This is a genomic window from Caballeronia sp. BR00000012568055 (genome assembly GCF_029439455.1).
Taxonomy (GTDB): domain Bacteria; phylum Pseudomonadota; class Gammaproteobacteria; order Burkholderiales; family Burkholderiaceae; genus Caballeronia.
Map to the genome: position 1 here is coordinate 1 of NZ_JAQFVG010000303.1, position 42,564 is coordinate 42,564.

General features: G+C 61.0%; 40 protein-coding genes and 3 tRNA genes. 26 read left to right on the forward strand and 17 right to left on the reverse strand.

Translation table 11 applies throughout. The features are described 5' to 3' along the window. The first annotated feature begins 337 nt into the window (after positions 1–337). Genes ribBA through P7F28_RS20150 form a run of 4 tightly spaced genes read left to right on the forward strand, consistent with a single transcriptional unit; the run spans position 338 to position 3,665 of the window. Positions 338–1,501, forward strand: a complete 1,164-nt coding sequence (ribBA, locus tag P7F28_RS20135; RefSeq protein ID WP_277186353.1) for a bifunctional 3,4-dihydroxy-2-butanone-4-phosphate synthase/GTP cyclohydrolase II — start codon at positions 338–340, stop codon at positions 1,499–1,501. 36 nt (positions 1,502–1,537) lie between these two features. After that, complete coding sequence (gene ribH, locus P7F28_RS20140; protein ID WP_277186354.1) at positions 1,538–2,047, forward strand: 6,7-dimethyl-8-ribityllumazine synthase; 510 nt, start codon at positions 1,538–1,540, stop codon at positions 2,045–2,047. After that, positions 2,044–2,478, forward strand: a complete 435-nt coding sequence (gene nusB / locus P7F28_RS20145) for a transcription antitermination factor NusB (protein ID WP_277186355.1) — start codon at positions 2,044–2,046, stop codon at positions 2,476–2,478. Before ribH ends, nusB begins: the two co-directional genes overlap by 4 nt. Continuing rightward, positions 2,478–3,665 carry a pyridoxal phosphate-dependent aminotransferase gene (locus P7F28_RS20150; protein ID WP_277186356.1) on the forward strand — a complete coding sequence of 396 codons (1,188 nt, stop codon included), beginning with the start codon at positions 2,478–2,480 and terminating at the stop codon, positions 3,663–3,665. The genes nusB and P7F28_RS20150 overlap by 1 nt, the downstream gene beginning before the upstream one ends. 49 nt (positions 3,666–3,714) lie before the next feature. On the opposite strand, the gene P7F28_RS20155 is transcribed toward P7F28_RS20150, so the two are convergent. Next, on the reverse strand, positions 3,715–4,881 hold the full coding sequence (locus P7F28_RS20155; RefSeq protein ID WP_277186357.1) for a transglycosylase SLT domain-containing protein: 1,167 nt from the start codon (positions 4,879–4,881) through the stop codon (positions 3,715–3,717). 576 nt (positions 4,882–5,457) lie between these two features. Between P7F28_RS20155 and P7F28_RS20160 the strand changes: the two genes are divergently transcribed. The 3 genes from P7F28_RS20160 to P7F28_RS20170 are packed head-to-tail and all read left to right on the forward strand — an operon-like array spanning position 5,458 to position 8,723. After that, the gene (locus P7F28_RS20160) at positions 5,458–7,056 is read left to right on the forward strand and encodes a UbiD family decarboxylase (RefSeq protein WP_277186358.1); all 1,599 of its coding nucleotides are present in this window, start codon (positions 5,458–5,460) and stop codon (positions 7,054–7,056) included. Further along, positions 7,053–8,048, forward strand: coding sequence for an asparaginase (locus tag P7F28_RS20165; protein ID WP_277186359.1), 996 nt, complete (start codon positions 7,053–7,055; stop codon positions 8,046–8,048). Before P7F28_RS20160 ends, P7F28_RS20165 begins: the two co-directional genes overlap by 4 nt. 6 nt (positions 8,049–8,054) lie before the next feature. After that, positions 8,055–8,723, forward strand: coding sequence for a LysE family transporter (locus P7F28_RS20170; protein ID WP_277186360.1), 669 nt, complete (start codon positions 8,055–8,057; stop codon positions 8,721–8,723). 61 nt (positions 8,724–8,784) lie between these two features. Here the strand turns inward: P7F28_RS20170 and P7F28_RS20175 are convergent, their stop codons facing one another. Continuing rightward, the gene (locus P7F28_RS20175; protein WP_277186361.1) at positions 8,785–9,093 is read right to left on the reverse strand and encodes a hypothetical protein; all 309 of its coding nucleotides are present in this window, start codon (positions 9,091–9,093) and stop codon (positions 8,785–8,787) included. 1,198 nt (positions 9,094–10,291) lie between these two features. On the opposite strand from P7F28_RS20175, the gene P7F28_RS20180 reads away from it, so the two are divergent. From P7F28_RS20180 to trmB, 3 genes are all read left to right on the forward strand, one after another. Then, positions 10,292–10,852: a YggT family protein gene (locus P7F28_RS20180; protein ID WP_277186362.1), complete on the forward strand. Its 561-nt coding sequence runs from the start codon at positions 10,292–10,294 to the stop codon at positions 10,850–10,852. A 44-nt stretch (positions 10,853–10,896) separates the two neighbouring features. Beyond that, positions 10,897–10,971 (forward strand) — tRNA-Gly (locus tag P7F28_RS20185). Between the two features lie 65 nt (positions 10,972–11,036). After that, positions 11,037–11,777, forward strand: a complete 741-nt coding sequence (gene trmB, locus P7F28_RS20190; protein ID WP_277186363.1) for a tRNA (guanosine(46)-N7)-methyltransferase TrmB — start codon at positions 11,037–11,039, stop codon at positions 11,775–11,777. Between the two features lie 64 nt (positions 11,778–11,841). Here the strand turns inward: trmB and P7F28_RS20195 are convergent, their stop codons facing one another. The 3 genes from P7F28_RS20195 to P7F28_RS20205 all read right to left on the reverse strand — a co-directional run bounded on the left by P7F28_RS20195 (position 11,842) and on the right by P7F28_RS20205 (position 13,688). Continuing rightward, positions 11,842–12,675: an undecaprenyl-diphosphate phosphatase gene (locus P7F28_RS20195; protein WP_277186364.1), complete on the reverse strand. Its 834-nt coding sequence runs from the start codon at positions 12,673–12,675 to the stop codon at positions 11,842–11,844. Between the two features lie 53 nt (positions 12,676–12,728). Beyond that, positions 12,729–13,319, reverse strand: coding sequence for a DUF1439 domain-containing protein (locus P7F28_RS20200; protein ID WP_277186365.1), 591 nt, complete (start codon positions 13,317–13,319; stop codon positions 12,729–12,731). Between the two features lie 87 nt (positions 13,320–13,406). Further along, entirely contained in the window at positions 13,407–13,688 is a 282-nt protein-coding gene (locus tag P7F28_RS20205) for a YkgJ family cysteine cluster protein (protein WP_277186366.1), read from the reverse strand. 113 nt (positions 13,689–13,801) lie between these two features. Between P7F28_RS20205 and hemN the strand changes: the two genes are divergently transcribed. The 8 genes from hemN (at position 13,802) to P7F28_RS20245 (ending at position 23,254) form a co-directional block, all read left to right on the forward strand. Further along, positions 13,802–15,184, forward strand: coding sequence for an oxygen-independent coproporphyrinogen III oxidase (gene hemN / locus P7F28_RS20210; RefSeq protein WP_277186367.1), 1,383 nt, complete (start codon positions 13,802–13,804; stop codon positions 15,182–15,184). 200 nt (positions 15,185–15,384) lie between these two features. Further along, entirely contained in the window at positions 15,385–16,764 is a 1,380-nt protein-coding gene (locus P7F28_RS20215) for an amidase (protein ID WP_277186368.1), read from the forward strand. Positions 16,765–16,892: 128 nt separating this feature from the next. Further along, the gene (locus P7F28_RS20220) at positions 16,893–17,411 is read left to right on the forward strand and encodes a disulfide bond formation protein B (protein WP_277186387.1); all 519 of its coding nucleotides are present in this window, start codon (positions 16,893–16,895) and stop codon (positions 17,409–17,411) included. Between the two features lie 417 nt (positions 17,412–17,828). After that, the gene (gene xdhC, locus P7F28_RS20225) at positions 17,829–18,845 is read left to right on the forward strand and encodes a xanthine dehydrogenase accessory protein XdhC (protein WP_277186369.1); all 1,017 of its coding nucleotides are present in this window, start codon (positions 17,829–17,831) and stop codon (positions 18,843–18,845) included. Positions 18,846–18,899: 54 nt separating this feature from the next. Next, positions 18,900–19,922 carry an adenosine deaminase gene (locus P7F28_RS20230; protein WP_277186370.1) on the forward strand — a complete coding sequence of 341 codons (1,023 nt, stop codon included), beginning with the start codon at positions 18,900–18,902 and terminating at the stop codon, positions 19,920–19,922. 3 nt (positions 19,923–19,925) lie between these two features. Beyond that, a complete protein-coding gene (locus P7F28_RS20235) occupies positions 19,926–21,296 on the forward strand; it encodes an NCS2 family permease (protein ID WP_277186371.1) in 1,371 nt (456 codons plus the stop codon). A 29-nt stretch (positions 21,297–21,325) separates the two neighbouring features. Next, positions 21,326–22,654: a guanine deaminase gene (gene guaD / locus P7F28_RS20240; RefSeq protein WP_277186372.1), complete on the forward strand. Its 1,329-nt coding sequence runs from the start codon at positions 21,326–21,328 to the stop codon at positions 22,652–22,654. Positions 22,655–22,810: 156 nt separating this feature from the next. Next, positions 22,811–23,254 (forward strand): hypothetical protein, encoded by a 444-nt coding sequence (locus tag P7F28_RS20245; protein ID WP_277186373.1) that lies wholly within the window; start codon positions 22,811–22,813, stop codon positions 23,252–23,254. A gap of 1 nt (position 23,255) precedes the next feature. Here the strand turns inward: P7F28_RS20245 and P7F28_RS20250 are convergent, their stop codons facing one another. The 8 genes from P7F28_RS20250 to P7F28_RS20285 form a co-directional block, all read right to left on the reverse strand. Continuing rightward, entirely contained in the window at positions 23,256–24,320 is a 1,065-nt protein-coding gene (locus P7F28_RS20250; protein WP_277186374.1) for a 2-aminoethylphosphonate aminotransferase, read from the reverse strand. Continuing rightward, a complete protein-coding gene (gene aepY, locus P7F28_RS20255) occupies positions 24,320–25,489 on the reverse strand; it encodes a phosphonopyruvate decarboxylase (RefSeq protein ID WP_277186375.1) in 1,170 nt (389 codons plus the stop codon). Before aepY ends, P7F28_RS20250 begins: the two co-directional genes overlap by 1 nt. Continuing rightward, the gene (gene aepX, locus P7F28_RS20260) at positions 25,482–27,179 is read right to left on the reverse strand and encodes a phosphoenolpyruvate mutase (protein WP_277186376.1); all 1,698 of its coding nucleotides are present in this window, start codon (positions 27,177–27,179) and stop codon (positions 25,482–25,484) included. Before aepX ends, aepY begins: the two co-directional genes overlap by 8 nt. A 27-nt stretch (positions 27,180–27,206) precedes the next feature. Further along, positions 27,207–27,971 (reverse strand): phosphocholine cytidylyltransferase family protein, encoded by a 765-nt coding sequence (locus tag P7F28_RS20265; RefSeq protein ID WP_277186377.1) that lies wholly within the window; start codon positions 27,969–27,971, stop codon positions 27,207–27,209. A 22-nt stretch (positions 27,972–27,993) separates the two neighbouring features. Further along, the gene (locus P7F28_RS20270) at positions 27,994–29,010 is read right to left on the reverse strand and encodes a flippase-like domain-containing protein (RefSeq protein WP_277186378.1); all 1,017 of its coding nucleotides are present in this window, start codon (positions 29,008–29,010) and stop codon (positions 27,994–27,996) included. Next, on the reverse strand, positions 29,007–29,810 hold the full coding sequence (locus tag P7F28_RS20275; protein ID WP_277186379.1) for a 2OG-Fe(II) oxygenase: 804 nt from the start codon (positions 29,808–29,810) through the stop codon (positions 29,007–29,009). The genes P7F28_RS20270 and P7F28_RS20275 overlap by 4 nt, the downstream gene beginning before the upstream one ends. Further along, on the reverse strand, positions 29,807–30,505 hold the full coding sequence (locus P7F28_RS20280; protein WP_277186380.1) for a CDP-alcohol phosphatidyltransferase family protein: 699 nt from the start codon (positions 30,503–30,505) through the stop codon (positions 29,807–29,809). Before P7F28_RS20280 ends, P7F28_RS20275 begins: the two co-directional genes overlap by 4 nt. A gap of 185 nt (positions 30,506–30,690) precedes the next feature. Next, the gene (locus P7F28_RS20285; RefSeq protein WP_370467365.1) at positions 30,691–31,392 is read right to left on the reverse strand and encodes a DUF4136 domain-containing protein; all 702 of its coding nucleotides are present in this window, start codon (positions 31,390–31,392) and stop codon (positions 30,691–30,693) included. Between the two features lie 218 nt (positions 31,393–31,610). Between P7F28_RS20285 and pepN the strand changes: the two genes are divergently transcribed. The 5 genes from pepN to P7F28_RS20310 all read left to right on the forward strand — a co-directional run bounded on the left by pepN (position 31,611) and on the right by P7F28_RS20310 (position 37,138). Further along, the gene (gene pepN, locus P7F28_RS20290; RefSeq protein ID WP_277186381.1) at positions 31,611–34,322 is read left to right on the forward strand and encodes an aminopeptidase N; all 2,712 of its coding nucleotides are present in this window, start codon (positions 31,611–31,613) and stop codon (positions 34,320–34,322) included. A 141-nt stretch (positions 34,323–34,463) separates the two neighbouring features. Then, positions 34,464–35,483 carry a class 1 fructose-bisphosphatase gene (locus P7F28_RS20295; protein WP_277186382.1) on the forward strand — a complete coding sequence of 340 codons (1,020 nt, stop codon included), beginning with the start codon at positions 34,464–34,466 and terminating at the stop codon, positions 35,481–35,483. A 53-nt stretch (positions 35,484–35,536) separates the two neighbouring features. Further along, a tRNA-Thr gene (locus P7F28_RS20300) sits at positions 35,537–35,612 on the forward strand. 608 nt (positions 35,613–36,220) lie between these two features. Then, positions 36,221–36,373: a hypothetical protein gene (locus P7F28_RS20305; protein WP_277186390.1), complete on the forward strand. Its 153-nt coding sequence runs from the start codon at positions 36,221–36,223 to the stop codon at positions 36,371–36,373. A 177-nt stretch (positions 36,374–36,550) separates the two neighbouring features. After that, the gene (locus P7F28_RS20310; RefSeq protein WP_277186383.1) at positions 36,551–37,138 is read left to right on the forward strand and encodes a chorismate mutase; all 588 of its coding nucleotides are present in this window, start codon (positions 36,551–36,553) and stop codon (positions 37,136–37,138) included. Here P7F28_RS20310 and P7F28_RS20315 read toward each other — a convergent pair. After that, positions 37,135–38,289, reverse strand: coding sequence for an exonuclease domain-containing protein (locus tag P7F28_RS20315; RefSeq protein ID WP_277186384.1), 1,155 nt, complete (start codon positions 38,287–38,289; stop codon positions 37,135–37,137). The two genes, P7F28_RS20310 and P7F28_RS20315, sit on opposite strands and share 4 nt — an antisense overlap. Before the next feature lie 640 nt (positions 38,290–38,929). Between P7F28_RS20315 and P7F28_RS20320 the strand changes: the two genes are divergently transcribed. Continuing rightward, the gene (locus P7F28_RS20320) at positions 38,930–39,133 is read left to right on the forward strand and encodes a hypothetical protein (RefSeq protein ID WP_277186389.1); all 204 of its coding nucleotides are present in this window, start codon (positions 38,930–38,932) and stop codon (positions 39,131–39,133) included. 520 nt (positions 39,134–39,653) lie between these two features. Next, a complete protein-coding gene (locus P7F28_RS20325; RefSeq protein ID WP_277186385.1) occupies positions 39,654–40,790 on the forward strand; it encodes a porin in 1,137 nt (378 codons plus the stop codon). Positions 40,791–40,888: 98 nt separating this feature from the next. On the opposite strand, the gene greB is transcribed toward P7F28_RS20325, so the two are convergent. After that, entirely contained in the window at positions 40,889–41,440 is a 552-nt protein-coding gene (gene greB, locus P7F28_RS20330) for a transcription elongation factor GreB (protein ID WP_277186386.1), read from the reverse strand. Positions 41,441–41,591: 151 nt separating this feature from the next. Between greB and P7F28_RS20335 the strand changes: the two genes are divergently transcribed. Then, positions 41,592–41,668: transfer RNA gene (locus P7F28_RS20335), tRNA-Arg, on the forward strand. A gap of 50 nt (positions 41,669–41,718) precedes the next feature. Here P7F28_RS20335 and P7F28_RS20340 read toward each other — a convergent pair. After that, on the reverse strand, positions 41,719–42,216 hold the full coding sequence (locus P7F28_RS20340) for a phage protein NinX family protein (protein WP_277184219.1): 498 nt from the start codon (positions 42,214–42,216) through the stop codon (positions 41,719–41,721). A gap of 89 nt (positions 42,217–42,305) precedes the next feature. Beyond that, positions 42,306–42,564: ACT domain-containing protein (locus P7F28_RS20345; RefSeq protein WP_306805845.1), on the reverse strand; the 259-nt coding region annotated here is incomplete at its 5' end.

Below are 42,564 nucleotides of genomic sequence, written 5' to 3' on the forward strand. Positions count from 1 at the left end.
CCGTCCTTGGTAATGATCTTTTCACTGCCATCGCGCACCTCATCGACGAGATCAGAAAGATTGGCGCTTGCGATCGAAACCGGAATAACGTCTTTAGCGGAGATGGCCACGGTCGGCTCCTGAAAGTTGAGAGTACTGATCATTGCACGATTCCCTATTCCTATGAAGTTACCGAGCAGCCAGTTTCCCGACTATTTCTCATCCGCACCATTCGTCCGGATGGCATAGGCAAACTGCACGACCGAAACAAAAATCCCGCCCGCCGATTTCACTGCCCGTCCATCTGCCGTGGCGTAAAATACGCGCTTTCCCAAACCGGACTGAACGGGACGCCATCATGTCGCTCGCCACCACGCAAGAAATCATCGCCGAGCTGAAGGCCGGCCGTATGGTGATCCTCGTCGATGAAGAAGATCGCGAAAACGAAGGCGATATCGTCATCGCCGCCGATTTCATCACGCCGGAAGCCATCAACTTCATGGCGATGCACGCGCGCGGCCTGATCTGCCTGACGCTGACGCAGGACCGCTGCCGCCAGCTCAATATCCCGCCGATGACGCATCGCAACGGCACGCAGTACGGCACCGCGTTCACAGTGAGCATCGAAGCAGCGGAAGGCGTGACGACGGGCATTTCCGCCGCCGATCGCGCCCGCACCGTGCAGGCGGCCGTCGCGGCGGATGCGCGCCCCGAGCACATCGTTCAGCCGGGCCACGTATTCCCGATTACCGCGCAACCGGGCGGCGTGCTGGTGCGCGCCGGCCACACCGAAGCCGGATGCGACCTGACCGCGATGGCTGGCCTCACGCCCGCCGCCGTGATCTGCGAAGTGATCCGCGACGACGGCGAAATGGCGCGCCTGCCCGATCTGATCGAGTTCGGCGCGAAGCACGGTCTCAAGATCGGCACCATCGCCGATCTGATTCACTACCGCAGCCGCACGGAATCGATCATCGAGAAGGTGTGCGAGCGGACCATGCAGACCGCGCACGGCCCGTTCCGCGCGGTCTTGTATCGCGATGAACCGAGCGGTTCGCCGCATATCGCGCTGGTACGCGGCACGCCGTCGCCGGATCGCGAGACGCCGGTGCGTGTGCACGAGCCGCTGTCGGTGCTGGATCTGCTGGAAATCGACTCGTCCACGCACTCGTGGACCATCGACGCCGCCATGAAGGAAATCGCCGCGCGCGATCTCGGCGCCATCGTCATGCTCAATTGCGGCGACACGAAAGAACATCTGATCGACGTGTTCCGCGCCTTCGATCAGAAGGTTAAGGCGGCGGAAATGCAGCGCCGTCCGATCGACTTCAAGACTTACGGCATCGGCGCGCAGATTCTGCGTGATCTGGGCGTCGGCAAGATGCAGGTGCTGGCCAATCCGCGCAAGCTCGGCAGCATGTCGGGCTACGGGCTCGAAGTGACCGGTTTCATCGCCATGCCCGGCTGTCCCGCCACTGCCGCTCCCGCCGATACCACCATCGCGCAATTGCGCTCGGCGTAAAACTAATAACCTATCTGAAACCAACGGACCTATTTCATGGAAATCGGACAATACCAGCCGAACCTCGACGGTGACGGCCTGCGCATCGGCATCGTGCAGTCGCGCTTCAACGAACCCGTGTGCAATGGCCTGGCCGATGCGTGCATCGAAGAGCTGGAGCGCCTCGGCGTGATCGGCGAGGACGTGCTGCTGGTGACCGTGCCCGGCGCGCTGGAAATCCCGCTGGCGCTGCAAAAGCTCGCCGAATCCGGCCAGTTCGACGCGCTGATCGCGCTCGGCGCAGTGGTACGCGGCGAGACGTATCACTTCGAACTCGTATCGAACGAAAACGGCGCGGGCATTTCGCGCATCGCGCTGGACTTCGGCATTCCGGTCGCCAACGCCGTGTTGACGACGGAAAACGACGAACAAGCCGTTGCACGCATGACGGAAAAAGGCCGCGACGCTGCGCGCGTGGCGGTGGAAATGGCAAATCTGTCGGTCGCGCTCGAACAACTGGGCGGCAACGATGAAGATGAAGACGAAGAAGACGAGGATCGTGCATGAAAAGCGCTCGCCGCCGTTCGCGTGAACTCGCGACGCAAGGGCTTTACCAGTGGTTGCTGTCGGGCGCGCCCGGCGGCGAGATCGACGCGCAGCTGCGCAATTCGCAAGGTTTCGACAAGGCCGACAAGGAGCATCTCGATGCCATCCTGCACGGCGTGATCAAGGAATCGGCCGATCTGTCGGCGGCGCTGCAACCGTGTCTCGATCGTCCGATCGAGCAGTTGTCGCCGGTCGAGCGCGCGGTGTTGCTGGTCGCAGCGTTCGAGTTCAAGCATCACATCGATGTGCCGTATCGCGTGGTCATCAACGAAGCGGTCGAACTGACGAAAACGTTCGGCGGCTCGGACGGCTATAAGTACGTCAACGGCGTGCTGGACAAGCTCGCCGTCGCCATGCGCCCGACCGAAGCGCAGGCGCGCGGGCGCGGCTGATGACGATCGGCCCGGAGATCCGTCTGGCGTCGCGCGTCGATGCCATCGAGCCGTTCTATGTGATGGAGCTGATGAAGCAGGCGCAGGCGCTCGAACGCGCGGGCCGCGACATCATCCATATGAGCATCGGCGAGCCGGATTTCACGGCGCCGCCGCCGGTCACGCGCGCCGCCGCCGATGCGCTTACACGCGGCGTCACGCAGTACACGAACGCGCTCGGCATCGCGGCGCTGCGCGAGGCGATCGCGCAGCATTATCGCGATGCGTTCGGACTGAATATCGATCCGGAGCGCATCGTGGTGACGGCGGGTGCGTCGGCGGCGCTGCTGCTGGCGTGCATGGCGCTGGTCGATCATGGCGACGAAGTGCTGATGCCCGACCCGTGCTATCCGTGCAACCGGCATTTCGTGTCGGCAGCGGATGGCAAGCCGGTGCTGATTCCGAGCGGTCCGGCCGAGCGGTTTCAACTCACCGCTGAACACGTCGAGGAACATTGGGGCGAGAAGACGCGCGGCGTGCTGCTGGCGTCGCCATCGAATCCTACGGGCACGTCGATCGAGCCGGACGAACTCAGGCGCATCGTGGAAACGGTGCGGGCGCGCGGCGGCTTTTCCATCGTCGATGAAATCTATCAAGGTCTGAGCTACGACGCGAAGCCAGTTTCCGCGCTGTCCTTCGGCGACGATGTGGTGACCGTCAACAGCTTCTCGAAGTACTTCAACATGACGGGCTGGCGACTCGGCTGGCTGGTCGTGCCGCCGTCGATGGTCAGCGCAGTCGAAAAGCTGTCGCAGAACCTGTTTATCTGCGCATCGGCGCTGGCGCAGCATGCGGCGCTGGCGTGTTTCGAGCCGGAAACCATCGCCATTTATGAGGCGCGGCGGCTGGAGTTCAAGCGGCGGCGCGACTACATCGTACCGGCGTTGCGTTCGCTCGGGTTCGGCGTGCCGGTCGTGCCGGACGGCGCGTTCTATGTCTATGCGGACGTTTCAGGCGTTCATCATCCGGCTGCGGGCGATAGCGAAGCCCTCACGCACGCCATGCTGAACGACGCGGGCGTCGTGCTCGTGCCGGGCGAGGATTTCGGCTTTCATGCGCCGCAGCGCTATATCCGCGTGTCGTACGCGACCGCGTATGAAAAGCTGGAAGAAGCGGTCAGGCGACTAGGCTCCTTATTCAGCAGATAAAAAAAGGGCACCCTCGGGTGCCCTTCTCTTTTGCATCACGTTCGACCAATCAAGCGCCGTATTCCGTCGATGCCACGTGCTTCGTTTCCGTCTGAGCGTTATCCGCCGAGCCATCCTGCGAGCCCGCGGCCTTCTTGTCACCGTCGATGGTGACATGCACGCGCTTGCTCGAATCCGCCGACGTCGATGCCAGCACTTGCTTGGGCGCAGCCTGAACCGGCGCTTGCGGCGCGTTGATCGGCACATTGCGGCCACGCGCGACATCGCGCAGGCGCGAACGCTCGGCCAGCACTTTCGCGCCGTAACCGCCGTCGTCCGCCGTGGTCGAGCCGACGTAGTAACGCAGACCGCCCGCCACCGAACCGCCCCGCGCGATGCAATCCTTCAGCACCAGCGCGCCGACCTTGATGTTCGCGAGCGGATCGAGCGCTGCATTAGAGCCGCCGAAATACTGGAACTTGTCGGAGTGAACCTTCGACATCACCTGCATGAGACCTTGCGCGCCGACGCCGCTTTCCGCGTACGGATTGAAGCCCGATTCGATCGCCATCACGGAGAGCAGCAGGAGCGGATCAAGACCGACTTCGCGGCCCGTATCGAAGGCAGCGCGTACGAGCGCGCTGACCGGCTCCTGAGCCACGCGATAACGCCGTGCGATGAACGTGGCGACAAGTTGCTGCTCACGCGTCGAAACCAGCACGCGATCGTCTCGCGCATCGGCGACGACGCGAAGCGACGGGATCGCGCTGGCGAGCATGCCGATCGATGGCATGGTGCGCGGATCGAGCCCGTTCGGCGATACGGCCAGGCTGAGGCCGCCGGTGAGTTGATGCGTGCTGCTGTCGTCGGTTGCGGCCGCGCCGAGCGAAGGCGTGGCGGGCGCGCGCTTAGAGGACATCTTGGCGGCGAGGCCCGTGGGTAACGCGGCATCGTCCGAAGCATTCGACTGACGATGCATGGCCGAGAACGGCGGCAACGGCTGGCCCGAAAGCAGGCGCGCCGGTCCGGCCTGAACGGCGGACGACACGAACGGCATGATTCGTGCGGCAAGCGTGGTGCGCCACGATGGCAGCAACCACAGGGCAAGTGCGGAAATGACTGCCGCACAGCCGATAAGACTGAGTAAATGGTGACTCAAACGGCGTCCACGACGAAGCGCGATGCGCACGATCTGCGCTGCGCGGGTGTCGGAACCCCACCAAACTGAAGCGTTCATCGAAGCTCCCAATGTTGCTTGATTAGCGCAGATGAATACGAATAAAGCCTATATTCGATGCGCAAATCAGACACCGCTCGCTTGAAGCAAGCGTAAGCGGCATCGGGGATACGGCATGAGCCGTCGGAAAGCCGAACCGGAGACCTGCACCCGGGTGCGCGGCACGAACTGCATGCCATACGTGCGCAAAAGGCTTCCCACGCGAAAAACCGGCGTCTGAAACGCCGGCCGTGACAACCAACAGCCATGTGTCGCCGGACAGGTTCGGCGCAGGCGACGCATGTGCGTCTTGAAAAGACCTGAGGCAGAGGTTAAAAGTTGCAAAACCTGCAATTGATTCGGAGCGATTCTAGGGAGGGTTTAATGATCCGTCAATGCTATAGATCGCCGTTTCAATTACTTACAGTTATAAAGAACGGGGTTTAGGCCCCTCAGGGCACGCCGGACGGGGCTTTTCCACCAGAATTCGCTGAATGTCATCAAACGTACAGATTCAATCGTATGTAAAATCGACAATCGTTTTGCGCGCAGCCACCCGGTCAATCCGGAAACCTCGAAATCCTCAACCGATCATCGATGAAATACAAAGACCTGCGCGATTTCACCTCCCGCCTCGAAGCGCTCGGTGAACTGCGCCGCATCCGGCAGCCTGTTTCCCCCGTTCTCGAAATCACCGAACTGTCGGATCGCGTGTTGCGCGCGGGCGGACCGGCCTTGCTGTTCGAAAAGCCGACCGGCAGTGAGATGCCCGTGCTCGCCAATTTGTTCGGCACGACGCGGCGCGTGGCGCTCGGCATGGGGATCGAAACGGACGCGCAGAGCGGTTCGGATCTCAGTCTCGGCAGCAATACCGCCGCGCTCAGTTCACTGCGCGATGTCGGCCGACTGCTGTCCGCGTTGAAGGAACCCGAGCCGCCCAAAGGCTTGAAAGACGCAGGCAAGCTGCTGTCGCTCGCCAAGGCCGTGTGGGATATGGCGCCGAAGTCGGTCAGTTCGCCGCCGTGCCAGGAAATCGTGTGGGAAGGCAAGGATGTCGATCTGGGCCGTCTTCCGATTCAAACCTGCTGGCCCGGCGATGCAGGTCCGCTGCTCACCTGGGGTCTCACGGTCACGCGCGGGCCGAACAAGCCGCGCCAGAATCTCGGCATTTACCGCCAGCAGTTGATCGGGCGTAACAAGCTCATCATGCGATGGCTCGCGCATCGCGGTGGCGCGCTCGATTTTCGCGAGTTCGCGCTCGCCAATCCGGGCAAACCGTATCCGGTCGCGGTCGTGCTCGGCGCAGACCCGGCGACGATTCTCGGCGCGGTGACGCCGGTGCCCGATTCTTTGTCGGAGTATCAGTTTGCGGGACTATTGCGCGGCTCGCGCACCGAACTCGCCAAGTGCATCACGCCGGGTGTCGATGGCTTACAGGTGCCCGCGCGCGCGGAAATCGTGCTCGAAGGGTTTATCTATCCGCAGGACGGCGCGCCGCCGCCCGCGCCCGAAGGCGCACCGCCGCGGCCATCGGCGGGTGCATCGGCGAAATATGAGCATGCGCTCGAAGGGCCGTATGGCGATCACACCGGCTATTACAACGAGCAGGAGTGGTTTCCGGTCTTCACCGTCGAGCGCATCACCATGCGGCGCGACGCCCTCTTCCATTCGACGTACACCGGCAAGCCGCCCGATGAACCTGCCGTGCTCGGCGTCGCGCTGAACGAAGTCTTCGTGCCGCTGCTGCAGAAGCAGTTCACCGAAATCACCGATTTCTATCTGCCGCCCGAAGGATGCAGCTATCGCATGGCGATCGTGCAGATGAAGAAGAGCTATCCCGGCCACGCCAAGCGCGTGATGTTCGGCGTGTGGAGCTTCCTGCGGCAGTTCATGTACACCAAGTTCATCATCGTGGTGGATGAAGACGTCAACGTGCGCGACTGGAAGGAGGTGATCTGGGCGATCACCACGCGCGTCGATCCCACGCGCGACACGGTGATGGTCGATAGCACGCCGATCGACTATCTCGACTTTGCATCGCCCGTGGCGGGTCTCGGCTCGAAGATGGGACTCGATGCCACCAACAAGTGGCCCGGCGAAACCACGCGCGAATGGGGCCGTCCGATCGTGATGGACGAAGCCGTCAAGCGCCGCGTCGATGCGCTGTGGACCGAAATCGGACTGGACAAGCCATGATTGCGGCGACGGTTTATCGCGGTGAGATGATTGAGAACACGCACGCGGCGCATGTCGCCGTGGTCGATGCGCACGGGCGCTTGCTGTATTCGTTTGGCGACCCGCATCGGCTGACATTGCCGCGTTCGGCGGCGAAGCCCGCGCAGGCGCTTGCGGTGATGGAAACCGGCGCGCTCGAACGCTTCGGTTTCGAAGATGCCGACTTAGCGATGATGTGCGCCTCGCACAGCAGCGAGCCGCGTCATATCGAACGCGTGCGCGCGATGCTCGCAAAGGCGCACGCGAACGAAAGCGATCTGCGCTGCGGCGGCCATCCGCCGATTTCGGATGCGGTTTATCGCGACTGGATCAAACGCGACTTCAAGCCGACCGCCGTATGCAGCAATTGCTCGGGCAAGCACGCCGGCATGCTCGCAGGCGCGCTGGCGATGCGCGAGCCGCTCGCCGGTTACCACTTGCCCGAACACGCGCTGCAGGCGCACGTGAAGCGCACGATGGCGCGCGTGCTCGACCTCGCGCCCGACGAAGTGCACTGGGCCATCGACGGCTGCAATCTTCCGACGCCCGCCTTCGCGCTCGATCGCCTCGCGCGCCTTTACGCCAACATCGCCGATGCGCCCGACGGCTCGCCGCTCGCGCGCATCTATCGCGCGATGACGTCGCATCCCGAACTCGTCGCGGGCGAAGGACGCTTCTGTACGCGGCTGATGCAGACCTTCGATGGCGCGCTCGTCGGCAAGACCGGCGCGGACGCGAGCTATGCGATCGGCGTGCGTCGTCCGGAAGGCGTGATCGGCATCGCGGTGAAGGTGGAGGACGGCAACACGATGATCGTCAACGCCGTCGTCATGCACGTGCTCGAACTGCTCGGCATCGGCACGCAAGAGCAACGCGGCGCGCTCGACGCCTTCCGTCATCCGCCGATGCGCAACACCATGAACGTGCCGACCGGCCGTATCGATATCGGCTTCGCGCTGAACCACTGCCAATAACACCGCATGCATTCGCTGTCTCTGCTGTCCGATGGGTTTTTCCTGTCGTTGTCGTTGTGTCTGGATATCGGCCTGGTCAATGTCGCCATCATTTCGATGGTGTTATCGCACGGCTTCAAACCGGGGCTGATTCTCGGTCTCGGAAGTTGCTTCGGCGATCTTTTCTATGCGGCGCTCGCGCTCGCGGGCATGACGGCGCTGCTGCAATTTCCGGCGGTGCAATGGATCGTGTGGATCGGCGGCGCGATCGTGCTGCTGTTTCTGACGTGGAAGATGGCGCGTGAAGCGCTGTATCCCGCGTCCGCGCCGCCCGTCGAAGGCGAAGCGGATACAAGCTTGCCGCGTCAAAGCCATCTCAAGAGCTTCGTGCGCGGGTGCTTGCTGGCGGTGTCATCGCCGAGTGCGATTTTGTGGTTTGCAGCCGTGGGCGGCGCGCTGATCGCGAAGGCCGGCGCGACGAGTCCGGTGAGCGCGTCGGTGTTTCTGATTGGCTTCTTTTGCGGCGGCTTGGGCTGGACGATCTTTATCTGCACGCTCGCCAGCCACGGACGCAAGCGCGCGGGCACGCAGTTGCTGCGCGCGTGTCACGTGATGTCGGCGGTGCTGTTCGCTTACTTTGCGTATAGCGTGATCGTGAATGGGTATCGCGAGTTGATTCTCCACGCGGCTTCCTGATCGCTCAAAAAAAAATGCGATGCAGTTCGTGCATCGCATTTTTTGTTCGATCTTGCTTCGATCAACGGTGCCAATATCCCGGCCCATGGCGGTAATACCCGTGATGCCGATAGTACGGATGCCCGTAGTATCCATACCCACCGTATCCACCGACAACCACAGCAGGCGGCGGCGCGTACACGACAGGCGGAGGCGGCGGCGCGTAATAGACGGGCGGCGGCGGCGCGACATAAACCGGCGCGGGCGGTGCCGCATAAACCGGATAAGACGGCACCCCGATGCCGATACCCACCGAAACGTGCGCCTGCGCCGCGCCGACCATACCGGCACCCAACGCAGCCGCAACGAACACATAGCTGATCTTTTTCACTTTCATTCTCCTCACCGGTTCCGTCCCGGATCATCCCGGCACACACGGTGGCATGAGAACAATCTAACGAAAAAGCACGTTCGCTGCAGCGACCATTTGTTGCAAATTGCAAGTTCCTTAACACGCGCGTGGGCGTGAAAGCATTGGAAAGGCTATGGCGCGCGTCATCGGCGCGATGAGGTATTTGAGCTCAATCTAAAACGTAACGCACATTTACAAATCGACGAAAAAGCCCCGCTAAAGATTCAATCCAGCGGGGCTTTGAAAACTTCGATTTAAACCTGTCGAGCTAAAAATCACCCGACTTTGATATAAGCGAATTCGCGCGTCACATTCGGCGGCACATATGCCGCGCCGATCACAATGCGTGGCGTAAGCCGCTTTTTCTGATCCCACCACCGTCGGCGCTGGGCCTGGCTCAAGAATCGCAGATGCTTTCGATAAGAAAAAATACTCATAGCGACCTCCGAACGTAGCGAGTGAAACCTGTGGAATCTGCAACCTTCCGTTAGAAACGTTTGCCTTAGTATTTCGCGCCCTGTTCGATCATCGATGTACGCAAAGAGACAAATCCGCCCGAGCGATGCGCGCGCATGTGGGCTTGGCCACATTCATTAGAGCGCCTCGCTAAAAACAATCCGCAATCGACGGACCGCCCCTGCGAATTTCGATTCCTTGCCGATTATTATTTGAGCTCGCCGTTACGCTATTCGTGTTCCTATCCTGCCAGTTTTGCGTGAATTGCGCCCTCCGCAACCGTCTCAAAATAGCAACGAGCGCCATTTTCCAACGCGCGCGTTTTGGTGTAGTACGCTTGCGCACGCCTTACACAACACTTTCACTGCGACGTCCGCCAAAGGCTCGCGCCCCGTGCGACAAGGGACCCAAGCGGGCGGCAAGCCGTGTTAAGGTGACGTCCGGCGCCCCATCCGCATGACGGATGGCGGGGAATCCAAGGCGCTTCAGACTAGAAAATCGCGCCGTACGCGCAGCGACGGCTTCGGCACGACACTTCAGATAAGAGAATCGACAATGATCCAGGTCCGCTTTCACGATTCGCGCCGCGTCGGCGCGGACATCCGCGAAAAACCCGCTCCGCGACGCCTGCGCTAACGCCGTCGCTTCTCCTACTATTCGTTTCGTTCCACCGATCCCGACGCGGCCCGCGCCGCGCACGCATTAGAAAAAAGGACCCGAGATGTTCGGCGAAGTCGCCCGTTTTCTGCTCAATACCCTCTTCACCCTGTTCGGCGCGGCGCTTCTGCTGCGCGCATGGATGCAAGTCGTGCGCATGCCGCCGTACAACCCGGTCTCGAATGCCGTGATGCAGGCCACCAATTGGATCGTGCTGCCGCTGCGCAAGATCCTGCCGGGCGGCAAGATCGACTGGGCGAGCATTCTGGCCGCGTATATCGCGGCGCTGATCTATGTCACGCTGATGGTCGTGCTGGCGGGCGTCGATCCGACCATCATGCTGCCCATGCTGTTTCTGGTCGCGCTGCTGACCGTCATCAAATGGGCGCTGAATCTGATTATCTGGATGACGATTCTGATGGCGCTGCTGTCGTGGCTCAATCCGCAATCGCCGGCCATGCCGCTGCTCTATCAGATCACTGCGCCGTTCCTCGAACCGCTGCGCCGGATTCTGCCGCGTTTGGGCGGCATCGATCTTTCGCCCATTTTGCTGTTCGTGATCGTGCAGGTGCTGCTGATGGTGGTCACGCGCGTGGCGGTGTCCATGACGCTGTTCGGTATCTGAAATTTGCGCCGGGGTACGCCTGGCGCTTACAATATCGGGCTAACGCGGGCGTCGTATAATGGCCATTACCGTAGCTTCCCAAGCTACAGACGTGGGTTCGATTCCCATCGCCCGCTCCAGAATCTCTTCGAATTTTCCAAAAAGGCCGCCTGTTTGGGCGGCTTTTTAGTTTCGACGCTCCGCCATGAATCACGATCCCTTATCTGATCCACAAGCTGACCCACACGCCGATCCGCAAGACGACGACGTCAATCCGCTGCGCCATCGCCGTATCCGCAGTTTCGTGACGCGGGCGGGACGCGTGTCGATCGGACAGCAACGCGCGCTCGATGAACTCGGTCCGCGCTTCGTCGTGCCGTATCGGCCGGAACTGGCGGATTGGTCCGCTTTGTTTGGCCGCGACGCGCCGCGCGTGCTGGAAATCGGCTTCGGCATGGGCGCGACGACGGCGGAAATCGCGGCCGCGCGTCCGGGCGATGACTTTATCGGCGTGGAAGTGCACGAGCCGGGCGTCGGCGCGCTGCTGAAGCTGATCGGCGAGCAGTCGCTGGGGAATATCCGCATCCTTCAGCATGACGCGGTGGAAGTGCTCGAACATATGATCGCGCCCGAGAGTCTGGACGGCGTGCACATCTACTTTCCCGATCCGTGGCACAAGGCGCGGCATCACAAGCGGCGTCTGATTCAGCCGAAGTTCGTCGCGCAACTGGTTTCGCGGATCAAGCCGGGCGGTTATATCCATCTGGCGACGGATTGGCAGAACTATGCCGAGCAGATGCTCGAAGTGCTATCGGCGGAACCGGCTTTGGAGAACACGGCGGATGGATACGCGCCGCGGCCGGATTATCGGCCGGTGACGAAGTTCGAGAAGCGCGGATTGCGCCTCGGACACGGTGTGTGGGATTTGATCTTTCGCCGCAAATAGCGTCGATCAAAGCAAAACGCCACGGATTTCCGTGGCGTTTTTGCATTTGAAGCACCAGAAGCGGTTAATCCGCCCAGCTCAGCCCGCCGCTGTATCCAACAATCAAAATCAGCAAACCAAAGCCGATCCGATACCACGCGAACGCCGAGAAATCGTGCGATGCGACGTATCGCAATAACCAGCGTATGCAGACGAACGCGCTGATAAACGCCGCCACGAGTCCGATGGCAAACAGCCCAAAATCGTTGACCGACAGCGTTTTCCAGTACTTCGCCATTTCGTAGAGCGTCGCGCCGAAGATGATCGGAATGGCGAGAAAGAACGAGAACTCGGTCGCCACGCGCCGTTCCAGCCCGAACAGCATCCCGCCGATGATCGTCGCGCCCGAGCGCGAGGTGCCGGGAATCAGCGCGAGACACTGCGCGAGGCCGACCTTCAACGCATCCGATGGCGTGAGATCATCCACCGACAACACACGCGGCGCGGCATTGCGATCACGCTGGCGCGCCTCCGCCCACAAAATGATGATGCCGCCGACGATCAGCGCCACCGACACCGGCACCGGCGAGAACAACACCGCCTTGATGTGCTTCTCCAGCAGCAGCCCGAGCACGACAGCCGGAATCGTCGCGATGATCACGTTGATGGTGAAGCGCCGCGCATCGGGCCGCGTCGGCAGCCCGGTCACCACCGACGCAATCTTCGCGCGATATTCCCAGCAGATCGCGAGAATCGCGCCGAACTGGATGACGACATCGAAGGTTTTGGATTGCGCGTCGGTGAAGTTGAGCAGACTCCCCGCCACAATCAGATGCCCCGTGCTGGAAACCGGCAAGAACTCGGTCAAGCCTTCCACGACGCCCAAAATGAGCGCCTTCACCATCAAGATCCAGTCCATCCGTCCGCCCTTTTTTGCGTTTTAACGTGGTCAGGGCATATCGCGTCGAGGTTTCAAGTACCTTTTTCGACGATCTGAACGCGTATGCCGTTTGTAAGGACTGTGATTGTACCGGGTTCGTAAGAAACTCCGGCGAACTGCAGCTCTTCGGGCTTGAATGTGTGGATCGGATAGCGGTCGAGCAATTGCGCGGCGAGCTGCGCGCCGACATTGGCGATCTGCTGGTTATAGGGCGCGGCGTCACCCGAGAACTGGGCGTTGTCGACGGTCGGCGAGACGAGGATCACCGAGCGGCTCTGCGCGTCGTAACCGAGTTGCGTGGAGAGCGTGAAAGCGCCGCTCACCGGATTCGGCATGAAGGGCGTGGCGAGACGCGCATCGACATGGACGGTGACGCGATTGCGATCGGGCGACATGCCGACGACTGGATTGCTCAAGACCACATCGAAGATTTGCGAGGCCGTGCGCTGGATCGGGAACTTGCGCGCGACCGCGTCCTGAACCTGCGATTGTGAAAACGTGTAGTGGTCCGGAATGAAGGGGAAGATTGAGGCGGCGTAACTCGTTGAAGCAATGCCGAACACGGACAGCGACAGCGCGTTGAGCAAAAACCGGCGCCGTGCGGGCGCGGTGCGATGGGTCATGCGAAATTCTCCGGAAAGACGATGATGCGCGTCATCAGCCGCGCAGTGTGCCGATTGGACCTGTTGGACCTGTTGGACCTGTAAAGGTCAATCCGGTTGCGTCTCCACCTCAAGCCTTCCGATCCACGCCAACGCGAACTCCCGCGTCGTCCCGCACATCTCCTCCGAAAACTGCAGACCGCTGCAACACTTCGGTCTGCGCGGATCGTTAAAAATCTTGCAGCGAAGATCATCGTCAAGCTGAATGCAGCGTTCGCCCGCGCGCTTGCCGTTCGGCATGCCGGGAATCGGACTAGAAATTGAAGGCGCGATGCAACACGCCGCGCATCCTTCGCGACAGGCATGAGGCAACGATGTTTCAGCGGACATGATCGACGTAACCGGAAGATAGACGCATATTGTCCCACGTCAGCGCTGCGGCGATATCACGCAAGTTCGGCGCATCTACGGCGCTTACACTCGATGAAACGCCCAGGCTCGCCATGAATCACGAACAAACCCTCTTCCGCCCGGATCTGCTCGAACGCTACAACGCCAACGGCCCGCGCTACACGTCATATCCGACCGCCGTCCAGTTCACCGATTCATTCGATCCCGCGCATTACCACCGCGCCGCCAACGAAGGCGATCCGCGCGCCGATCTCTCGCTTTACTTCCACATTCCGTTCTGCGATACGGTTTGCTTCTACTGCGGCTGCAACAAGATCGCGACAAAAAATCGCGCGCACGCGCGCCCGTATCTCGATCGCATGAAGCGCGAACTGGCGATGCAAGCCGCCCTCTTCGATACCTCGCGCCCCGTCACGCAATTGCACTGGGGCGGCGGCACGCCGACGTTTCTATCGCACGCCGAAATGCGCGAACTGATGGCCGCGACCGCCGAACATTTCACGCTCGTGCCCGACGATCGCGCCGAATATTCGATCGAAGTCGATCCGCGCGAGGCATCGGCGGAAACGATTGGCTTGCTGCGCGAACTCGGCTTCAATCGCCTGAGTCTGGGCGTGCAGGATTTCGATGAACGCGTGCAGCGCGCCATCAATCGCATTCAGCCGCGCGCCATGACCGAAACCGTGATGCAGGCGGCGCGCGCGCACGGCTTCAAGTCGATCAGTGTCGATCTGATTTACGGTTTGCCGCATCAGAGCGTCGAGAGCTTCACGCAGACGCTCGATGCGATTATCGAGATGAAGCCGGATCGCGTATCGGTGTTCGGCTATGCGCACATGCCTGCGCTATTCAAGATGCAGCGCCAGATCGATGAAACCACGCTGCCCTCGCCGGCAGTGCGCCTCGCAATTCTCGAACGCGTGATCGCGCGCATGAGCGAGGCGGGCTATGTGTATATCGGCATGGACCACTTCGCGTTGCCTGACGATGAACTCGCGCTCGCGTTGAAAGCGGGCACGCTTCAGCGCAATTTCCAGGGCTACAGTACGCATGCGGATTGCGATCTGATCGGCATAGGCGCATCGTCGATCGGCAAAGTGGGCGATGTCTACGCGCAGAATGCGCGCGGCCTCGACGATTACACCGACGCCATCGATCGCGGCCAACTTGCCATCACGCGCGGCGTGCGGCTCTCGGCGGACGATCTTCTGCGCCGCGACGTCATCATGCGCGTCATGTGCGGCGGTTCGCTGATCTTTGCCGATATCGAACGCGCCCACGGCATCGACTTTCCTTCGACTTTCGCCGATGAACTCGCGCGTCTCGCGCCAATGGCCGATGACGGTCTCATCACGCTATCGGAAGAAGGCATCAGCGTGCTGCCCGCCGGCCGCATGCTGGTGCGCAATGTCGCGTCCATCTTCGATCGCTATCTCGGTCAATCCACGCTTCAACGTTTCTCGAAGACCATCTGAACGCGCATTGGCATAAGCCTCGAGCGCAGTAGAGTATTTATGACTGCGCTGGCTTAGAATGGCAGGCACTTGAACGCCGCACGGCGCTCGTCCGCTCACATCGGTGCGCTAGTGGTTCTGCGCATCGAGCCGCAGTTTCGTATTGCGTGCAACTGCATCGTCGTATCGCGCAATCCGCAACGCTTCGCGCAACTCAGACCATGCCAACCACATCGCCGCAGTTCGCTCCAATAGCCCAACTCGCCGCCGATCTCAAAAGCGGCCGCACGACCAGCCGTCAACTCGTCGAAACCGCGCTCGAACGTATTGCGGATCCCGCGGGTCAGGGCAAAACCGTTTTCCTTCATGTCGATGCCGACCACGCCCGCGCCGCCGCCGACGCGCACGACGCGCTGCGCCGCGCCGGCACGGTGCTGTCGCCGCTGGCGGGCATTCCCGTTTCCATCAAAGACCTGTTCGATATCGAAGGCCAGGTCACGCGCGCCGGTTCCAAGGTGCTGAACCACGCGCCGCCCGCCAAATCCGATGCCGTTTCCGTCGCGCGTTTGCGTCGCGCGGGCGCGGTGTTCGTCGGGCGCACCAATATGAGCGAGTTCGCGTATTCGGGGCTTGGGCTGAATCCGCACTACGGCACGCCGCATTCGCCGTGGCACGCCGACATTCCCGGCGATGCGCGTATCGCGGGCGGATCGTCGTCGGGCGCGGCGGCGTCGGTGGCGGATGGCATGGCGGCCATCGCGCTCGGCACGGATACGGGCGGTTCCATCCGCATTCCGGCTGCGCTGTGCGGATTGACCGGCTTCAAGCCGACCGCGAGCCGCATTCCGACACAAGGCGGCCTGCCGTTGTCCAAATCTTTGGATTCGTTCGGGCCGATCGGCGTATCGGTCGCGTGTTGCGCGCTGGTGGATCGCATTCTCGCGGGCCGCGAGCCGGATGTGCCCGCCACGCGTCCGCTCGAAGGCGTGCGGCTCGGCGTGCTGACGCATTACGTGACGGATGGCGTCGAGCAGCCGGTCGCGCAGGCGGTCGAAGCCGCGATCAATCACCTCGCCGCAGCGGGCGCGCTGGTCGAAGATGTGCGATTCGCGCCGCTGGATCGGCTGCCGGAAATCAGCCGCTTTCCGCTGGTCGCGATCGAAGCGTATGCGTGGCATCGCAAATTGCTGGCGGAGCATGCGGATGGCTACGATCCGCGCGTACTGGCGCGTCTGACACGCGCCGAAGCCGCGAGCGCCGCCGATTACATCGAACTGTGCGAAGCCCGCGCCGCGATGATCGAGGAAGCGCGCAGCACGCTCTGGCAGCGTTTCGACGCCATTCTGTGCCCGACGGTGCCGGTGGTGCCGCCGCGCATCGCCGATCTGGAGCGTGACGACGAGCTTTTCGTGCGCACCAACGCGTTGATTTTGCGCAATCCGACCGCGTTCAATTTTCTCGATGCCTGCGCGCTGTCGCTCCCTTGTCACCCGCGCGGCGACGCGCCGGTCGGGCTGATGCTCGCAGGCGCGCCGAATTCCGACGACACGCTGCTGTCCATCGGCCGCGCGGTCGAAGCGGTTTTGGCCACCACGCGCTAGGCTTACGCCGTTTGGCTGATTTTTGGTAAAGCCTGATCGCGCTAGAATTCGCTACGTCGTCACGCAACTCAGGTGCTTCCTTCTCGAATCGTTGCGAAATAATGAACAACTCTTTAAATCACTTCACGATGCATCAGGGCGACCGCGTCCTGCGGCGCGAGCGGCGGCTCCTGACGCTGCTCGGCCTCGTCTCCCTCGGTCTGGTGGGCGGCGCGCTCTATCTTCAGTTCGCGCACGGCGAAGATCCTTGCCCGCTGTGCATCATCCAGCGCTACTTTTTCATTTTGATCGCGGTTTTCGCGTTTCTCGGCGCGGGTTTCAATAACTGGCGCGGTATCGCGCTGCTGGAAAGCATGGTGGCGCTGTCGGCGCTCGGCGGGCTGGCAACGGCCATTCGTCATGTCTATGTGCAATCGAATCCCGGCTTCAGTTGTGGTTTCGACGCCCTTCAGCCCATCGTCGATGGTCTGCCGCCCGCGCGCTGGCTGCCGCAAGTCTTCAAGGTCGCCGGCCTGTGCGAAACGCCGTATCCGCCGATCCTCGGGCTATCGCTGCCGCAATGGTCGCTGATCGCGTTCGCGGTGATCTTCGTCTTCGTCATGCTGAGTCTGCGTCTCAAACGCAAACTGCGCTCGGCCGTCCGGTAAGTTTTTCCCTTCAGTACACGCTCTTCCCGCGCGAACGCCTCATGCGTTCGCGCATCAGCGCATCCGCATAATCTTGATACGAGCCCGAGAATATTTTCGGGTTTTTGAGATGCTATGGTCGAGGCTGGATGGCGATCCACGTGCGCGCAGTCCGTTTCTCGCTTTTGGTCTATAAAGCAGACGGAACCCGCGTAACGCGCGCCTGAATCCGCAATGTCTCGGACCATCATGACAACGCAAACCATCCGCTTCTCTCGGCACTTTGTCGCGCCTGCCATGCGCGCGGCGTCATCGCCATCGTTCCCGTCTGCGCTTGTCACCCCGCTTGTTACCCGATCCGGCGATGCCGTCCCGGTAAACTAGCGTCTGCGACGACATATCCACGCAACCCACGATCAACTTTTCGGGACCAGTTCGATGCAAGTTTGGCTGAACGACCTGCAACACCTGCTCGCGCACGGCGATGCCGTCGTGCTCGTCACGGTCGCGCGTGTCGAAGGCTCCGCGCCGCGCGAGCCGGGCACGAAGATGATCGTCACGCGGGAAGACGCGCGCTACACCATCGGTGGTGGCCATCTGGAATGGAAGGCCATCGAAACCGCGCGACGCGTGCTGAAGGACGGCATGCGCGCCCCGCGCACGCGCCGGCTGGAGCGTTTCGCGCTGGGCCCGAGCCTCGGCCAATGCTGCGGCGGCGCGGTGGTGCTGGCCTTCGAACGGCTCGATGTCGGTGACCTGAACTGGGTCACGTCATTGAGCAAACGCGTGGCGCAAGGTTTATCGACGGTGCGCAGCGTGTCTTTCGCGCCGAACCCGGACGCGGTGATGCTTTCCGAGCCCGAACCCGGCGCCACCGATGCCGACTGCCTTCTGTGGGACGGCGCCGGTTTCGCCGAAAGCGGCGCGTTGCTGACCGAAACCATCGCGCCGCGCGACTTCCAGGTCGTGCTGTTCGGTGCGGGTCACGTGGGCGCGGCGCTGGTACGCGTGCTGGCCACGCTGCCCTGTCACGTCATCTGGGTCGATGAGCGCGATGCCGCGTTCCCGGATCCGCAATACGTGCCGGACAACGTGACCATCGAGCCGACCGACGCGCCCGACGAAGCCGTCGATCACGCGCCGCCGAATGCCTACTTCATCGTCATGACGCACAACCATACCGTCGATCTCGAACTGGCTGCGCGCATTCTCGCGCGTGGCGATTTCGCGTTCTTCGGCATGATTGGCTCGTTCACGAAGAAGAAGCAATTCGAGCATCGGCTGGCGGCGCGTGGCATCGATCCGGCGCGTATCGAGCGGATGGTGTGTCCGATCGGTATCGACGGAATCGTGGATAAAGCGCCCGAAGTGATCGCCGTTGCAGCAGCCGCCCAACTGCTGCAAGCGGTCGAAGCCAACGCTTCGTTGCGTACGTCGTCGCAACAGACTGCCTGACCCACAGGCAGAAACGAAAGCAACAACATCAAGCCCCAACAGAAAGACAAGCCCATGAATCCCACACTCGCCGACAAGATCGCGCACGCGCCCAAGGCGGAGTTGCACATCCATATCGAAGGGTCGCTCGAGCCGGAACTGATCTTCGAACTTGCGAAGCGCAACAACGTCAAGCTCGCGTACGACTCGATCGAAGCCCTGCGCGCCGCCTACGCGTTCACCGACCTGCAATCGTTCCTCGACATCTACTACGCGGGCGCGAGCGTGCTGCTGCACGAGCAGGACTTCTACGATATGACGATGGCCTACGTCGAGCGCGCGCTCGCGGACCACGTCACGCACACGGAAATTTTCTTCGATCCGCAAACGCATACGGAACGCGGTGTATCGATCGAAACGGTGGTCGCGGGCATCGAGCGCGCACTCGCGGATGCGGAAAAGCGCGGCCTCACCAGCAAGCTGATTCTGTGTTTCCTGCGCCATCTGTCCGAAGAAGATGCGCTCGCCACGTATGAAAGCGCGTTGCCTTTGTTCGACCAGTACAAGCATCGGCTGATCGGTGTGGGCCTGGATTCGTCGGAGCGCGGGCATCCGCCGTCGAAGTTCGAGCGCGTGTTCGCGAAGGCGCGTGAGCGTGGCCTGAAACTCGTCGCGCATGCGGGCGAGGAAGGACCGCCGTCGTATGTGTACGAAGCGCTCGATCTGCTGAAGGTGGATCGTGTCGATCACGGGGTGCGCAGTATCGAAGACGCGGCGCTGGTTGCGCGTCTGGCCGATTCGCGTATCGCGCTGACTGTGTGCCCGCTGTCGAACCTCAAGCTCTGCGTGTTCGACGATATGACCAAGCACACGCTGAAAGACCTGCTCGATCAGGGCGTCGCGGTGATGATCAATTCCGACGATCCCGCGTACTTCGGCGGCTACGTCAACGCGAATTACTTCGCCATCGTCGATGCTCTGAAGCTCGACGATCACGAGGTCTACACGTTGTTGCGCAACAGCCTCGAAGCATCGTTCGTCACCGAAGCAGAACGCGATTCGATGATCGCGCGCCTGGATCAGCACTGGAAGCAGTAAGCAATGGACACGACAGCAACCATCGAACGCGACGTCACCGCTCTCGAACGCTTCTTCGGCATTCGGGCGGCGGGCTCGCGCACCAAGACCGAAATCGTCGCGGGCATCACGACGTTCCTCACGGCGATGTACATCATCGTCGTCAATCCGGGCATTCTTTCGCAGGCGGGCGTGCCGTTTCCGGCGGCGCTCACGGCCACGGTCATCGTCAGTTTTCTGGGAAGCTGCGCGATGGGTTTATATGCGCGCAATCCGGTGCTGGTCGCGCCGGGCATGGGCATGAACGCGCTGTTCACCTTCGTGATGGTCCACGGCGGCAAGATGCCGTGGCAAACCGCGCTCGGCTGCGTGTTCTGGGCAGGCGTGATCTTTACCGTGCTCGCACTGTTCAACGCCCGCAAGCTCGTCGTCGACGCGATTCCCGCGAATCTGCGGCATGCGGTGTCGTGCGGCATCGGCTTGTTCATCAGCTTGATCGGCCTGGTGAACGCGAAGTTCGTGGTGGGCGATCCGGTGACCATCGTGCATTCGGCATCGCTGAATCCGGTGGTGATTACGTTCCTCCTCGGCCTGGCTGTCACGACCGTGCTGGTCGCGCGCAAGATCACCGGCGCGCTGATGATCGGCATCGTGTTCACGACCATCATCGCGATTCCCATCGGCCGCTTTTACGGCGATGGCACCGCGTACTGGCCCGCCGCCATCGCCACGAAAACGCTCGTCAACTGGAACGGTTTGTTCGCCGCGCCGGATTTCTCGGCGGTGATGCAGCTCGACTTTCTCGGCGCGCTGAAGGTCATCTACTGGCCGTTCATCTTCGTGATGCTGTTCACGTCGTTCTTCGACGCCCTCTCCACCTTCATGGCGATTTCCGAAGCCGGCAAGCTCTACGACAAGGACGGCAATCCGCGCAATATCCGCCAGTCGATGATGGTCGATTCCTTCTCCGCGCTGATTTCCGCGCCGCTCGGCACCAGTCCGGCGAACGCGCATATCGAATCGGCGGCGGGTATTTCGGCGGGTGGGCGCACCGGTCTCGTCGCCGTGGTCGCGGGTCTGTGCTTTCTGCCGTTCCTGTTCCTCTCGCCGCTTTTGTCGCTGGTTCCGGCGATTGCCACCGCGCCTGCGCTGGTGCTGGTCGGCGTGTTCATGATGGAAACGATCACGCAGATCGAATGGCATCGCTTCGACGAAGCCATTCCCGCCTTCCTCGCGATGATCCTGATTCCGCTGACCTACTCCATCACCGATGGCGTCGCCTACGGTTTTCTCGCCTTCGTCGTGCTGAAGGCGTTCACCGGCCGCGCGAAGGAAATCAAACCCGCGATGTGGGTCATCGCGGCATTCGCCTTGTTGCTGCTTTCGCAGTTGTAGTCCTTTAATAGAAACGGAGACGTTGCACCATGACTCAGACCGCTTACCGCGCCCAGTTGCTGACCTTTCGGGAAGATCCCGCGCATGCCGCTGACGGCGCGGTCTATGAGGCCGATGGCCTTCTGATCGTCGAGGACGGCAAAGTGGCCGCGGTAGGCGCGTATGCGTCGATCCGCGACAAACTCACGCCCGACGCGACCGTTCACACCATGCGCGACAAGCTGATCGTGCCAGGTTTTATCGACTCGCACATTCACTATCCGCAAACGGACATGATCGCGTCGCCCGCACCGGGTTTGTTGCCGTGGCTGAACACGTACACGTTTCCCACGGAACGCGGCTTCGAGAATCCGGCGGTGGCGCGCGAAACGGCGAGCTTTTTTATCGATGAACTGCTGGCGTGCGGCACGACCACGGCGCTCGTGTACTGCACCGTCCACAAGCAATCCGCCGATGCGTTCTTCACCGAAAGCGAAACGCGCAATCTGCGCATGGTGGCGGGCAAGGTGCTGATGGATCGCAACTGCCCGGAGTTTTTGCGTGACACCGCGCAATCGGGTTACGACGACAGCGCGGAGTTGATCGCCAAGTGGCACGGACGCGGCCGTCAGCAATATGCGCTGACACCGCGATTCGCGCCGACATCGACGGAAGCGCAATTGGAAGCGTGCGGCGTGCTCGCGCAGAAGCATCAGGACGTGTTTATTCAAACGCACGTCGCTGAAAACACCGACGAGATCAAATGGGTCGAAAGCCTGTTTCCGGGTCATCGCAGCTATCTCGACATTTACGATCACTACGGCTTGCTGCGTCGCCGCGCGGTGTATGGGCATTGCATCTATCTCGATGAGCAAGATCGCGCGCGCATGGCAGAAACGGGCGCGGTGGCATCGCATTGTCCGACGTCGAATCTGTTTCTCGGCAGCGGTTTGTTCGATTTCGAGAAAGCTGGCGAATCAAATATGCCGGTCGCGCTGGCGACGGACGTCGGTGGCGGCACGTCGTTCTCCATGCTTCAGACGATGAACGAAGCGCACAAGGTCGCGCGTCTGACCGGGCATCATCTGACCGCGACGCGGATGTTCTGGCTCGCGACAACCGGCGCGGCGCAGGTGCTCGAAATGGACGACAAGATCGGCACGCTGGCGGTCGGCAGCGAAGCGGATTTCGTCGTGCTCGATCCGAACGCGACGCCGCTGCTTTCGCGTCGCATGGCGCGTACGGAATCGCTGGAAGAACTGCTGTTCGCGTTCGCGCTGCTGGGAGACGATCGCGCGGTGTTCGAGACGTACGCGGCGGGCAAGCGCGTGCATTCGCGTGAAAAGCGCCGGACGGCAGCGCTGGAATTGGCGGCCTGATTTAGATCGTTGGTTTAAGGTTAAGCGAAGCGCCCTTCGAATCGAAGGGCGCTTTTTGTTTGCCCGGACACACGGCGCACAATGATTCGCTCGACGAAGCAAGCACGTTTATAGCAATCTCGTTAAAGTGCTGGCTGTCACGAAAATCGCGCCATCATGAAGCTTGTTCGTCGAATTTTCCGATTCATTCTGCCAGCCGCTTTTGCGTTGTCTGGCGCGCCTGCCCACGCGCAGCCGACTGCGATCGAGGCGCAACTCGATTGCAAATCAAGCGCGCACGATTTCATTGCACCGCTGATCGAGAGCAATCAAATCGAAGCGAAGCCGATGCGCGTCGAGCCGAATTCGGTCAATGCGTTTCGCCCGGTGAAGGGATCGGCGCTGACTGCTTACGGATTCAAGGTGTACGTGGCGCTGGGATATCAGAAGGACGATCCGATCTTCCAACTCGGCAAAGGACAGCCGATCAGCGATTCGGCTTACGGCGTAGTCGTCTGGGGCGGCGACGATGAAGTCGCGCAGAAAGTGCACGCCGCAGGCAGCGGCGCGGATGTGCACCACGTCGCGCCTTTTATTACGGCGATTTTTTGCAAGCAGTAGTTCAGCGAATCAGTTCTGCGACCGACGAAAGCAGCGTGTCCATATCGGCGGAAGTCACCGCGCCCATCGTCGAAATGCGGAACAGTTCCTTCGATAAACCTCCCTGCCCCGCATAGATCACGAAGCCTTTGGCTTTCAACGCATCGTGCAGCGTTTCATACGTGACACCCGCAGGCAATCGGTAAGCACGCAGCACCACCGACGATTCCTCCGCCGGCAACGCGCTCTCGATCCCGAGTTTCGCCAATCCGGCACGCACTTGCTCAGCCAGCGCCGCATAGCGCGCATGACGCGCACGCCAGCCGCCTTCGTCCTCGAACTCGCGCAGCGCTTCGACCAGCGCGTAATACGCGTGAACCGACGGCGTGAACGGCGTGTTGCGTGCATTCTGCAACTTCGCCAGTCGCGCGATGCCGAGGTAATACGTGCGGCTCGCGGCTCGGCTCAATGCATCGCGACGAGCGATCACGAACGCCGCGCCCGGCACGCCATGCAGACATTTATTCGCCGTCGCCGCGATCGCGGTGACGCCACCGCCATCGAAATCGATCGCTTCGGCGCCGAAGCTGCTGACCGCATCGACCAATAAGCCGATGCCGCGTTGCGCACACGCGCGCGACAACTGATCGAGCGCGTTCAGCCGCCCGGTCGTCGTTTCGTGATGGATGATCGCGACATTGGTGAACGTGCCCGCATCGAGCTTAGCGATGATCGCGTCGATATCCGGCGCCTGCATCCACTCGTACTTCGCGACTTCATGTTCGATGCCGTATTGCTGTGCAATCTGCGCGATACGGTCGCCATACACGCCGTTCTCGACGACGAGCAAACGCCCGCCTTCCGGCACGAGTCCCGCGATCATACTTTCGACGGCGGCGGTGCCCGAACCCGTCATCAGCACGGCGCTCCACTTCGCCGGATCGAGTTCATACGCCGCGATCAGACGATGCCGCGCCTCATCCTGCAAGTCGAAAAACTCTGGCTCACGATGGCACAGATCGGTTTGCAGCAGGCTCTTGCGCACGCGTTCGCTCAGCGTGACAGGACCAGGATTGAGCAGCAGCATCAGCGGCCTCCGATATGTTGTTGCAGACGCGCGCGCACGTCTTCAGGCGTGATTTTCGGACGCGGCAAATCGCTGGGCGTGCCGGTCTTGATCGACAGACGGGCGAAGCGCACGCCATCTACCGGAGAAGCTTCGAATAAACGATCGATGATGCCGATATCGTCGCCATCGAGCGCGAGCGCGTAGCCGCAAGCCGACGCCACCGACGCGAAATCGACGCCGCGCGAGACCGTCGCCTGACCGCCCGTCGATTCGTGCGCGCCGTTATCGAGCAGCAAATGGACGAGGTTGGACGGACCGTACGCGCCGAGCGTGGCGAACACGCCCATGCGCATCAGCGCCGCGCCGTCGCCGTCGAGCGCGATCACGCGCAGGTCGGGACGCGAGAGCGCGAGGCCGAGCGCCATCGGCGTGACGCAGCCCATCGAGCCGACCAGATACAACTGGTTCTCGCGATCGTCGATTGCGTACAACTCACGTCCGCAGAATCCCGTCGATGCGAGCACGACCGTCGAATCCTTCGGCGTATTGGCGATGACTTTTTGAAGCGCATCGTGACGGGAGACGCGTTCGCCACCGAATCGCTCGACTTTTGCGGACGTTGACGAAGCACGCACGCCCGACAACCCAGTCTTCTTCAACTCGTAAGGCGCGACGCTGCCCTTCTGCATCACCAGCGCATACGGACGGCCGGTGCTGTCCATATACTCCGTCGCGCGATCCAGCGCCGCACCGATCTGATCCGCTTCCGTCGGAAACAACTCCCACGGAATCTCCATCGTTTCGAGCATCTGCGGCGTGATCGGACCCATCAGCGCGTGTTGCGGCTCGTCGTGCACGCCAGGCTGGCCGCGCCATGTGACGATCAGCAATTGCGGCAGACGGAACGTCCACGTCAGCGACGTCAGCGGGCTCACCGCGTTGCCGAGCCCGGAGTTCTGCATCATCGCGATACCGCGACGCTTCACGCCGCCGAATCCGGATGCGCCCAACGCCACGCCCGCGATCAGCGCGACCGCATCGCCTTCGTTCGCCGCCGACACGTAATGCAGCGATTCATCCTGCAACACGTAGTTGATGAACGGCGTCAGAAACGAGCACGGCACGCCCGCGTACCAGTCGAAACCGCGTTCGCGCGCGGCTTCGACGAACTGTGCGGCTTCAATCACGCGCGCTCTCCAAACCTTCCGAGCCGATAGGCGTCTGACCATGCGCGAAATCGCCCGCGCGACGGAAATCGTCGAGGTCGTTCACGCCGCGCCAGTGGCCGTGCACGTACTGCACTTCGATCTTCTGACCTTGCGCGATCAAGGCGTTGAGCAACGCGGCCATATCGAGCTTGTTGAAATCGGCGCGCGATTGCAGTTCGGTGAGCGTCGAAAGCAGACGTTCACGCGCAGCGGCGCGCACGTTGATGAGACCCATCCAGCGGCCTTGCGGCGCGCGGCCATCGCTCAATGACTGGCCTGCGCCGACCACGCTTTCCAGCCACACTTTCTGGCCGAACAAAGCGCGATCATCGCCGGTCGAGCAATAGGCGAAGTCCGTCGCGGCTTCGCCCGCTTGCGGCGTCTGCGACGAATCCACCACCACGGTGAAGTCGCTGTCCGCTTCGACCAGATCGCGCAGGATATAGCTGCGGAACAGCAGATCGCCGTAGGAAATCACGGTATCGCCGCTGAGATGCTTGGCCGCGCACGCAAGCGATGCCAGTTCGCCCGTCGATTCATGCTGCTCGTTGACGACCAGCCGAATGCCGCCCTTTTCAATCGCATCCGCACGATAGCCGCCGACCACCGTAATATCGTTGATGCGTTCCTTCTTGAACGCCTCGACCAGATGGCTCAGCAGCGGCTTGCCCGCGACCGGCAGCATCACCTTCGGACGATCGGCGGTCACCGCTTCCAGACCCGCGCCACGGCTTGCCGCCAGCACGACCGCGCTGCGCTTCTCGTTGGCTGCCGTCAGATAGATGTTCTCGGCGGCCGAATATTCATCGGCATCCTGAAGACGGAAAATCTCGTTGACCGCCGCGATACGGTCTTCCACATTGACCAGCGTTTCGCTGTCGTGGATTTCCTTGGCGATGGCCTGCATCGCCGAAACCGAGCCGCGAATCAGATGGTTCGCCCAGATCACGCAACTGATGCCCGCCTGACGGAACACGTCGGTCGGCGTGCTGTAGTACTTGGTCGGCACAATCACCAGCGGACCGCGCCCCGCCCACTCGCGCGCGAACGTCAGAATCTCATCGGGCTTGGAAAGCTTCGAGTGAATCAGAATCGCGTCCGCGCCCGCCGCGCGATACGCCTCGGCGCGCTTCAGCGCTTCGTCCATGCCCCAACCGGCAATCAACGCTTCCACGCGCGCGACGATCGAAAAGTTAGGATCGCTTTGCGAATCCTTGCCCGCCTTGATCTTGCCGCAGAACTCGTCCATATCGGCGAGCGGCTGCGCTTCGCCGTTGATGAAGCTGTTGGTCTTCGGAAACTGCTTGTCTTCGATACACACGCCCGCAATACCGCGCTGCTCCAGCTTCTTCACCAGCCGACGCACATTGTTGAAGTTGCCGTAGCCGGTGTCACCATCGAGCAGAATCGGTAGATCGCTGGCGTCGGCCATGAATTCGAGGTTATCGACGACCTGCGTCCAGCTTGCTTCGTTGTTGTCGCGAACGCCGAATTGCGCGGAGATCGACAGACCCGAGCCCCAGATCGCCTTGAAGCCCGCTTCCCGCGCAATGCGCGCCGAAATGCCGTTGTGCGCTTCCATCAGGAATTCGAGGCGATTGCTTTGCAGCATCTCGCGCAGGCGCATGGTGCGCGAATAGCCGACCGGAATTTGTGTAGGTGCGTTCATCTTTTCAAAGCTCCTTTCGATGCTTCTTCAGCCTGCGAACTGACGCAGCGGCTGCAATTGCGGCAACACTTCGTCCGCGGCGCGCGTCACGTCGTTCTGGAAATCGATTTCGATCCACGGTGCGCCGGTGACATCGGCGATATCGAACTTCGCGGATTGCTCTTGCAAGAGGTCGCGCACGGCTTCTTCGTGCGGCATCTTCGCGCGGCCCGTGGCCACGTAGTCGGCGCAGATTTCGGCGAGGCGCGTGGCGGTCTGTTGATCGAAACGGAAAAAGCCGACCGATTCGCCGATGGTGTCGTACGTCAATCCCGCCGCGACCTGCTTGCGCAGTTCCACCGGCACGCCGTTCTCGATGCACAGCTTCACCGGCTCATCGCCCGCTTCGAAATCGCGGTCGATCAGCAGGCGGTTCACGCTTTCGCCCGCCACCAGCGGATCGAAAATGCGCTCGTCGTAGAGCACGTCGGCGTCCATCAGCAGCACGTCGCCGCCGCGCGTCATGGCGTCGCGCGCGGTGTGGACAGAGAGCACGCTGCCGAGCGTGAATTCATCGTTCACGACGATCTCGCACGCCGGCTTCCAGTCGATCGAGTCGAGTTCGGCGGCGATCTGTTCGCTCTTGAAGCCGGTGACGAACACGACTTCATCGACACCCGCGCCCTTCAGATAATGCAGATGGCGTTCGAGCAGCGAGGCATCGCCGAACTTCAGAAGACACTTGGGCTTTTGCTGGCCTTCGGGTTGCACGAGGCGCAAACCCATCCCGGCCGCAAGAATAATTGCGCGCATGTTTTGGTTCCCTTCGAGGAAATCAGTCGATATCCGGCACGCGCGCGAGACGGCGGCGCTGCCAGCCTTTTTCAACGAAATGCAGGTAGACGATGCCCGGCACGCCGAGCAACAACTCACGCGCGCGTTTGACGAGCGACAGCGCGAGCGCCGTTTCCGGCGGCAAACCGACCAGACGCGCCAGCAGCAGATAACCGCCTTCCTGCACGCCGAGCGAACCCGGAATGGCGAAGGCCGCGCCGCGAATGGCCTGGCCGAGACTTTCGAGCAAAAGCGCTTCGGTCCAGCCGACCGGATGGCCGAGCAGATCGAGCGCGAGCCACACTTCGCCCGTACCGATGATCCAGCCGAGCAGGCTCAGGCCGAAGCTCGCCGCAACCCTGCCGCGTTCACGATAGAGATCGTGGACGGCGGTATCGACGGCTTCGGCGCGGGTGACCAATGACGACCAATCACGCTTCTTGGAAAACCGCGCCGCGATACCCGATGCAAAGCGCATCGCGCGACCGAACAGGCCGCGCCGCTGCGCCAGATAGAAGCCGAAGATCATCACGCCGATCACGCCGACGACGCCCAGCACCGCGAACGACACGCTCGACGATGATCCGCCCGTCGCGTAGCCCGTCAGCAGCACCACGCCGATCAGCGCGAACAGCAATTGCGCGACGGTTTGCATCGTCGTGCTGATGGTGATGATGGCGGCGGCATCACGCGCACGCATGCCGCGTTGCGCGAGGTAGCGGACCATCAACATGGGACCGCCGATCTGACCGGCGGGCAACAGACTGTTCGCGGATTCGCCGGCCCAGCGCGCGAGCAAGGCGTCGCGCAGGGTGACGTCGCGTTCCTTGCGGCCGAAGAGAATGCTGATCGCGCCGGCATCGATAATCAGCGGCACCAGATGAAACACCGCGACCGCGACGAGTCCCCAGCCCGCAACCGCGAGCGTCGCGGCCACCGAGCCGAAACCTTGCCAGCCGAGCAGCGCGACAAACAACACCACGCCGACCGACAACAGAAAGGTGCCCGCGCGACTCATGCCGGTCCGTTCTTGCCGCCCTTGCGGCGAAAGACCTGCCCGAAGCCGAAATACGCGATCGAATCCTTCATGTTCGAAATGAAGCGCTTGAACGGCTTCATATTCGGATTGGTCAAGTACTCGAAAGTCAGCGACACGCGCATCTCGTTCTCGCCGAGCGGCGAGACGCGATGCCGCAGCTTGTCGCCATCGAACAGAACGAACGCGCCCGGCGGATATTGCACCGAACCCGGCTGATCCGGAATCTCGGGCGTGCGCGTGTGGAGTTCGTAGTCGAGCCTGCACGACGAGTTGTCGATCACGCCGAGCAGCAGCGTGTAGCGGCGGCCGTCGTAGTACGAAGTATCGTAATGCCAGCCGATGTGATCGCCCGGACGCGTGTAGAAGTACAACGCGTAGGCGTGCGGATCGTCGGCGGGCGAGACTTGCAGCGTGTCGCCCGTGACCGTTTCCAGAAACTTGATCAGCGCTTCCGACCGATACAGATCCGCGATGAACGGCGCCATCTTGTCCAGCGTATGGCGGCTGACGCTGCCGCCCGCTTTGTGCCCCGGCAGATAGTTGCGATTCACGGCGGGCGTGACATCGTTCACGGCGGCGACCAGACGTTCCGTAAAGTCACGCGGCAGGAAGTCTTCGATATACAGAAACGAACCCTGATTCTGATACTCGCTGCGCAAACCCGGCGTCTTGAACGACGCCAGCCGCGCCGACAAGGTCGAATCGATTTCGCGCGCCGACGGACGTTCGGTGCGCGCTTTCTGCCTGACCGGATTCAAGGGAATTGCCGTATCGCTCATCTCACCGCCTGAAAGTCTTTGCCGTCCTTCGCACCCGATGCCCGAGCACGTTCTTGCATTCGCCGGCTCACGCGCTGATAGTCCACGATCACATACGCCGCAAACAACGGCGCGCCGATGGCCGCAGCGAACAGGAACGGCGTCATGCCATTGAGCACGGTCACGAGCGGCAACAGATACAACACGTCTTCGGTTTCAAAACCGCCCACGGAAGCCTGCTTCGTTCCCGACTTGCCGACCATCGACTCGATACGCATGCGCAGGAAAAAGATCAGCGCCACCGCCACGCCCGCGATGCCGCCGAGCCATTGCGCAGACACGAACAGCGCCGGATGATGCACGCCCACATAAAAACCGATGCCCAGAAACAGCAAAACGGTCACGAGCGCATCGCAGGCAAGATCGTATAAATGGCCGATCTTGCTCGACTGACCACTGATGCGCGCGAGTTCGCCATCAGTGTGATCGACGAAATTGGACAGCGCGATTAGCAGCGCGCCGAGCGAGCACAACCAGAACTGACCGAGCGACAAATAGTACGCGCCCGCCAGCCCGATCGCTAAACGCAGCGTAGTTAAATGATTCGGCGTAATGGGCGTCCCGAGCAGCGGTGTAACAAGGCGTCGGGCGAGCCGTGCGTCCCACGTAGTGGGCTCTGGAACGGCTTTAGGAAGGGGCGGACACGATTTTGTCATGACCGCGAATATAGCTCGATTCCGCAGACCCTGCATATATTGCGGATCGCCCTAAGAGACGATGAATTCCGCTTCAAACAAGCCTCAGCGCGCTTTTTGAAACATTGGTGAAGCGCGTTTGAAACGTCACATGACGAAGGGCATCAGCAATATTTGCCGATGCCTTCGCCATGACGTTTCTGCCCTCATTCGGCCTTGGCCGGAACCGGCGCGGACGATGCCGCTGTCTCGTTGCTGATACCGCCATTTTTATCGACGGGAATGGTGACGGTGCGCACCGTGCCGTTGCCGAGCGGGAAGTCGGCGAGCGCGCTGCGGGCGAGATAAGGCATCGCGCCGTAAAGCGAGGCGTCGTCGGTGGAGTTGACCGCGGTGACTTTGTAGACTTCGCGGCCCGTCGAACGGTCGGTCATGCGAATCTGCAACGCGTGGATATAGACCGGAAAGCTTTGATCGACGTAACCGGTCGGTCCCCACGGGCCGTAGCCGAAGCCGCCCCACGGTCCCCAGAATGGACGGCCGTACGGACCGTACATCGGCCACGGATCGTAATAGACCGGCTGACGCACCGTCATCAGATCGCCGCGCACGGAATACGCGAGCGAGACCTGATAACGCGCGCTCGCGTCCGGCACCTGTTTGAAGTTGTACTTCGACAGTTCCATTGCGACGAGCGTCTCGTACGTTGTCTGCTCGATGCTGTTGGACTGATCGCCATTGCGCTGGAAGGCGTAAGTGCGCGTGGCATCGCTGGCGGTGCCGTTCCAGTTGGAGAACGCGGTGACCTGTGTCTGCACGTAGGTCGTGCAGCCCGCGAGCCACAACACGCAGAGCGCCATCGCGGCACGCGCGAGCCCACGCCAGTTGCTACCGATCGAAAACTTCATGGTCTGCCTCACTTCTTCAAGCACCCTGCCCGGTTATGAATAGCGCCGCCGCGAACACGCGCGCCGACGTTCGATTATTGTGGGTTTGTCAGGCTTTGCGCCGCCCGATTCACGATCTCCGGGCGGCTTGTACAATGATTCGACCAGCGTTGCGCGCTTTCGTGCGATCCACAAGCATCGCGCGGCCGGACCGCTCAATCCAACATCATGATCTTGCCATGACCAACAACACTGCATCCGTTGTGATCCGCCGCGAGGACTACACGCCGCCCGCGTTTCTGATCGAATCCGTCGCGCTGGAGTTCGATCTCGTGCCGTCGCGCACGGTCGTGAAGAACACCATGCGCCTCTCGCGCAATCCGGCAGGCTCCGGCGAGCGCCTGGAATTGCTGGGCGAACAACTTGAGTTCGTCGGCACGTCGATCGATGGCGTGGCCTGTACGGACGTCCATGTGAGCGATAACGGACTGTCCATCGGGAATATTCCGGCGGGCGCGTTCGAACTGGTGATCGAAAGCGTCTGCAATCCGGCAGCGAACACGTCGCTTTCGGGACTGTATGTATCGAGTGGCAATTTCTTTACGCAGTGCGAGGCGGAAGGCTTTCGCCGCATCACGTATTTCCTCGATCGCCCGGATGTGATGTCCACGTATGTGGTTACGCTGCGTGCGGATAAGGACGCGTATCCGGTATTGCTGTCGAACGGCAATCTGATCGACGAAGGCGATTTGCCGGATGGCCGTCACTTCGCCAAGTGGGAAGACCCGTTCAAGAAGCCGAGCTATCTGTTCGCGCTGGTCGCGGGCAAGCTCGTGCGGATCGAGGAAACCATCAAGTCCGGTTCCGGCAAGGACAAGCTGCTGCAAGTCTGGGTCGAACCGCACGATCTCGACAAGACACAACACGCGATGGACTCGCTCATCAACTCCATTCGCTGGGACGAAAAGCGCTTCGGGCTGGAACTGGATCTGGACCGCTTCATGATCGTCGCGGTGAGCGACTTCAACATGGGCGCGATGGAGAACAAGGGCCTCAATATCTTCAATACGAAGTACGTGCTGGCCAATCCGGAAACGGCGACCGACATCGACTTTTCGAATATCGAAGCGGTGGTCGGCCACGAGTATTTCCATAACTGGACCGGCAATCGCGTGACTTGCCGCGACTGGTTCCAGTTGAGCCTGAAAGAAGGCCTGACCGTGTTCCGCGATCAGGAATTTTCCGCCGATATGGCCGCAGGCGATGTCGAAAGCGCCGCGAGCGCCGCCGCGCGCGCAACCAAGCGGATCGAAGACGTGCGCGTGCTGCGTCAGATGCAGTTCGCCGAAGACGCGGGTCCGATGGCGCATCCGGTGCGCCCGGAAAGCTACGTCGAAATCAACAACTTCTACACGATGACCGTCTACGAGAAAGGCTCGGAAGTCGTGCGGATGTATCAGACGCTGTTCGGCCGCGACGGCTTCCGGCGCGGCATGGACCTGTACTTCAAGCGCCACGACGGCCAGGCCGTGACCTGCGACGACTTCCGCGCCGCCATGGCCGATGCCAACGATCGCGATCTCGCGCAATTCGAGCGCTGGTATAGCCAGGCGGGCACGCCGCGCGTATCGGTGCGCGCAAAATACGATGCGGCATCGAAGCGCTACACGCTGACGCTCGCACAAGGCTACGGCGACGCCTCGGAAGCCGCGCGCGAAACGCAGAAAGGACCGCTGCTGATTCCGTTCGCGGTCGGTCTGATCGGCGCGAACGGCGCGGATTTGCCGTTGCAACTGGAAGGCGAGAAAGAGCCGAACGGCACCACGCGCGTGCTCGAATTCACCGAGCAGGAACAGTCGTTCACTTTCGTCGATGTGAACGAAGCGCCGTTGCCGTCGCTGTTGCGCAATTTCTCGGCGCCGGTGATCGTCGAATTCGACTATACGAACGAACAACTCGCGTTCCTGCTCGCGCATGACAGCGATCCGTTCAATCGCTGGGAAGCGGGACAGCGTCTGGCCACGCGCGAGTTGCTCGCGCTCGCGGGCCGCGCCGCCAAGGGCGAAACACTGACGCTCGACGATGACATCATCGCCGCCTTCTCCCGCGTGCTCGACGACGCCACGCTCACACCCGCCTTCCGCGAACTCGCGTTGATGCTGCCATCGGAAAGCTATCTGGCCGAGCAGATGTCGGTGTCCGATCCCGCCGCCGTGCACGCCGCACGCGTCTTTATGAGCCGCCAGCTCGCGTCGAAGCTGCGCGACAAGTGGCTCGCGCTGTACGAAGCGAATCGCACGCCGGGCGAATATCGCCCGACCGCCGACGATGCAGGCAAGCGCGGCCTGAAGAACCTCGCCCTTTCCTACCTGAGCCAGACCGACGATCCGCGCGATGCCGTCAAGCTCGCGCAGGCGCAATACGATGCCGCCAACAATATGACCGATCGTTCGGCGGCGCTTGCCTCGTTGTTGCTCGCGAGCGCGACGAAGGGCGCGGATGCCACCGTCGCCGATGCCGCGCTCGACGACTTCTATCGCCGGTTCGAGAAGGAGGCGCTGGTGATCGACAAGTGGTTCTCGCTGCAAGCGACGCAGCGCGGCGGTCCGGACAAGAAGGTAATCGACAGCGTGCGCAAGCTGATGCAGCATCAGGCGTTCACGCTGAAAAATCCGAATCGCGCGCGCTCGCTGATTTTCAGCTTCTGCAGTGGCAATCCCGCTCAGTTCCACGCCGCCGATGGTTCCGGCTACGCGTTCTGGGCCGAACAGGTGATCGCACTCGATGCGCTGAATCCGCAAGTCGCGGCGCGTCTGGCGCGTGGCCTCGAATTGTGGCGTCGATTCACGCCGCAGCTTCGCGAAAAGATGCACGCGGCACTGAGCGAAGTCGCATCGAAGGCAAAGTCGCGTGATGTGCGGGAGGTCGTGGAAAAAGCGCTGGCTGCCTAAGCGTTGATTCGGCACGATTTTCGGCCGCCGCACTTAGCTAGTGCGGCGGCCGTTCTCACTTATGGCGGACGCTGTCACATGGAGGCGTCAGGTCCAGCGGTTAGAATCGTGAATATTCGTCTAACGCTCACGGAGCCTCGCATGTCCTCCATCTCAAGCCGCACTACGCTCACCAAGTATCTGATCGAGCAGCAGCGCGAACACCAGAACCTGCCGGCCGATCTGCGCCTTCTGATCGAAGTTGTCGCGCGCGCGTGCAAGCAGATCAGCTACCACGTCAGCAAGGGCGCGTTGGGCGAAGCACTCGGCAGCGCGGGCAGCGAAAACGTACAAGGCGAAGTGCAGAAGAAGCTCGACGTGCTGTCGAACGAAATTCTGCTCGAAGCCAACGAATGGGGCGGCAACCTGGCCGCGATGGCATCGGAAGAAATGGAAAAGATTTTCCCGATTCCGAATCGCTATCCGAAGGGCAATTACCTGCTGACCTTCGATCCGCTCGATGGCTCGTCGAATATCGACGTGAATGTGTCGATCGGCACGATCTTTTCGGTGCTGCGCTGCCCGGACGGCGCGGAGCGGAGCGAACAGGCGTTTATGCAGCCCGGCTCGCAGCAGGTCGCGGCGGGCTACGCCGTGTACGGTCCGCAGACCGTGCTGGTGCTGACCACCGGCAACGGCGTGAACTGCTTCACGCTCGACCGCGAACTCGGCTCGTGGGTGCTGACCCAGCGCGATATGACGATTCCCGTCGAAACGCGCGAGTACGCGATCAATGCATCGAACAGCCGTCACTGGTATGAGCCGGTGCAACGCTATGTCGGCGAACTGACCGACGGCAAGGACGGCGCGCGTAAGGAAGACTTCAATATGCGCTGGATCGCGTCGATGGTCGCGGATGTGCATCGGATTCTCAGCCGCGGCGGCATTTTCATGTACCCCGCCGATAAGCGCGATCCGTCCAAGCCCGGCAAACTGCGCCTGATGTACGAAGCAAACCCGATGGCGTTTATCGTCGAACAGGCGGGCGGCGCGGCAACCAACGGCGAGCAACGCATTCTCGATATCCAGCCGACGAGCCTTCATCAACGCGTGCCCGTGTTCCTTGGTTCGAAAAATGAGGTGGATCGTGTGACTCGTTACCACCTTGAGAAGAAAATTTGATTCAGGGGCTTGCGGAATCGAGAAAGCTGTCGCTATAATCTCATTTCTCTGATGCCGGAATAGCTCAGACGGTAGAGCAGCGCATTCGTAATGCGAAGGTCGGGGGTTCGATTCCTCTTTCCGGCACCAAACAAGATTCAACCGCATCAAAGCAAAAAGCCCAGTCCTCGTGACTGGGCTTTTTGCTTTGCGCAATGACATTTGCAAGATCGATTGCCAGGCAAACGAGCATTTGCCCACGCGCAACTGTGATGCGCGAATCGCTTTGCCTTGCGTGTCTCTTTTAAATCACGGTCAGTGATTTCACCTTTCCCCGTCGTGCTTAATCGATTGACGCCATATGTGCGCTTTCGTACAACAACGAACCATTTTCCGCTCTGCACCATCAAGCGTCAACGCGTGTTTCCCGGTATCGTTATATCCATAGAGGAAAGGCTACATTATTAGTGCGCGATGAGGCCATTGTCGCCGACCCGCGCCCCGCATGGCTTCCGGCTTCACGAGCTTTGCACCCGGAAATAAGTAGCTTTTGCGGCGGATTCAATCGAGATCGGTCACAAGTTACCGTTTGGATCACGAACGATCATGCGGTGTAAGTGCCAACTCAAGTTAGCGCCTCAAAATCCGATAAATCGAATTAACTGAAGACGCATTACTGATTTACAGCCGGATGTGGCAGCGCAAAAGCGGCATCGGCTATTTGCAGGCGGTATCTGTTGTTGTTATCGAGGAGAGAAATGATGGACGCGAAACCGACGAAAATCCCGACGCCCGACACGGTGCAATGCCCCGATGCGGACCCGACGGCGGTCGAGTTTCTGGCGACCGAGTTGCCCGAGCACGTGCGCGCGTTCTTTGACGAACAGCGCAAAGCGGCAACGTCCAAATAAGGCGGACGCGCTGAACATTCCCGCCGCCGTCGTGATGACGACGCCCGGTGCGTATGGGCCGATTTTTGGCTCGCGTATGGCTCACGCCAGGGAAACACACGCCCTTCTTTCCTGACCTCTTTCGAGCGGCCTTTCGATGCCGCTCGTCTCTCGTTTCCGCTTTCCTCCTCTCTTCCGATGCGCCTCCTCTCTCGCACCATCGTCGCCTGCGCCGCGTTGTTTTGCACTGTCACCACTCCCGCCCACGCCGATGGCGACGACACCGCGTTCACCAATCTCATCGCGCTGGTTTCGCAGCGGCTCGCGCTGGCCGAACCGGTCGCGCGCTACAAATGGGCGCGTCACGAAGCCATCACCGATGAACCGCGTGAAGCTGCGCTGCTGAAAAGCGTCGATCAGAAAGCGCGTGCGGCCGACCTGGATCCCGAGTTCGCGCATCAGTTTTTCCGCGATCAGATCGACGCCAGCAAGGATGTGCAGAACGCATTGTTCGCAAACTGGCGCGCGGTGAAGGCCGCGCCCGAAGGCTCGCCGCCCGATCTCGCCACGGAACTGCGGCCGAAGCTCGATCGATTGACGCAGTCGCTGCTCGGCGCGCTCGCGCGTATCGAACCGATTCGTCACGCCGACGATTGTCCGCTGCGCCTCGCCGATAGCGTCGCGCGATGGAAACATCTCACGCGCTACGATTCATCGATGAATGCGCCGCTCACGCGCGCGCTGTCGCATGTGTGCGCGGCGGGCGGTGTCGGCGCGGTGGGTTAAAGCGCGCTGGCGGGAACGTCGGTTGGAAGGGAAAGCGGCTTGACGATCAGACCGCGCGCGAGCCGGTCGCTGAGAATGCGATGAATGGCGGCTTCGAACGATCGCGTATCGGCTTGAGCGATCAGCGCGCGCGCTTCATGAAGCGACGGCGCGGTGCCAAGATAACGCCATCGATCGACGACATGACAGGCGTGCGTGCCGGTTGACGCATCACGCTCTTCGATCACGATCGCGCCGGCATACGGCCACGGCGCGCCACCCGAATCGCCCGCGCGCTGCTTGTGAACGCGATTGTGCGCAGGCTTCAGATCCGCGACGAACTGCGCTTCGGCGAGCAACGCACCGATTTCGCCGCCCGTCGCCCTCCATTCGACACGCCTCACCAGCGCCGCCAGCCGCACATCCTTCGATGACCGACGCGGCCCGGTCAGATGCGAGCGCACGCGCTGACGCATCCGCACGCTTTTGCCGACGTAGAGCGGCGCATCGTTATCGCCGTAGAAGATGTAGACGCCGCAGCCTGCATCGATATTTTCGATCGTGTCTTCGTCGATATGCGCGGCAAGCTGAAACCGGCGCGTGACGCGTTCCACATGCGCACGCAGCACGTCCGGCGCGTGCGCCCGATGCAGATGCCGCCAGAATTGCCAAAGCAGATCGGCATCGGCGAGCGCGCGGTGGCGGGCGGTCGGCACGAGCGCATGACGGACGACGAGCGCATCGAGTCCGTGGCGGCTTTCGGCGGGATACACCGCGCGCGACAGTTGCACGGTGCACAGCACGTCCGGCGCGAATCGCATGCCGATGCGCTTGAACTCGCTCTTCAGAAAACTATGGTCGAAGTGCGCGTTATGCGCGACGAACAGCCGGCCGTTCATGCGTTCGAGCAGGTCCGCAGCAAGTTGCTCGAAGCTCGGTGCATCCGACACCATTTCGTTCGTGATGCCGGTCAACTGTTGGATAAACGCGGGAATCGGCTTGCCGGGATTGACGAGCGAAGTCCACTGCGACACACCCGTCGGTCCGACTTCGACAATGCCGATTTCAGTGATTCGGTCGATACCGAAGGTCCCGCCCGTCGTTTCGAGATCGACGAAAACGAGCGGTTCGGAGGGAAGCGGAAAGTCGTGCGTGGGCAGATTGGCTTGCATGGCGGCGGCGAATTACGGTGATCTGATCGCCGTGAAACCGGAAAGCGTCATTCTAGCGTACAGGGACGCGGCGGCTTATAAACGACCGCGCGAGCGTTCGGCATAATTTTCCAGGCAATTATGCCGATTTGTCTTTGCTTAGTGTTTTCACTTATTTTGCGCAAATTCGTAGGTGTCAGTATTCGTCGCAGTTTTAAATAGCCTCAGAAGCCGAAGTTCCTGCAATGGCGGAAAACCCTTAAGCCAATCACCGTATTCCGGCGTTTTTCCGTGACAGTCATGCGCCGCTCACTGGGCGGCCGCCAGCGCGCCAGCACACGGGCTTGCGCAGGCTTTTGCGAATACTTCCGCATTAACTTTTCGGCAAACCAAATCAGCGTCTTTCTGTGGGACTAAATGCGAAGGCGATTAATCAGGCGTCGCCGCAATTAATGGATCCTTGGCAAGCAAATCAAATAGCTGAACTAGAACAATTACCGAAAAGCAAAAATTACATGACTAGTAACAAGACGATTCAAAACGTAAGTGTTAACTCGCCTTGTCGAATTGAAACGCTGTCAGCAATATAGAGGTGAATTAGCAATGAAATGTAAAAAGGAGGTCAGACATGATGACCCAATTCAAACGCATCGCTCAATGGATGAAATCGATCGCAGCACCCGCGATCACGCCTGAAACCGAAGTCGCATCGTCACTGGAATTTGATCCGTCGTGGCACGGCGATCACTGGCAGAACCTGCTCTCATCGCCGATGGACGCCCGCCGCTACGTCATGGAGGACTGGGCGATCCCGCTCGAAACCGATGTTGTCACGCCCGAGGCCGAGCCAGAACCCGCGGCTTAAGCGCGAAAAATCAGGCAAAAAAAAGCGCGACTCGAAAGTCGCGCTGACAAAGTTTGGAGATCTTTTTCCGTCAACGAAAAAGTCTGCTTCGGAAAGCAGAGCCCTCAGTATAGCGATGCACTTCGCAATAATTACGCGCACTATTAGCAATCGTCTCTTTCTGATTTCTCAACAATCCGAAAATCGGATTCTTCCTGTTGCTTATACGTGACAATTCATGTCGCGCAATCGCAACGTCAATTGGTTGACACCTGCGGGCTTACGACTTTATTCGGCCATAACGCCTTGTATCAAAAGGAAAATAAGCGAATTTCCGATCATTGCTGAATCAAGAATGATTTATTGCGGATTTCGGAACGCCACACCTTGTAACTGCGTCTTTACACTTCGTCTGGTCCGGAAACAAATGTGTCGCATCCCCTGACACATTGCTCCTGCGAACGCGCCTCTCGCAGCGCACGCAGCGAGGTTTCCTCAAAGCTGGGTTCCCAAGGCCCACACTGCTCTCGGAGTTACAAAGATGAAAAAGACTCTCATGGTCGCCGCCCTGACGGGCGTTTTCGCTACCGCAGCCCACGCACAAAGCAGCGTCACGCTGTACGGCCTGATCGATGCAGGTATCACCTACACGAACAACCAGAACGGTCACAGCAACTGGAAAGAAACCAGCGGCTCGGTGAACGGCAGCCGTTGGGGCCTGCGCGGCGCTGAAGACCTCGGTGGCGGTCTGAAGGCCATCTTCACGTTGGAAAACGGCTTCAACATCAACAACGGCACGCTGGGTCAAGGCGGTCGTGAGTTCGGCCGTCAAGCATTCGTTGGTCTGTCGAGCGATCAGTTCGGCGCGGTCACGCTCGGTCGTCAATATGACTCCGTGGTCGATTACCTCGGGCCGCTGGCTCTGACGGGCACGCAATACGGCGGCACGCAGTTCGCCCACCCGTTCGATAACGACAACCTCGACAACACCTTCCGCGTCAACAACTCGATCAAGTACACGAGCGCGAACTACGCCGGCTTCAAGCTGGGCGCGCAATATGGCTTCTCGAACGCGGCTGGCGGTTTCAGCAACAACCGCGAATACAGCGTCGGCGCATCGTATAACTACGGTCCGTTGAACGTCGCTGCGGCTTACCTGCAACTGAACAACGGCAACAACCCGCTGCAAGCGAATGGCGCAGTGGCTGGTGACGCACCGTTCATCGCAGGCCGTCAGCGCATCTTCGGTGGTGGCATCAGCTATGCATTCGGCCCGGCAACGGTCGGCTTCGTGTTCACGCAAACCATGCTCGACGACGCTTCGGCAATCGCGCCGAACGGCACGCAAAACGGCACGACGCAAACTCTGAGCGATGGCCACGTCCGCTTCACGAACTACGAAGTGAACGGCCGCTACAACCTGACGCCGGCTCTGTCGCTGGCTGCAAACTACACGTACACGAACAGCCGTATCGACGGCGTGTCGCCGAAGTGGCACCAGGTCGATCTGCAAACGGCCTACGCGCTGTCGAAGCGTACGGACGTGTATCTGCAAGGCGAATATCAGCACGTGATCGGCCTCGACGGCGCACCGCTGGGCGCGACGATCAACGGCGTGGGCATGTCCTCGTCGTCGAATGTCGTGTCGGCAACGGTTGGCGTTCGTCACCGCTTCTAAGCTTCACGGCAGTATCGCAGTTGAAAAAGCCGCTCCTCGGAGCGGCTTTTTTTCGTGCTGACCGACCTTATCGATCACCTCATCGATCACCCTATCGATCAGCTCGGATATCGCACGTCGAGAATGTCGATCTGCTGGACGCCGACGGGCGTATGCAGCGACACCGTATCGCCGATCTTCGCCTTCAGCAGCGCGCGCGCGACCGGCGAGATCCAGCTCACGAAACCGCGATCCAGATCCACCTCGTCCACGCCGACGATGGTCACCGTCTTCACATCGCCATCATCGCCCGCATAATCGACGCTCGCGCCGAAGAACACCTGATCGACGTTCTCCTGCCGGGTGCTATCGACCACTTCCGCCAGATCCAGCCGCTTGGTCAGAAAGCGGATCCGCCGATCGATTTCGCGCAGCCGCCGCTTGCCGTAGATGTAATCACCGTTCTCCGAACGATCGCCGTTGGACGCGGCCCACGACACCAGCTTCACCACTTCGGGACGCTCGGTATCGAGCAGTTGCAGAAGCTCGTCGCGCAGCCGCTTGTGCCCTTCCGGCGTGATGTAGTTCTTGGTGCCAGCGGGGACATCGGGCTGACCGAGGTCGAGATCGTCGTCGCTGTCGTCCGACTCTTTGACAAATGCCTTATTCATGATGCAAACCGATTGAGTGCGCGCTATCCAAAACACCAAGTTACCACGCCACGCGGCCTTGTGCGGGACGTGCGCGCCGGGCCGGTATCGATAATTCGGTCAACAGCACTTCCCTTTTTTTATAGGCTTGGCTATAATTCCGCTTCTGCGTGCGGCTGTAGCTCAGTTGGATAGAGTACTTGGCTACGAACCAAGGGGTCGTGGGTTCGAATCCTGCCAGCCGCGCCATTTTTCGAAGGGCCTTCCGGACGGAAGGCCCTTTTTGTTTCTGCGGCGCTTTATTGCCGAGGCGTTGAACCAATATCGCCGATATGCGCTTCCGGCCGCGGCATATCCTCCACCGATAACGACGTCACCGCGCTCGACTCTTCGATCGGATCGGCTTGCAGGCCCGTCAGCGCTTGCGGGCGACGCGGGTATTCATCCTCGACGCTGTCGCCAAACGAATGCCGCACGAAGGCCCGCAGCAACGCGGTCCGTAGCGACTCGCCGCGCCCTTCCATCGTTTCGCCGTCCTTGCCAAAGCTCACCGTGCATACGACTTCACCGCGCCCGTGATCGTGCATTTCGAGCTTGCACGCGCGCTCGAGCACGACAGACGCCGCATCCCACGACGTCGACGGCAGGAACCGTCCGTCCCAGGGCTTGCCGCGATCGTTGCCGCGAATGGAGAGCGTCTCTCCGCTGTCGGTGAAGTGGATTTCCCGAATGAAATCGTGCAGGCCGCGCGCCACCCAGTAATCGAGCGTGGGGCCTTCGAGATCGGAAGTGTTCATTGCGGCGCATTCTCCTGTGCATCGATGAATGAATCGATCGACGACAGCCATGCACGCCGCGTTCCCGCGCCGAACGGGAAATGGGAGGATCAGTAGTCGGCGCGTTCCCGGTCGATGCGCATGCCGCCGTCCTGATTGCGATGATGCGGCTCGTCGCTTGGACGCTCGCGCGCGATACGCATGACGTCGTGATTCGTGCGCACGCGGCGCATCACATTCGCCAGATGCACGCGGTCGCTGACCTGAATGACAAAGCGCAGCAGCTTGGCTTCCTGCGACACGTCCTCGTCCATCGCGATATGCACGATATTGGCATCCGCAGAGGTAATGTCGGCGGCAACGCGCGCG

What these genes read in the sequence shown, in the direction of transcription:
- ribBA (WP_277186353.1), top strand. Translation starts at nt 338, where the DNA reads ATGTCGCTCGCCACCACGCAAGAAATCATCGCCGAGCTGAAGGCCGGC.
- ribH (WP_277186354.1), top strand. Translation starts at nt 1,538, where the DNA reads ATGGAAATCGGACAATACCAGCCGAACCTCGACGGTGACGGCCTGCGC.
- nusB (WP_277186355.1), top strand. Translation starts at nt 2,044, where the DNA reads ATGAAAAGCGCTCGCCGCCGTTCGCGTGAACTCGCGACGCAAGGGCTT.
- P7F28_RS20150 (WP_277186356.1), top strand. Translation starts at nt 2,478, where the DNA reads ATGACGATCGGCCCGGAGATCCGTCTGGCGTCGCGCGTCGATGCCATC.
- P7F28_RS20155 (WP_277186357.1), bottom strand. Translation starts at nt 4,881, where the DNA reads ATGAACGCTTCAGTTTGGTGGGGTTCCGACACCCGCGCAGCGCAGATC.
- P7F28_RS20160 (WP_277186358.1), top strand. Translation starts at nt 5,458, where the DNA reads ATGAAATACAAAGACCTGCGCGATTTCACCTCCCGCCTCGAAGCGCTC.
- P7F28_RS20165 (WP_277186359.1), top strand. Translation starts at nt 7,053, where the DNA reads ATGATTGCGGCGACGGTTTATCGCGGTGAGATGATTGAGAACACGCAC.
- P7F28_RS20170 (WP_277186360.1), top strand. Translation starts at nt 8,055, where the DNA reads ATGCATTCGCTGTCTCTGCTGTCCGATGGGTTTTTCCTGTCGTTGTCG.
- P7F28_RS20180 (WP_277186362.1), top strand. Translation starts at nt 10,292, where the DNA reads ATGTTCGGCGAAGTCGCCCGTTTTCTGCTCAATACCCTCTTCACCCTG.
- trmB (WP_277186363.1), top strand. Translation starts at nt 11,037, where the DNA reads ATGAATCACGATCCCTTATCTGATCCACAAGCTGACCCACACGCCGAT.
- P7F28_RS20195 (WP_277186364.1), bottom strand. Translation starts at nt 12,675, where the DNA reads ATGGACTGGATCTTGATGGTGAAGGCGCTCATTTTGGGCGTCGTGGAA.
- P7F28_RS20200 (WP_277186365.1), bottom strand. Translation starts at nt 13,319, where the DNA reads ATGACCCATCGCACCGCGCCCGCACGGCGCCGGTTTTTGCTCAACGCG.
- P7F28_RS20205 (WP_277186366.1), bottom strand. Translation starts at nt 13,688, where the DNA reads ATGTCCGCTGAAACATCGTTGCCTCATGCCTGTCGCGAAGGATGCGCG.
- hemN (WP_277186367.1), top strand. Translation starts at nt 13,802, where the DNA reads ATGAATCACGAACAAACCCTCTTCCGCCCGGATCTGCTCGAACGCTAC.
- P7F28_RS20215 (WP_277186368.1), top strand. Translation starts at nt 15,385, where the DNA reads ATGCCAACCACATCGCCGCAGTTCGCTCCAATAGCCCAACTCGCCGCC.
- P7F28_RS20220 (WP_277186387.1), top strand. Translation starts at nt 16,893, where the DNA reads ATGCATCAGGGCGACCGCGTCCTGCGGCGCGAGCGGCGGCTCCTGACG.
- xdhC (WP_277186369.1), top strand. Translation starts at nt 17,829, where the DNA reads ATGCAAGTTTGGCTGAACGACCTGCAACACCTGCTCGCGCACGGCGAT.
- P7F28_RS20230 (WP_277186370.1), top strand. Translation starts at nt 18,900, where the DNA reads ATGAATCCCACACTCGCCGACAAGATCGCGCACGCGCCCAAGGCGGAG.
- P7F28_RS20235 (WP_277186371.1), top strand. Translation starts at nt 19,926, where the DNA reads ATGGACACGACAGCAACCATCGAACGCGACGTCACCGCTCTCGAACGC.
- guaD (WP_277186372.1), top strand. Translation starts at nt 21,326, where the DNA reads ATGACTCAGACCGCTTACCGCGCCCAGTTGCTGACCTTTCGGGAAGAT.
- P7F28_RS20245 (WP_277186373.1), top strand. Translation starts at nt 22,811, where the DNA reads ATGAAGCTTGTTCGTCGAATTTTCCGATTCATTCTGCCAGCCGCTTTT.
- P7F28_RS20250 (WP_277186374.1), bottom strand. Translation starts at nt 24,320, where the DNA reads ATGCTGCTGCTCAATCCTGGTCCTGTCACGCTGAGCGAACGCGTGCGC.
- aepX (WP_277186376.1), bottom strand. Translation starts at nt 27,179, where the DNA reads ATGAACGCACCTACACAAATTCCGGTCGGCTATTCGCGCACCATGCGC.
- P7F28_RS20265 (WP_277186377.1), bottom strand. Translation starts at nt 27,971, where the DNA reads ATGCGCGCAATTATTCTTGCGGCCGGGATGGGTTTGCGCCTCGTGCAA.
- P7F28_RS20270 (WP_277186378.1), bottom strand. Translation starts at nt 29,010, where the DNA reads ATGAGTCGCGCGGGCACCTTTCTGTTGTCGGTCGGCGTGGTGTTGTTT.
- P7F28_RS20275 (WP_277186379.1), bottom strand. Translation starts at nt 29,810, where the DNA reads ATGAGCGATACGGCAATTCCCTTGAATCCGGTCAGGCAGAAAGCGCGC.
- P7F28_RS20280 (WP_277186380.1), bottom strand. Translation starts at nt 30,505, where the DNA reads ATGACAAAATCGTGTCCGCCCCTTCCTAAAGCCGTTCCAGAGCCCACT.
- P7F28_RS20285 (WP_370467365.1), bottom strand. Translation starts at nt 31,392, where the DNA reads ATGAAGTTTTCGATCGGTAGCAACTGGCGTGGGCTCGCGCGTGCCGCG.
- pepN (WP_277186381.1), top strand. Translation starts at nt 31,611, where the DNA reads ATGACCAACAACACTGCATCCGTTGTGATCCGCCGCGAGGACTACACG.
- P7F28_RS20295 (WP_277186382.1), top strand. Translation starts at nt 34,464, where the DNA reads ATGTCCTCCATCTCAAGCCGCACTACGCTCACCAAGTATCTGATCGAG.
- P7F28_RS20305 (WP_277186390.1), top strand. Translation starts at nt 36,221, where the DNA reads ATGATGGACGCGAAACCGACGAAAATCCCGACGCCCGACACGGTGCAA.
- P7F28_RS20310 (WP_277186383.1), top strand. Translation starts at nt 36,551, where the DNA reads ATGCGCCTCCTCTCTCGCACCATCGTCGCCTGCGCCGCGTTGTTTTGC.
- P7F28_RS20315 (WP_277186384.1), bottom strand. Translation starts at nt 38,289, where the DNA reads ATGCAAGCCAATCTGCCCACGCACGACTTTCCGCTTCCCTCCGAACCG.
- P7F28_RS20320 (WP_277186389.1), top strand. Translation starts at nt 38,930, where the DNA reads ATGAAATCGATCGCAGCACCCGCGATCACGCCTGAAACCGAAGTCGCA.
- P7F28_RS20325 (WP_277186385.1), top strand. Translation starts at nt 39,654, where the DNA reads ATGAAAAAGACTCTCATGGTCGCCGCCCTGACGGGCGTTTTCGCTACC.
- greB (WP_277186386.1), bottom strand. Translation starts at nt 41,440, where the DNA reads ATGAATAAGGCATTTGTCAAAGAGTCGGACGACAGCGACGACGATCTC.
- P7F28_RS20340 (WP_277184219.1), bottom strand. Translation starts at nt 42,216, where the DNA reads ATGAACACTTCCGATCTCGAAGGCCCCACGCTCGATTACTGGGTGGCG.